The 57270-nt window shown below is 61.5% G+C and carries 51 protein-coding genes and 2 pseudogenes (1 of these 53 only partly in view); 27 read left to right on the forward strand and 26 right to left on the reverse strand.

Translation table 11 applies throughout. The features are described from left to right. Window positions 1-375: 375 nt before the first annotated feature. From ABR989_RS12440 to ABR989_RS12450, 3 genes are all read left to right on the forward strand, one after another. A complete protein-coding gene (locus ABR989_RS12440) occupies window positions 376-594 on the forward strand; it encodes a hypothetical protein (RefSeq protein WP_428128994.1) in 219 nt (72 codons plus the stop codon). A gap of 600 nt (window positions 595-1194) precedes the next feature. Then, window positions 1195-1494, forward strand: a complete 300-nt coding sequence (locus ABR989_RS12445) for a hypothetical protein (RefSeq protein WP_428128996.1) — start codon at window positions 1195-1197, stop codon at window positions 1492-1494. Beyond that, window positions 1398-1853 carry a hypothetical protein gene (locus ABR989_RS12450; RefSeq protein ID WP_428128998.1) on the forward strand — a complete coding sequence of 152 codons (456 nt, stop codon included), beginning with the start codon at window positions 1398-1400 and terminating at the stop codon, window positions 1851-1853. Before ABR989_RS12445 ends, ABR989_RS12450 begins: the two co-directional genes overlap by 97 nt. A gap of 352 nt (window positions 1854-2205) precedes the next feature. Here the strand turns inward: ABR989_RS12450 and ABR989_RS12455 are convergent, their stop codons facing one another. The 5 genes from ABR989_RS12455 to ABR989_RS12475 are packed head-to-tail and all read right to left on the reverse strand — an operon-like array spanning window position 2206 to window position 5105. After that, window positions 2206-2970, reverse strand: a complete 765-nt coding sequence (locus ABR989_RS12455; RefSeq protein ID WP_428129000.1) for a hypothetical protein — start codon at window positions 2968-2970, stop codon at window positions 2206-2208. 41 nt (window positions 2971-3011) lie between these two features. After that, window positions 3012-3422, reverse strand: a complete 411-nt coding sequence (locus tag ABR989_RS12460; protein WP_428129002.1) for a PaaI family thioesterase — start codon at window positions 3420-3422, stop codon at window positions 3012-3014. After that, window positions 3422-4186 (reverse strand): HAD family hydrolase, encoded by a 765-nt coding sequence (locus ABR989_RS12465; protein ID WP_428129005.1) that lies wholly within the window; start codon window positions 4184-4186, stop codon window positions 3422-3424. The genes ABR989_RS12460 and ABR989_RS12465 overlap by 1 nt, the downstream gene beginning before the upstream one ends. Next, window positions 4179-4649, reverse strand: a complete 471-nt coding sequence (locus ABR989_RS12470; RefSeq protein ID WP_428129007.1) for a DUF4149 domain-containing protein — start codon at window positions 4647-4649, stop codon at window positions 4179-4181. The genes ABR989_RS12465 and ABR989_RS12470 overlap by 8 nt, the downstream gene beginning before the upstream one ends. Window positions 4650-4679: 30 nt before the next feature. Continuing rightward, window positions 4680-5105 carry a DUF2203 domain-containing protein gene (locus ABR989_RS12475; protein WP_428129009.1) on the reverse strand — a complete coding sequence of 142 codons (426 nt, stop codon included), beginning with the start codon at window positions 5103-5105 and terminating at the stop codon, window positions 4680-4682. A gap of 149 nt (window positions 5106-5254) precedes the next feature. Here ABR989_RS12475 and lon point away from each other — a divergent pair, with 149 nt between their 5' ends. The 3 genes and pseudogenes from lon to ABR989_RS12490 all read left to right on the forward strand — a co-directional run. After that, on the forward strand, window positions 5255-7741 hold the full coding sequence (lon, locus tag ABR989_RS12480) for an endopeptidase La (RefSeq protein WP_428129011.1): 2487 nt from the start codon (window positions 5255-5257) through the stop codon (window positions 7739-7741). A 103-nt stretch (window positions 7742-7844) separates the two neighbouring features. After that, window positions 7845-9302 (forward strand): glycogen synthase GlgA, encoded by a 1458-nt coding sequence (gene glgA, locus ABR989_RS12485; RefSeq protein ID WP_428129013.1) that lies wholly within the window; start codon window positions 7845-7847, stop codon window positions 9300-9302. Window positions 9303-9311: 9 nt separating this feature from the next. Next, window positions 9312-9710 (forward strand): annotated as a pseudogene (locus ABR989_RS12490) (ribonuclease H family protein); the annotation flags it as partial. 278 nt (window positions 9711-9988) lie between these two features. On the opposite strand, the gene ABR989_RS12495 reads toward ABR989_RS12490, so the two are convergent. Further along, entirely contained in the window at window positions 9989-10759 is a 771-nt protein-coding gene (locus tag ABR989_RS12495) for a methyltransferase family protein (RefSeq protein ID WP_428129016.1), read from the reverse strand. Between the two features lie 312 nt (window positions 10760-11071). On the opposite strand from ABR989_RS12495, the gene ABR989_RS12500 reads away from it, so the two are divergent. Further along, window positions 11072-11248, forward strand: coding sequence for a hypothetical protein (locus ABR989_RS12500; protein ID WP_428129018.1), 177 nt, complete (start codon window positions 11072-11074; stop codon window positions 11246-11248). On the opposite strand, the gene ABR989_RS12505 is transcribed toward ABR989_RS12500, so the two are convergent. Further along, complete coding sequence (locus ABR989_RS12505) at window positions 11205-11801, reverse strand: hypothetical protein (protein WP_428129020.1); 597 nt, start codon at window positions 11799-11801, stop codon at window positions 11205-11207. The genes ABR989_RS12500 and ABR989_RS12505 overlap by 44 nt on opposite strands. Before the next feature lie 157 nt (window positions 11802-11958). Continuing rightward, window positions 11959-12906, reverse strand: coding sequence for a thioredoxin-disulfide reductase (gene trxB, locus ABR989_RS12510; RefSeq protein ID WP_428129021.1), 948 nt, complete (start codon window positions 12904-12906; stop codon window positions 11959-11961). A gap of 105 nt (window positions 12907-13011) precedes the next feature. Between trxB and moaC the strand changes: the two genes are divergently transcribed. The 9 genes from moaC to ABR989_RS12555 all read left to right on the forward strand — a co-directional run bounded on the left by moaC (window position 13012) and on the right by ABR989_RS12555 (window position 25275). Beyond that, the gene (gene moaC / locus ABR989_RS12515; RefSeq protein WP_428129024.1) at window positions 13012-13551 is read left to right on the forward strand and encodes a cyclic pyranopterin monophosphate synthase MoaC; all 540 of its coding nucleotides are present in this window, start codon (window positions 13012-13014) and stop codon (window positions 13549-13551) included. Continuing rightward, a complete protein-coding gene (locus ABR989_RS12520) occupies window positions 13536-14732 on the forward strand; it encodes a class I SAM-dependent rRNA methyltransferase (protein WP_428129026.1) in 1197 nt (398 codons plus the stop codon). Before moaC ends, ABR989_RS12520 begins: the two co-directional genes overlap by 16 nt. Window positions 14733-15049: 317 nt before the next feature. Beyond that, entirely contained in the window at window positions 15050-16186 is a 1137-nt protein-coding gene (locus tag ABR989_RS12525; RefSeq protein ID WP_428129028.1) for a WD40/YVTN/BNR-like repeat-containing protein, read from the forward strand. A gap of 37 nt (window positions 16187-16223) precedes the next feature. Then, on the forward strand, window positions 16224-18656 hold the full coding sequence (locus tag ABR989_RS12530; protein ID WP_428129031.1) for an efflux RND transporter permease subunit: 2433 nt from the start codon (window positions 16224-16226) through the stop codon (window positions 18654-18656). Window positions 18657-18675: 19 nt separating this feature from the next. Next, window positions 18676-19626, forward strand: coding sequence for an ABC transporter ATP-binding protein (locus ABR989_RS12535; protein WP_428129033.1), 951 nt, complete (start codon window positions 18676-18678; stop codon window positions 19624-19626). A 42-nt stretch (window positions 19627-19668) separates the two neighbouring features. Further along, window positions 19669-21396 (forward strand): ABC transporter permease, encoded by a 1728-nt coding sequence (locus tag ABR989_RS12540; RefSeq protein WP_428129035.1) that lies wholly within the window; start codon window positions 19669-19671, stop codon window positions 21394-21396. A 26-nt stretch (window positions 21397-21422) separates the two neighbouring features. Next, window positions 21423-22121 (forward strand): YceI family protein, encoded by a 699-nt coding sequence (locus ABR989_RS12545; RefSeq protein ID WP_428129037.1) that lies wholly within the window; start codon window positions 21423-21425, stop codon window positions 22119-22121. Between the two features lie 117 nt (window positions 22122-22238). After that, window positions 22239-23669, forward strand: coding sequence for an amidase (locus ABR989_RS12550; protein WP_428129039.1), 1431 nt, complete (start codon window positions 22239-22241; stop codon window positions 23667-23669). A 43-nt stretch (window positions 23670-23712) separates the two neighbouring features. Beyond that, window positions 23713-25275: a hypothetical protein gene (locus tag ABR989_RS12555; protein ID WP_428129042.1), complete on the forward strand. Its 1563-nt coding sequence runs from the start codon at window positions 23713-23715 to the stop codon at window positions 25273-25275. A 463-nt stretch (window positions 25276-25738) separates the two neighbouring features. Here ABR989_RS12555 and ABR989_RS12560 read toward each other — a convergent pair whose 3' ends face one another. From ABR989_RS12560 to ABR989_RS12580, 5 genes are all read right to left on the reverse strand, one after another. After that, on the reverse strand, window positions 25739-25921 hold the full coding sequence (locus ABR989_RS12560; RefSeq protein ID WP_428129043.1) for a PDDEXK family nuclease: 183 nt from the start codon (window positions 25919-25921) through the stop codon (window positions 25739-25741). A 176-nt stretch (window positions 25922-26097) separates the two neighbouring features. Then, entirely contained in the window at window positions 26098-26373 is a 276-nt protein-coding gene (locus tag ABR989_RS12565) for a hypothetical protein (protein ID WP_428129044.1), read from the reverse strand. Further along, window positions 26370-27230, reverse strand: a complete 861-nt coding sequence (locus ABR989_RS12570) for a protein NO VEIN domain-containing protein (protein WP_428129045.1) — start codon at window positions 27228-27230, stop codon at window positions 26370-26372. Before ABR989_RS12570 ends, ABR989_RS12565 begins: the two co-directional genes overlap by 4 nt. 38 nt (window positions 27231-27268) lie before the next feature. After that, window positions 27269-27400: a hypothetical protein gene (locus ABR989_RS12575; protein ID WP_428129046.1), complete on the reverse strand. Its 132-nt coding sequence runs from the start codon at window positions 27398-27400 to the stop codon at window positions 27269-27271. A 13-nt stretch (window positions 27401-27413) separates the two neighbouring features. Then, the gene (locus tag ABR989_RS12580; RefSeq protein ID WP_428129047.1) at window positions 27414-27515 is read right to left on the reverse strand and encodes a DNA cytosine methyltransferase; all 102 of its coding nucleotides are present in this window, start codon (window positions 27513-27515) and stop codon (window positions 27414-27416) included. 450 nt (window positions 27516-27965) lie between these two features. Between ABR989_RS12580 and ABR989_RS12585 the strand changes: the two genes are divergently transcribed. After that, window positions 27966-29360: a M28 family peptidase gene (locus ABR989_RS12585; RefSeq protein ID WP_428129048.1), complete on the forward strand. Its 1395-nt coding sequence runs from the start codon at window positions 27966-27968 to the stop codon at window positions 29358-29360. A 292-nt stretch (window positions 29361-29652) separates the two neighbouring features. Beyond that, entirely contained in the window at window positions 29653-30474 is an 822-nt protein-coding gene (locus tag ABR989_RS12590; RefSeq protein ID WP_428129049.1) for a class I SAM-dependent methyltransferase, read from the forward strand. Window positions 30475-30575: 101 nt separating this feature from the next. Here the strand turns inward: ABR989_RS12590 and ABR989_RS12595 are convergent, their stop codons facing one another. Beyond that, window positions 30576-31403, reverse strand: a complete 828-nt coding sequence (locus tag ABR989_RS12595; protein ID WP_428129050.1) for a ThuA domain-containing protein — start codon at window positions 31401-31403, stop codon at window positions 30576-30578. Window positions 31404-31534: 131 nt separating this feature from the next. Between ABR989_RS12595 and ABR989_RS12600 the strand changes: the two genes are divergently transcribed. The 6 genes from ABR989_RS12600 to ABR989_RS12625 all read left to right on the forward strand — a co-directional run bounded on the left by ABR989_RS12600 (window position 31535) and on the right by ABR989_RS12625 (window position 36952). After that, the gene (locus tag ABR989_RS12600; RefSeq protein ID WP_428129051.1) at window positions 31535-32497 is read left to right on the forward strand and encodes a quinone oxidoreductase family protein; all 963 of its coding nucleotides are present in this window, start codon (window positions 31535-31537) and stop codon (window positions 32495-32497) included. 190 nt (window positions 32498-32687) lie between these two features. Then, window positions 32688-33182, forward strand: a complete 495-nt coding sequence (locus ABR989_RS12605; protein WP_428129053.1) for a MaoC family dehydratase — start codon at window positions 32688-32690, stop codon at window positions 33180-33182. Between the two features lie 5 nt (window positions 33183-33187). Beyond that, window positions 33188-34354, forward strand: a complete 1167-nt coding sequence (locus ABR989_RS12610; RefSeq protein WP_428129247.1) for an acyl-CoA dehydrogenase family protein — start codon at window positions 33188-33190, stop codon at window positions 34352-34354. A gap of 11 nt (window positions 34355-34365) precedes the next feature. Then, the gene (locus ABR989_RS12615) at window positions 34366-34851 is read left to right on the forward strand and encodes a MaoC family dehydratase (protein WP_428129054.1); all 486 of its coding nucleotides are present in this window, start codon (window positions 34366-34368) and stop codon (window positions 34849-34851) included. After that, complete coding sequence (locus ABR989_RS12620; protein ID WP_428129055.1) at window positions 34848-36047, forward strand: CaiB/BaiF CoA transferase family protein; 1200 nt, start codon at window positions 34848-34850, stop codon at window positions 36045-36047. The genes ABR989_RS12615 and ABR989_RS12620 overlap by 4 nt, the downstream gene beginning before the upstream one ends. After that, a complete protein-coding gene (locus ABR989_RS12625; protein ID WP_428129057.1) occupies window positions 36044-36952 on the forward strand; it encodes an HpcH/HpaI aldolase/citrate lyase family protein in 909 nt (302 codons plus the stop codon). Before ABR989_RS12620 ends, ABR989_RS12625 begins: the two co-directional genes overlap by 4 nt. On the opposite strand, the gene ABR989_RS12630 is transcribed toward ABR989_RS12625, so the two are convergent. Both ABR989_RS12630 and ABR989_RS12635 read right to left on the reverse strand, forming a co-directional pair. Further along, the gene (locus tag ABR989_RS12630; protein ID WP_428129059.1) at window positions 36949-38136 is read right to left on the reverse strand and encodes a CaiB/BaiF CoA transferase family protein; all 1188 of its coding nucleotides are present in this window, start codon (window positions 38134-38136) and stop codon (window positions 36949-36951) included. The genes ABR989_RS12625 and ABR989_RS12630 overlap by 4 nt on opposite strands. A 118-nt stretch (window positions 38137-38254) precedes the next feature. Further along, window positions 38255-38860, reverse strand: coding sequence for a glutathione S-transferase family protein (locus tag ABR989_RS12635; protein WP_428129062.1), 606 nt, complete (start codon window positions 38858-38860; stop codon window positions 38255-38257). 203 nt (window positions 38861-39063) lie between these two features. Between ABR989_RS12635 and ABR989_RS12640 the strand changes: the two genes are divergently transcribed. Further along, on the forward strand, window positions 39064-41478 hold the full coding sequence (locus ABR989_RS12640) for a TonB-dependent receptor (protein WP_428129064.1): 2415 nt from the start codon (window positions 39064-39066) through the stop codon (window positions 41476-41478). Between the two features lie 402 nt (window positions 41479-41880). Here ABR989_RS12640 and ABR989_RS12645 read toward each other — a convergent pair whose 3' ends face one another. From ABR989_RS12645 to ABR989_RS12660, 4 genes and pseudogenes are all read right to left on the reverse strand, one after another. Further along, window positions 41881-42243: a cytochrome c oxidase assembly factor Coa1 family protein gene (locus tag ABR989_RS12645; RefSeq protein WP_428129067.1), complete on the reverse strand. Its 363-nt coding sequence runs from the start codon at window positions 42241-42243 to the stop codon at window positions 41881-41883. Window positions 42244-42329: 86 nt separating this feature from the next. Beyond that, window positions 42330-42533: pseudogene (locus ABR989_RS12650) on the reverse strand (DUF899 domain-containing protein); the annotation flags it as partial. 148 nt (window positions 42534-42681) lie between these two features. After that, complete coding sequence (locus ABR989_RS12655) at window positions 42682-43833, reverse strand: thiolase family protein (RefSeq protein WP_428129069.1); 1152 nt, start codon at window positions 43831-43833, stop codon at window positions 42682-42684. Further along, window positions 43830-44252 (reverse strand): Zn-ribbon domain-containing OB-fold protein, encoded by a 423-nt coding sequence (locus tag ABR989_RS12660; protein WP_428129072.1) that lies wholly within the window; start codon window positions 44250-44252, stop codon window positions 43830-43832. The genes ABR989_RS12655 and ABR989_RS12660 overlap by 4 nt, the downstream gene beginning before the upstream one ends. Before the next feature lie 280 nt (window positions 44253-44532). On the opposite strand from ABR989_RS12660, the gene nifJ reads away from it, so the two are divergent. Next, on the forward strand, window positions 44533-48141 hold the full coding sequence (gene nifJ / locus ABR989_RS12665; RefSeq protein ID WP_428129074.1) for a pyruvate:ferredoxin (flavodoxin) oxidoreductase: 3609 nt from the start codon (window positions 44533-44535) through the stop codon (window positions 48139-48141). Beyond that, window positions 48141-49148 (forward strand): dihydroorotate dehydrogenase-like protein, encoded by a 1008-nt coding sequence (locus tag ABR989_RS12670; RefSeq protein WP_428129077.1) that lies wholly within the window; start codon window positions 48141-48143, stop codon window positions 49146-49148. The genes nifJ and ABR989_RS12670 overlap by 1 nt, the downstream gene beginning before the upstream one ends. Window positions 49149-49230: 82 nt before the next feature. Here ABR989_RS12670 and ABR989_RS12675 read toward each other — a convergent pair whose 3' ends face one another. The 6 genes from ABR989_RS12675 to ABR989_RS12700 form a co-directional block, all read right to left on the reverse strand. Then, window positions 49231-49743 carry a carboxymuconolactone decarboxylase family protein gene (locus tag ABR989_RS12675; RefSeq protein WP_428129080.1) on the reverse strand — a complete coding sequence of 171 codons (513 nt, stop codon included), beginning with the start codon at window positions 49741-49743 and terminating at the stop codon, window positions 49231-49233. Between the two features lie 41 nt (window positions 49744-49784). Then, window positions 49785-51176, reverse strand: coding sequence for a TolC family protein (locus ABR989_RS12680; protein WP_428129082.1), 1392 nt, complete (start codon window positions 51174-51176; stop codon window positions 49785-49787). A gap of 16 nt (window positions 51177-51192) precedes the next feature. Beyond that, window positions 51193-52335, reverse strand: a complete 1143-nt coding sequence (locus ABR989_RS12685; protein WP_428129085.1) for an efflux RND transporter periplasmic adaptor subunit — start codon at window positions 52333-52335, stop codon at window positions 51193-51195. After that, window positions 52332-55460 carry an efflux RND transporter permease subunit gene (locus tag ABR989_RS12690; protein WP_428129087.1) on the reverse strand — a complete coding sequence of 1043 codons (3129 nt, stop codon included), beginning with the start codon at window positions 55458-55460 and terminating at the stop codon, window positions 52332-52334. The genes ABR989_RS12685 and ABR989_RS12690 overlap by 4 nt, the downstream gene beginning before the upstream one ends. Before the next feature lie 117 nt (window positions 55461-55577). Beyond that, entirely contained in the window at window positions 55578-55976 is a 399-nt protein-coding gene (locus ABR989_RS12695; protein WP_428129089.1) for a hypothetical protein, read from the reverse strand. Between the two features lie 98 nt (window positions 55977-56074). Then, window positions 56075-57270, reverse strand: the 3' portion of a protein-coding gene (locus ABR989_RS12700; RefSeq protein ID WP_428129091.1) for a hypothetical protein. 538 nt of this gene lie beyond the right edge of the window; only the last 1196 of its 1734 coding nucleotides appear in the window; its start codon lies beyond the right edge, outside the window; its stop codon occupies window positions 56075-56077.

The raw sequence follows: 57270 nt of genomic DNA on the forward strand, positions 1-57270 counted from the left end.
CTTTCCTTTCTGCGTCCAAGCCACCGAAGCAAACGTCCGCTGATTACCCATCACCGCACCTCCTCATCCGCCACTCAACCAGTTCCTTTGTACACCAATCGATCAACTTATGCAGAGGTTCCCTAGGAGATAAATCTCGTAGACTCCGTGACGATAACAATAATCCAGAAGTCCAGCAGTGACTTCCTCGACAAGGTCTGGACCCGTTCGCTGAGATAACTCGGATTCGCTGAAGAAACAGAACCGGCACCTGAAGTTGCACTGCAAAAAGGGGAAATACTCCACATATACGGGAGCGCCGATGAATTTCCGGTCGCTTTCCCTACGATTATCGACAACCCTCCACCCCGCGGGCACTTCAGATATTAAACATAGATGCCCGTCACTGTAGGCGCACAATCCGAGGTGTTCGTGTCGTGCAACCCGGAAAAGCGGCGAAGATTTTCCCATCGCCGCACCGTCCGTTTAGGATGGACAGTGGCTGTTTCCCTTGGCAAGGAAAGCAAAGAGCGAAGAATTAACGGAAACTCGCTGTTTAATGAACTTGACCGGGATTGCAGCGCCTCGTCCCGCCGTTTTGATATGCTTCTCTGATCGGCCGCGCTTTTCGGTGGTCGTTGTAGTTTTCTCTGCTGTTTGCATGTTCGCCTCCTCTTCCCGGCCGTAGTCTAAGCCGACATTAGGCGGAATTTCTGTTTTGAAACCCGATTCAAACTAGTACCAAGACCACGCAGTTTGCAAACGCAAAGTTTGAGCCCGGATTTGAGTCCAAAGGCTTTCCAAGGCACCGCAACCGGCGCGTTCTGCTTTGCCTTGGTACGGAAACACCGAAACTGACTCCTTTCCCGACCGCGTTCTCAGGCACTCATCCCTTAGCTGCGCGCTTTTCCTCCTCGCCAAAAACACCCCGATAGAGCCGTGTCCTCAGGGGCTTAACCATTCCTCAAAACTTTTGGTTGATAATATTCCGCGTAAGCAACAACCGTGAGTTTCTCGTACCCGTAGCGACCCGGCGTTTGTGTTCCGCCGGAGCTGACGGAGGGAACTTCCGACGAATGGCTTCGACTCCATACCAGGGCAGAGGGTTCCGCCGGCCGCCGCGCAACTATTCGCAGCTCGATCTCTTCGCCGGCAGACCAGCGGATTTCACCAGAGCGGCGGAAGAACTTACCACCCCAGAACCGGAGGCCACCGATGCACGACTCGAACCGATTGGGCCAGATGATTCTCAAGCACTGGCAGACGCATCACCCGAAGATGCTGGCCGAACTCCAGAGCAACCATCAACTGGAGCAGACGCTCCACGAAACTCAGGAGCGGGCAGGGGACCTCCTGTACGAACTGATCTCGGTCTGGAAAATGGACTACCAGGCGGCGTGGGAGACGGTGACGCGCGAATGGACCTTCCCGCCGAGCGAGGACCGCCCGCCGCAACGATCGTTCGCGGACTCGAGACCGAGAAAGAAGAAACACCCGCCCGCGACTTCCGGATAACCTCAGCCCATCACATCGGCGAGGGCAGCCTCCGGGAAAAAGCCCTCGCCAACATCGACGCCATCCGCACCCTCAAACTGATCGAAACAGAAAACCGCGACGCGACCGAAGCGGGAAAATCCATCCTCGTCCGCTACGCGGGATGGGGCGCGATGCCGGGTGCCTTTCGCCCGTACCCGCCGCAGGAATGGCAGCCGGTCGCGAACCAACTCCGTGAACTTCTGACCAAGGACGAATACGAAGCCGCGCGCGCCTCGACACCGAACGCTCACTTCACCTCGCCCGCTGTCATCGAGGCGATGTGGCAGGCCATGCAGCGCGGCGTTTGGCAGAGGGCGAGAAAGTCAGGCACTCATTAGGTTTCGATCAACGGGATGAACTAGTTCATCCTGCCCCCGCCGGATTTGGCGTGCTATGCGTACGGTATGGTCAACCGCCAGGATGTCCCGTACTCGCCCGGCTCGCCCGAAGTCGGGCGAGCCGCACTTGCGGCAGGAATAATTTTTGACGGAACGAAACTAGCCCTAGAGCGTAGCCGTCACAAAACCACAACGGAAGGTAGAAATTGTTCTTTTCCGCCCAATTGGCCGTCCACAATCGCGCCCACGCTGGCCGCGTTGGGTTTTCTTCGCCGTGACGCGAAGCAAATCCGCGTCGCTGAAAAGAATCACGCCCGTTGCGCTCTTCAGGTTGCCAGACTCAAGCTGTTTCTCAACGGGGTTTGAGCTGGGAGATGTAGTACGGACGCATCGAGCGCAGCGCGCGCATCTGATGATAGGCGAGTTCGTCGGCGGGGTAACGATGCTCGGGGCCGAGCACGCATCCCGCCCGCGCGTGGCATTGCGGCGTGCAATCCGCCTCGACTTCGACGCGATGCGTCAGGCATTTGGGGATGTCCCATCCCGAATCTGCCCTTACCGCGCCGGCCGGGCACGCGGGAATACAAGTGCGCGCGGTGCATCGGGGGCACGGATCGAAGCCGACCGCGTCGCCCGGTGAATCAAGCTCCTCGTCGAGCAGGAGCGCGGCGCGAAATGCGATCCACGGTCCATATACAGGATGCACGGTGACGCCGAGGATGCTCGGCCCGGCGACTCCCGCGACCTTGCCCAGCTCGATGAAGTTGAGCGTGCGGCCGCTGTTCATGAACGGGTAAACGGTGGTGCATCGCGCGCCCGATGCGCGAAGGGGGCCGGCCACGTCGCGCTCGACAACTTCGCGAGTGAATTCGTCGAGCGGATTTTCAAGATCCCACCATCGCGGATGGCGCGCCGCGTGGGATTTGAGCGCATCCCAGAGCGCGCCGCCGCCATTGCCGATGACGACGATCGAGCGTGCATGGGGATCGATCGCCGAGGCGCGCGCAATTCCCTTGATAGAGGCTTCGTTGTCGTAGCGCGCCACGGGAGTCGCCGCGACCAGATTGAGTCCGTGCGGCGCGGCGGCGTGGCGGATTTTATCCAGAGTCGATGACACCAGTTCAAGTGTATGCGACCGGATTGAGCCAAGCGATCTTGCTAGGCGATCTTGTAGGTGACGAGCGCGTCGGCGATGAGGGCGTCGGACGCGTCGGCGATTTCGACGCTCAGGCTGGCGATGCGCTTGCCCGTCCGCTTCACCCGGGCGCGGGCGGTCAGGTCGGAATTCACGGCGAAGCCCGTGTAGTTCACCGTGATCGAGATGGTCGCGGTGCGTACGGTCTCGGCGAGAGTCCACACCGCGGCGCATGCAGCAACGTCGGCCAGCGAGGCAATCGCGCCGCCGTGAATGGGAGCGGTCCGGCCGCCTTCGTTGAGCAGCCGCAAGTCGAATGGCATCCGCACCAACGCCGCGCCGTCGGCGGCGGATTCGATCTTCAGCCCGAGCATCGCGGCGAACGGCGCGCTTTCAAGCGCCCGGACAAAGCGGCTTCGATCGTGATCGGCCACTATTCTTGCAAACCAAGCGCGTCGGGCAGTTCCGCGAGGTCCGAGATGACGATGTCGGGCGCAGGAATTCCCTCGGGCAGCTCGCGATCGCGCGTGCGAATCCACGCCGAATGCATCCCGACGCCTTTGCTGCCCAGCACGTCGTCGAGCGGAGTATCGCCGACGAACAGGATATCGGCGGGCGCGAGCCCCATCAGGTCGAGAATTTTTTTGAAGATGAGCGGGTTGGGTTTTCGGTAGCCGGTGTCGGCCGAGATAATCACGGCGTCGAAGAGCTCGCGGATGCCGGTGTCATGCATGATGAGGTGGCCGGTCTCGGAATCGTCGAAGTTCGAGATCAAGCCGACGCGCAGATGCCTGGCGATTCTTTTCATCGCGTCGATTCGCGGCTTCGGCGCCCAGGTGACCTCGCGCACCCGTCCCATGTGGATTCGGCGCAGGCTTTCGGCCAGGGGCGCTGCCCGGTCCTCGTCGACGCCGAGCAGTTTGAGCGTGCGCGAGAAGCGCTCGAAGCAGGTAGTCTCGATCGCGTCCGCCTTCGCTCGCTCGGTGAATATCTCGCTGTAAACCGATGCGTGTGCCTCTGCGAAGGTGTCGCGGTCGAAGCGCTCGCCGAGCGCCGTTTCCAGCGCGGAGAAGAGCAGGGGAGTCGTGCTTCGAATTTCGCGCCCGCGCCATTGCATGAGCGGCAGCGCTTCGACATTCCAGTTGACGAGCGTGTCGAATAAATCGATCACGACCGCCTTGTAACGATGCTCAGCCACGCGCGGTCAACGCTCCCGAAGTGCCCACGATTGCGGCGAGATTCAACAGCAGCACGGTGCCATTGAGAATCACCGACATGTGGTGCAGCCGGTCGAACTCCGCCTTGCGGGCAGCGTCGGGATTTGGATCTTCGGTGACGCTGCGGATGGCGTCGGCTCGCGGCAGAATGACCGTGCCGGCATAAAAGGTAATTCCGAGCGCGATTGCCAACGCGACCGTGGTGGCGCCCCACCACATCCGCGGTCCGCGCACGGCGGTGAAATACACCGCGAGGATGAAGCTCACCGTTCCCGCGACGTAGCCGAGCATGTAGTAGCGCGGGAAGATTGCGCTGATCAGCTGGCCGGCCTCGGCTGTCGGCAGACGCGTGAAAACCGCCGGCGCGGTGAAAAACGAGAAGAAAACGATTCCGCCGAGCCAGCATCCAAGTGCGGCCAGGTAAATCGACAAAGTTAAAATCATTTGGCTGTCAGAATTCCTGCTGTTCGCTGGTCAGTTGAGCCAGCGGTTCGGCGCGCCGGGCAGCGGCTGGCGCTCGGAAAATCCACTGTTGATGCTGTGCCATGCGACGACGCGCGGCTCGCCGAACTGCCAGCATAGGAAAACAACTTCGTCGTCCGCGTCATAGGGAAAATCAATCAGCCCCATCTCGATATCCTTGAGGATGCATCCGAACGATTCGATTTGCGCGGCGGCGTCGGCCATGTTGGTCGCGAACGACCGCAGCTCGGGATAACGCCCGACGATTTCGTTCATCGTGCAGTGCAGGATCGAGGGATCGGTGACCGATAATTCGTCGATCCGTGTGCGCAACGACGTCGCCTGCATCTGCAGTTGGCGCATCAGAATTTCCAGACGCGGAATCAGCTCGTTGGCTTCTTCCTCGCTGAATAGCTTATCGAACCCAATATTAGACAATGTTTCCTCATCAGTAGCGCGAGCCGGTCACCGTGATTAACTTCTTATCCAAGAGGTGACCTTGTCCGCGCCACAACTGTATATTACGGTGAAATTTGGGTTGCGTGGAAGGCGTGGCGGGGTTTGCCCCTACGAGGTTCGATTGACCTATGGCAGATAAACCCAAAGGGGAAAAACGTTTCGAGATTGAAGAGGATCTGAGCAAGGCCGAGATTCCCGAGATCCTGCCGGTGCTGCCGTTGCGCGGCATCGTGATTTTCCCGAGTCAGATTCATCCGTTCCTGGTTTCGCGGCCGTCGTCGCTCAAGTTGATCGAGGACTGCGGTCAGACCTCGAAGGTGATCGCGCTGGCGGCGCAAAAAAACCCGGAAGACGAGCAGCCCGCGCCCGAGGGATTGTTCCAACTCGGCACCGCGGTGCGCATCCTCAAGATGTTGCGCTATCCGGATCAGAGCGTACGTGTGCTGGTGCAGGGATTGGCGCGAATCGAACTCGGCCAGTTCACCCAGCGCGAGCCGTACTTCCTCGCGCACGTGAAGCGGCTCAACGAGCCGGTTTCCTCCGACCGGGAAATCGACGCGCTCCATGCGCATCTGGTGAGCCAGTTTTCCAAGTTCGTCTCGCTGGTGCCGTACCTGCCCGACGAATTGCAGGTGATGGCGATGCAGGTGAAGGAGGCCAGCCGGCTTGCCGACATGGTCGCCTCTTATCTGAAGATTCCGATCGAAGAGGGGCAGGATCTCCTCGCGACGCTCGACGTTCGCGCGCGGCTGGAAAAGCTCATCGCGATTCTGGGCCGCGAGATCGAGATGCTCGAACTCGGCCATAAGATTCAGTCCCAGGTTCAGACCGAGCTCAACAAAAATCAACGCGAGTATTATCTGCGCCAGCAGCTCAAGGCGATTCAGAAGGAGCTGGGCGAGGGCGACGCGCGCACTTCCGAAGTCGAGGAGATCGAAAAGAAGATCGAAGAGGCGAAAATGTCGCCCGAGGCGCGCAAAGTCGCGGACAAGGAACTTGAGCGCCTCAAGATGATCCCGCCCGAGTCGGCGGAGCACACTGTCGTGCGCACCTATCTCGACTGGCTGGTCAGCCTGCCGTGGGGCGCCTCCACCGAGGACAATCTCGACATTCGCCACGCGCGCCAGGTGCTCGACGAGGACCACTACGACCTCGAAAAAATAAAGGAACGCATCCTCGAGTTTCTCGCGGTGCGCAAGCTCAAGAACGACACCAAGGGACCCATCCTGTGCTTCGTCGGGCCTCCGGGCACGGGCAAAACCTCGCTGGGCAAGTCGATCGCGCGCGCGCTCGGCCGCAAATTCGTGCGCCTGTCGCTCGGCGGCATCCGCGACGAGGCCGAGATTCGCGGCCATCGCCGCACTTACATCGGATCGTTGCCGGGCCGAATCATCCAGGGGCTTCGCAACGCGGGCTCGAACAACCCGCTGTTCATCCTCGACGAAGTGGACAAGCTCGGCATGGACTTCCGCGGCGACCCGGCGTCGGCGCTGCTCGAGGTGCTCGATCCGGAACAGAACAACACGTTCTCGGATCATTACCTGGACGTGCCGTTCGATCTTTCCAAAGTGCTGTTCCTGACCACCGCCAACGTGCTCGACCCGGTTCCGCACGCGCTGCGCGACCGGATGGAAGTGCTCGAGCTGCCGGGATACACCGAGGAAGAGAAGCTGCAAATCGTGCAGCGGCACCTGATCCCCAAGCAACTCTATGAAAACGGACTCGGCGATCGGAAGATCGAATTCTCTGAGGAGGCGCTGCGCGAGATCATCCACAGCTATACGCGCGAGGCCGGGCTTAGAAATCTCGAGCGCGAGATCGCGCGCGTCTGCCGCAAGATCGCGCGTTCGATAACCGAGGGCGAAACGGCGCCCACGATCGTTTCCGGAGCCGACGTGCAACGCTATCTCGGCGCGCCGCGCTTCTTTTCCGAGGTCGCCGAACGCACGCAGGAGCCGGGGGTTGCGACCGGGCTGGCATGGACGCCCAACGGCGGCGAGATAATGTTCATCGAGAGCACCCGGATGTCAGGGCAGAAAGGTCTCAACCTTACCGGCTCGCTCGGCGACGTGATGAAGGAATCGGCGCAGGCCGCGCTTTCTTACGTGCGCACCCACGCGGCGGAGCTGGGAATCGCGCCGGACTTTTTCGAGAAATCCGACATCCACGTTCACGTTCCCGCCGGAGCGATTCCCAAGGATGGGCCGTCGGGCGGCGTGACGATCGCGGCGTCGCTGGCGTCGTTGCTCAGCGGCCGGCCGGTGCGATCCGACGTCGCGATGACCGGCGAGATAACGCTGCGCGGCAAGGTGCTGCCGGTCGGCGGAATCAAGGAGAAGGTGCTCGCGGCAAGGCGCGCCGGGATCAAGACGATCATTCTGCCGCGCCGCAACGAGCGCGACCTCGATGACATCCAGCCCGAAGTGCGCAAAGAGCTCGAAATGATTTTCGTCGATACGGTCGATGAGGTCATTCGGCACGCGCTGCGTGACGGCGACGCCGTGCAGGCTGCACCCGCGCCCGCACCCGCTCCCGCGGCGGAGGCGGCGGCGCCCACTCCCGCGGCCGCGCCCACGCCGGCGGCGGCGCGGACCGAGCGCACGGTCCTGAACTAATCAGCTCGGCATAATTTGGAAAATGATGCGCTGCGATGTTGGAACGGTCCAGCCGCAGCGCGTATGTTTTTGACGGCCACCGGGCCCGCGGAAATCTGATCTCGTGAAGATAGCGATCGTTGCGGCGGAAGCCGCTCCTCACGCAAAAGCCGGCGGTCTCGCCGACGTGATCGGCGCGCTGCCAGGGGCATTGAAGGCGGCCGGCGAGGAACCGTCGCTGATCGTGCCCGGTTACGCGTCGATTGTGGACAACGTCGAGAATTCGCCGGTCGTGCGCGATATCCCGATGCGATTCGGTACCGGCGTCGAACGTTTTTCGGTGTTGCGTGCGGCCGATCAGCATGGCGTGCCGATGTACCTGATCGATCATCCTGGATTTTTCGCCCGGCGCGGAATCTATGGCGAGAACGGCAACGACTATCCCGACAACATGCGGCGCTTTGTCTTCTTTGGCCGCGCCGCCGCCGTCGCAGCCGCAGAGATAGTCGCGCCGGACGTAGTACACGCTCACGATTGGCATTCGGCCGCCGTGCCGATTGCGATGCGCGCCGACAACGCTCTTCGCCCCCGGTTCGAGAAGGCGCTCTCGATCTTCACGATTCACAATCTTGCCTTCCAGGGTATCGGCAAACGCGAGGACTTCGCGCTGCTCAATATCGGCGCGCCGTATTTTTCGGTCGATTACCTGGAATTTTACGGCCACTTGAATCTGATGAAGGGCGCTATCGTTCTGTGCGACGGCGCCTCAACCGTGAGCCCCTCCTACGCGCACGAAGTGACTACGGACCCGGAACTCGGCTTTGGACTGGAGGGGGTGCTCCGCGACAAGGGCGAAGATTTCGTGGGAATCCTCAACGGCGCCGACTACAATGAGTGGAATCCCGCCACCGACCGCGCCATCGCCGCGACTTACACGCCCGCGAAACCCGACGGCAAGCGTGCATGCGCGCGCGCGTTGCGCGATTCACTCGGTCTGCCGAACCGCGAGCATTGGCCGATGGTCGGGATGGTCACCCGCATGACCGGGCAAAAAGGCGTTGACCTGCTCGGAGACGCGCTCGACGCCGTGATGCACCTGGATTTGCAACTCGTCATGCTCGCGAGCGGCGATCCGGTGCTCGAGAAATTCTTCAAACAGGCAGAGTCACGCTACCCTGAAAAACTTCGAGCAATAATCGAGTTCAACGACACGCTCGCGCATCGAATCCAGGCTGGCAGCGACGCTCTCCTGATGCCGTCGCGATTCGAACCGTGCGGACTCACGCAGATGTACGCGTTGCGCTATGGCACGGTGCCCGTGGCCCGCGCCACCGGAGGACTGCGCGACACGGTAAGTGACTTCGATCCCCGGCGCGCGACCGGCAACGGTTTCGTATTCGACAAGTTCGACGCGGCTGAAATGGTCGCGGCGCTAGGCCGGATGGTGGCGACGTTCGGGGAGCGCACGACGTGGCGGCGGCTGATGCAAAATTGCTTTGCGGCGGATTTCTCGTGGGAGCGGGCTGTTGGGCAATACGTCGCGTGGTTCACGCGGCTGCGAAAAGATCGCGGCCTCAGCTAGAATCCGGCCGTGGCAACCGCGCCTCGCGAATATCTCGTTTACGCCGACGGCTCCTGCATCGGTAACCCGGGGCCGGGCGGATGGGGCGTCGTGGTGCAAGATCCCGATGGCGTTGTGACCGAACTTAACGGCCACCATCCTTCAACCACCAACAACCGAATGGAATTGATGGGCGCGATCGAGGGTTTGCGCGCGACCGAACGCGGCGCCCACGTTGTTATCCGCAGTGACAGCAGGTACGTCGTCAATTCGATGATGCTTCATTACAAGCGCAACAAGAATCACGATTTGTGGGAACTGCTCGACGCCGAAACGGCGGCGCGACGCGTGCGATTCGAATGGGTTCGCGGACACGACACCGATCCGATCAATAATCGCGCCGACGAACTCGCCATGATGGGTGCGAATGGCCGGCTGATCGCCGATGGAGCGTTGCCGGAGAGGCCGCGGACGCGACGTATCGCGCGAGGCTCGAAGACCGACGACTCAGCCGAGACCGCCGAGCTCGCGGCGCGGCTCAAGCCCGGCGAATCGATTCGCGAATGCACGGCCTGCGGCGCGAAGTTTGTCAGCCTCGGCGACGACAACGAAAACGACTTCTGCTCGCACGCCCGCTGCCAGCTTGAAGCACGCCGTGGCTGAAGCGATCGTTCTCGTTCTTTTCGATGGCGCTGGCGGAATGGGCGTTACCAGATCGACGGAACCAACGCGTCCGTCTCGCGCATGTAGGCGTCGTACTCTTCGCCAAATAGCGCGCGCATCGCGGCCTCTTCGGACTTCATTCGTCGACTCAAGAAAATCGCTCCGACGATCAGCGTCAGGATCGCGGTGATCGGCGCTCCGTAGATGAGCGGCCATCCGAACGTTACCAAATATGTACCCGCGTAGATCGGATGCCTGACGTAACGATAAAAGCCGCGCTTGACGAGCACCGGATGCTCGGCCGTTCTGCCCGAAGTAAAAAATCCGAGCTGAACGCGCGCGCCAAGCGCCAGCCACATCCCCCACAGTGCGATCAGCAGTCCAAGCGCGCTGACGAATGCGGGCGCTGAGCCGCCGTAAAGATAAGTGCGCTCGAACGGCGCCGCCGCAAACGTCACGAGGATTGGAAGCTGCACGGCGATCCGCTGGCTGAGTTCTTCGTGTGCGGGACTGTCCTCGGCGTCTTCGCGCACAATCAAATCGGCAAAGCAAAAGCCCGCATATGCCGCCAGGTATGCGAGCACATAGTGATGCTCGGCAAAGTAGGCGGTGATTCCGAGTCCCATCGCGATCGCGCCGACGACGGCTGTCAGGAAGATCGCCGCCTCCGCGAAACGCAGCGCCAGGCTGCGGATGAAATGCGGATGCGCGCCCGGCGCGGCAGCGTCGGCTGCGAGCAACGCGGTGGGCGGCTTCAACCCTCCGGTCGCCTTGCCGTTGGACTGGGGCGCGTCCTGATTCATTTCACTCGCCATCACGCCACTTTTGCAGATGTATTGAGATGATCAAAGAGGGACCAAGCGAGAGCCGAGCCGCAGTGAGATAGGTGCAGCTGGCCGATTGCGCTGATTCGCGAATAAGGAAATTTACCGCGAATATCGAAAATTGGCGAATTCTCTCTCGCATTCTGCTACCGCACTTAAGATATTGAATTTGAAGCATTTTTTATAGCGTGAACTGCTTCGAGTGAGTGGTTGGCTGGAAAAAGCGTCGTCAAATCGAGAGCTTTAGACTGGCACGTGAGTTGCGTTATCCCAGTCAGTAACTGAATACGGGAGGACCTGAAAATGAACGCAACGACCAACGAAGCAAGACTCGCGGGAATCGCATCGATCGACCAGACGGCTGCCGTCAGCGATGTGACTCGGCTCGCACAGTACAACATGCTGAATGAAATCCCGGGCGCGATTTTCGGCATCATCACCGTCGTGTACATCCTGGGCTCGCTGCTCGCGCTGGCGTGAAATCGTCCGAAGAAGCTACGGTAGGGGACGCGGTGGCGGGCTCACCCACCGCTCGCGATACCATCGTGAGTGACACCCAGATGACCGCGGCCGCCAGCATGATCGTGAACCATGCCATCGCGCGAATTCGCCGCAGCATCGAGTTCAGCTGTTCGACGGTAAACGCCTCGCCGTCGCCGTGTGCGGCCACCTCTTCCTGCCGGCCGATTCTGAATGCCAGTCCGAACGTGATGTAGGTCTGGATCAAGATGAGAACGAAGGCGAGCGCCAGCTTCAGCTCGAGCGCCGAACCGATACGCGCGAAGTAGTCGAACTTCATCGACGCTTTCAAGTCCGTCAGGCGCGTCGCACCGCTAATCACAATAACTCCCAGCACCGCGATCGTGAACGGGTTGTAGAACTTGAACCCGGCGATCAGGCTCGCGCGCCGCGCCGCCTCGTTGGGCGCGGTCTCCGCGGCCGGGATCAGCATATAGATGACCGCGAACTGCGCGCCGACGTATGCCGCCATCGCGCACAGATGCAGCCACGTCAGGAATTCGCTGCCGATCATCGCGGTACCGCAAGCTCTCTATGACAGGGAGGCATCACTGGCGCGCAGCCCGCTCTTGCACTGGATCAAACGACCGGGTCGAAATCAAGCGCGCCGGTGCGCGCGAGCCGCGCGTACCTTGAGTCCGCGCAGGATGAAGTTCGGCATATGCGCGAAGTCATCGCCGGCCGGCTTCTTGCGCTTCCAGCCAGCGCTCCGCGTCGATCGCCGCCATGCATCCCGTGCCCGCGGCTGTGACCGCCTGACGATACACGCTGTCGGCGACGTCGCCGGCGGCGAACACGCCCTCGATGTTGGTGTAAGTCGATCCCGCTTTCACTTTCAGATAGCCGACCTCGTCCATCGCGAGCTGGCCTTTGAAGAGCGCGGTGTTTGGCTGATGACCGATCGCGACGAAGACGGCGTCGGTCTTGTGGTCGGTGGTCGCGCCGGTCTTGAGATTTTTCAACCTGACGCCGCTCACGCCGTTTTTGGGGTCGCCAAAAATCTCGTCGATTGCCGAATCCCAGATGAACGCGATCTTCGGATTGCGGCGCGCGCGATCCTGCACGATCTTCGATGCACGCAGCGCGTCGCGGCGATGCACGATCGTGGCTTTGGTGACGAATCTGGTCAGGAAGTTCGCTTCCTCCAGCGCGGTATCTCCGCCGCCAACCACGATGGCTTCCTTGTCTTTGAAGAATGCGCCGTCGCAGGTGGCGCATGCGCTCACGCCGTAACCCATCAAGCGTTTTTCCGATTCGATTCCGAGCAGCTTTGCCGACGCGCCGGTCGAAATGATCACGGCCTCGGCCTTGACCATTTTGCCGTCCACCATGAGTTCAAAAGGCCGCTTGCCCAGGCGCGCCTCGGTCACTGCGCCGGTCATGAAACGCGTGCCGAAGCGAGTCGCCTGGCGCCGGAACACGTCCATCATCTCGGGGCCCTGGATGCCATGCTCGAAGCCCGGATAGTTCTCGACCTCCGTGGTGATGGTGAGTTGGCCGCCGGGTTCATTCCCCTCGATCAGCCGCGGACTGAGATTGGCGCGCGCGGTATAGAGCGCCGCGGTTAGTCCGGCGGGACCGGAACCGAGGATTACGACCTTGTTGATTTCGTCAGCCATATAACCTGCCCTGCGCAATGGTTTGAGATGTTTTGTTGAACTGGGAATCAAGAGTTTATTGTATATTCGCGCGCGGTCAACATAAGCTCTAACCACTTCCTTACAATGGCGGGCAAGAAACAATCCCAAAAGCCGCGCGCCGTCTCCGCGCGCCTGACGCATCTCGATGCCCGCGGGCGAATCCGGATGGTCGATGTCGGCCAAAAACCGGTAACGCGGCGCGAGGCGATCGCGCGCGGCCAGGTCCGGATGGCGCCGGCGACCCTTCAAGCGATAGTTGGGGGGAAACTCAAAAAAGGCGAGGCGCTGGCGGCGGCGCGCATCGCGGGAATAATGGCGGCGAAACGCACGCATGAGATGATTCCGCTCTGCCATCAGATCCCGCTCGAAGTCGTCGAGATCGATTTCACGCCCGATTCTTCCAACTCTGCACTGCAAATCCAGGCGCGCACAGTCACCGACGCGCGCACCGGTGTCGAAATGGAAGCAATGGTCGCAGTGAGTGCGGCGGCATTGACGATTTATGACATGGCCAAGGCTATCGATCGCGCGATGGAAATCGGCGCAATCCGGCTGGTCGCTAAACGCGGCGGCCGCAGCGGCGACTTCGCCCGCGCCGGCGAACAGCCATGGCCGGCGCGGTGAGCGCGCCAATTGCGCGCGCGGTCCTCAAGCGCGGCAGGGAAGGACCGGTCCGCGGCGGAAATCCGTGGATCTTCTCGCAAGCGATCGATCGGATTGAACCGCGCTCGATCGAAGCCGGCGCTCCCGTCACAGTGCACGACGCATCGGGCGTGCTGCTCGGCATGGGTTACTGCAACCCTGCGACCACGATCGCGATCCGGATGCTGGCGTGGGGAGAGGCGCCCGCAATCGAAGAGCTGGTTGCGCGCCGGCTCGGCGGCGCGCTTGAAATCCGCCGCCGTTTCATCCGCGACGATACGAATTCGTACCGCCTCGTGAACGGTGCCGGCGACGGGCTGTCAGGCGTGGTCATCGATCGATTCGACGATGTCCTCGTCGTGCAAATCCTGACCGCCGGCGCGGACCGGATGCGCGCGACGATTGTTGCCGCGCTGGGCGAACTGCTTCATCCGCGCTCGATCATCGAACGAAGCCACGGCGCGGTGCGAAAGCAGGAAGGCCTCGACGACTACGCCGCGATTTTAGCCGGCGAACCCGTGACCGGGACGATCGCGGCCGAGAACGGAATTAAAATCAAGATAGATTTCGAGCACGGGCAGAAGACCGGCTATTTTTTGGATCAGCGCGACAACCGCGCGATTGCCGGCGGGATCGCGTCCGATGCGCGGGTGCTCGACGCTTTCTGCTACCAGGGCGGATTCTCGCTCGCGGCGATTGCGGGCGGCGCCGCGCGGATCGTCGCCGTCGATACGTCCGCGCGGGCACTCGAAATCGCGCGGCAAAATCTCGAACTGAACGGGTATGCCGCCACCGCCGTCGAGTTCGTTCACGGCGAAGCCGGCAAGTTGATGGCCGAGACGGCGGATCGCTTCGATCTGATCGTGCTGGATCCGCCGCCGCTGGCGCGCAGCCGAGGCGATGCGGAGCGCGCGGGCCGGCTATACGTCGAACTCAACTCGGTCGCGATGAGGGCGCTGGCGCCGGGCGGACGTCTGATGACGTTTTCGTGCTCGACGCATTTCCGCGCCGAGGATTTCGTCCGCGCCGTGCGATTTTCCGCGTCCAATGCCGGCCGCAATCTTCGCTTGATTGCGCATCTCGGCCCTGGCCCGGACCATCCTGTGCTGCTCGGTCACGCAGAGGGCGAGTACCTGACGGGCCTGTTGCTGGCGGATCTGTAATCCTGCTCAAAAGCCCCAGCAAGCAACATGTTGCAGCGTTTGGCACCGTGACCTGCAAGATGGCGAGCGCTCTCGAACGCCACATTCGCTTCGCAATCGCACTTGTAGCGTCCGTCACTGGCTCCCCCTCCAGAAGCTTCAGAGATTGCATTCGCGATAACACACGGTGTTCCCAGCGGCGGTGGGAGGAGTCCGTTGCGCGTCTGGTGGGCGCGGTACGGAACCGCAGTGGCCCGATTCTTCGCGCGCAAAATGCGACTTGCCAAGACCCCGGGTTTGCTTGAGTATAGAGCAAATTTTTCCGCGGGATCGGCCGAATGGAGCGAAACCTCCGTGCATACAGCTTAATCAAGACCCTATTTGCTCTAATCGCGCTCGCGACCGCTGCGTGTCATCGGCAAGTTGCACTCCCGCCGTTGCCGCTTCCCAATATCACGCTGACCGACAAGTTTTTCGATGTATGGCCGACCAGCCCGACGCGCGCATTTGTCGTCGGCGATCGGGGCAAGGTGCTGTTGACCGAGGACGGCGGCCGTCATTTCAAGCGGATCGACATCGGCACCAGCCTGGGCATCTTCGGAATCCAGATGGCCGACGATCAGAACGGCTACCTGTGCGGGCAGGACGGCCTCGTGATGCGCACGCGCGACGGCGGCAAGAGCTGGGAGCGGCTCAACTCGCGAACCCACCTGTTCATTTTCGGCCTGTCGTTTCCCGACGCGCTTCATGGCTTCTTTGTCGGCGACCGCGCGCTGGTGATGAGCACGACCAACGGCGGCGAGAGTTTCATCAAGCGCCAGTTGCAGCGGCTTTTTCCGCAGGAGCTGGCCGACTACGCGCTGCCGTACGAGGAGCCGATTCTGTACAGTGCGAGTTTCCTCGACGTCGATCACGGATGGGTGGTCGGCGAGTTGGGGCGAATCTGGGCGACCGAAAATGGCGGCAAGAGCTGGGATGAGCAGCAGCAACCGCTGGTGGCGCAATGGAAACGTCCGCTCGGACCCGGCGACGATCCGCGCTTCGCCGATTTTATCCTGCCGACTTTATTCAGCGTCTCGTTCCGCGATCAAAAGCATGGCGCGGCGTGCGGACTCGAGGGATGGGTGGTGCAGACCGACGACGGCGGCAAGAGCTGGCGGTTTGCCCATCAGTCGGACCAGCCGGGCGCGGAGCCTGACACGCTGGTGCCGGGAGCGGTGCAGATTCCAGCGCGCGATCCGCTGTTCTCGATCGATCTGTTTGCCGGCGACCAGGGAATCACTACCGGACTGACGGGCGCCGTGCTGCGCCTTCAGTCCAACGGCGCATGGGCGCATGATCCGACCGTGCCCGCGATACCGTTCCCGCTCAGCCAGGTGCGGTTCTTCGACGCGCAGCACGGATGGATCGTCGGCTACGGCACCATCCTTTACACCGAGGACGGCGGCAAGACCTGGCGCTTGTGCCAGGGTTGAGCGCAAACGCGCGAGCACGGGGACTGCGGACAACGCAATGACCTGGTATCGTTTTGGTGAATGGATTCTGCGCCGGCGCTTCATCGTGTTGGGCGTCGTCGGCGCGCTCACCGTATTCTTCGGCTACTTCGCGGCGCAAACCCAACTCGTTACGAGCTTCGGCGAACTGCTTCCGCAGAACCATCCGTTCATCCAGGTCGCGCACAAGTACGACCAGTACTTCGGCAGCGTCAACAACGTCACGATCATGATCGAGGCGAAAGAGGGGACGATCTACAACACCGCGATCATCGGCAAAATAGTCCGGATGACGCGCGACATCGATCTCGTTTACGGCATCCAGCACGGCTCGGTGCGCTCGATCGCGACTTCCAGCTATTTCCGCCCGCTGGCCGGCGGCGTGATTCTCAATACCCCCGTGCTGCCCAACGGCGACGTTCCCAAGACCGCCGGCGAGCTGGAAGAACTCGAGAGCAACGTCCACAAAAATCCCGGCGTGATTTTCGGCCGCTTCGTCTCGCTCGACGACAAGGCGGCGGTGATCGAGGGCAGCTTCCTCGAGACGCGACTCGACTACACGCGCATCTTCGACGAGATTCGGCGTATCGTGGTGGACCCGGAGCGCGACGCGTCGGTGCATATCTACTACGGCGGACAGCCGATCCTGTACGGATGGGTGTATCACTACACGCCGGAATTTCTCTGGATTTTTGTCGCCACGGTGCTCGCCGTCTGGACCCTGCTCTATCTTTATTTCAGCGATTGGCGCGGTGCGCTGCGCCCGACGATCTCCGGCGTGATTTGCGCCATCTGGGGCCTCGGCTTCATCCGGCTGCTCGGCTTCGGACTCGATCCGCTGGTGCTCGTCATCCCGTTCCTGATAACCGCGCGCGCCGTCAGCCATTCAGTGCAGATGCACGATCGGTACTACGAAGAGTTTTACCGCCTGCGCGACAAGGAAAGGGCCATCCTGTCGTCGTTTTCCGAGCTGTTCGTTCCGTCGCTGTCGGGAATTCTGGCCGATGCGTTCGGCGTGCTCATCATCCTGCTCGTGCCGGTTCTGTTTCTGCAGAAACTCGCGATCACCGCGAGCTTCTGGATCGCCGCGATCATCGTGAGCGAGCTGATACTCAATCCGATCGTGTACTACTACCTCGACCCGCCGCGCATCGACGTGATCGAGCGCCGCGAGCATGGCTTCTTCAAACGAATGCTGCAGTCGATCGCAAGGCCGATGCTGGAAAGATCGGGCCGCATCGCCGCGTTCGCCGCCACGATCGCGGCGATCGCGATGTGCGCGTTCTTCTGGTCCGGACTCAGGGTCGGCGACCCGTCGTCTGAATCGCCCATTTTGTGGCCCGACTCGGCGTATAACCGCTCGATGGCCGCCATCCAGAGCGAGTTTGGCGCGATTGAGCAGTTCGTCGTTGTAGCGGAGCTCGCCCGGCGCGAATCGCTCAACGATCCCAAGCTGTACCACGTCATGGACGAGTACGAGCGCTACATGGAGCGCGATCCGGCGGTTGGGCGCACATTCTCGGTTGCCGATCTGCTGTCGAACGGCGGCTCCGCGCTCAGGGAATTCCAGCCCAAGTGGAACGTGCTGCCGACCACCACGCGCGAAACCGGACAGCTGCTCGGCGGATTGCTGGCCGGCGCGTCTCCGCTGTCGACCGCCTACATCATCACGCCACGGCGCGACGCCACCCAGATGACGGTGTATTCCAAGGATCGCGAGGGCGAAAACGTCCAACGAATCGTGTTGCGCACCCAGCGATTCTTCGACGAGCCCAAGCATCGCGTGCCCGGCGTGACGTTTTCGCTCGCCGCCGGAATAATCGGCGAGCTCGCCGCCGCCAATCAGGAAATCATCGACAATGATCTTTTGCTGAACGTACTCGCGTTCGCCACTATCTACATAATAATACTCATAACCTATCGCTCGTTCATGGCGGGACTCTATTTGCTATTCCCCCTGGCGCTCGCCAACGCTGCTATTAATGCCTACATGGGCGCACATAACATCGGTATCAACATTAATACTCTGCCGGTAGTCACTGTCGGCGTCGGATTTGGGATTGACTATTCCATCTACATAGTAAGCCGGATTATCGAAGAACTCGCCCTGGGCTGCGATCTCAAGCGCAGTACCTATACTGCTTTGATCACCTCGGGAAAGGCCGTCGCATTCACCGCGCTGACGCTGGTCGCGTCGGTTCTGTTCTGGTACTGGTCGAGCATCCGCTTCGACGCCGAGATGGGCCTGCTGCTGGCGGTCTGGATGTTCGTTTCGATGCTTGGTGCGATGACCATTCTGCCCGTCTTGATCGTGACTTTCGATCCCGCCTTCATCCGCCGCGAGAAGGAACGCGCAGTCGCATCGAGGCGCCCCGACCTGGAAAGCCGCACGCCGGCCGCATCTTCATCATCAACAACTCTCATGAATAATCTGATTGGGCGCCCGCGATGAAACCCGTGGTTCATTATCGATGAACTCAGGCCCCATGATCCGCGCCGAAGGTCTGCGCAAGCGTTACGGCCACCGCGTCGCGCTCGACGGCGTGTCGTTTACCGTCAACGCAGGCGAGATCGTCGGCCTGCTCGGTCCCAACGGCGCCGGCAAGACCACCGCGCTCTTGATTCTGTCGGGCGTGATCGCTCCGGACTCCGGCCGCGCCTCGATTGGCTCTTACGATCTCGCCACCGCGCCGCGCCTGGCGCGCCAGAGGCTGGGCCTGGTGCCGCAATCGCTCGCTCTTTACCCCACGCTCACCGCGCTTGAAAACCTCGTGTTCTTTGGACGGATGGAGGGGATGGCCTCGCGCGACGCTTTGAGCCACGCCCGCACTTTGCTCGAGGAAGTCGGGCTGGGCGATCGCGCTGACGACGTGGTAAACGAATTTTCCGGCGGCATGATGCGCCGGCTGAACATCGCGTGCGCAATGGTGCACTTTCCGGCGGCGCTCATGCTCGACGAGCCGACCGTCGGCGTCGATCCGCAATCGCGCGGGCGGATCTTCGCGATCGTCGAGGCGGCCGCGCAAGCCGGCGGCGCGATCCTCTACAGCACGCACTACATGGAAGAAGCAGAACGGCTATGCAACCGAATCGTGCTGATCGATCACGGGAAAATAGTTGCGCAGGGCACCGACCGGGAACTGATCGCATTGGCGGGAACCGAACCGCGGATCGAAATCTTGACCAAAAAAGCGCTGCTGCCCGGATGGTCCAATGGGATCGCGGGCGTCGGCGAACTGCCGGGGGATGCCCTCGACGGCTTCGCGGCTGCGCTCACGCTGCGCACGCTCGACCAGGTGCCCGACGTGATTCGCCGCGCCGGCGAGATTGGCGGCGAGGTCGTCGAGTTCCACGTCCATCGTCCCAATCTCCAGGACGCTTTCCTGAAACTCACCGGCCGCGCGCTTCGCGATACGCCATGAACATGATGCGTCCCACGACCAACGGCCGGGTTGCTTGAGGCGATGATGCTGCGCGCGGTGTGGCTGACGATCGGCAAGGAATTCCTGCTCATCCGGCGCGACCGCATCGGCTTGTTCATGCTGCTGGTCGCGCCTATCGCCGTCATCGCTGCCGCCGGTTTTTCGCTGGCGAAAATTTTTGGCGGTCGAACCGCTCCGCGCGGCGAATACTCGGTGGCCATTCTCGACGAAGACCACGGCGCTGTCGCGCGCGCGATCCTCGACGCAATCGCGCATCGGCCCGAGCTCTCCCTCATTCATTCTTCGAGCCGCCTCGACGCTCAGCAGACCGTCCGCGAGCGAAACTTGGCGGTGGTCGGAATAGTCATTCCTCCCGGAACAACCGACGCGATCGGACACGGCCGCGGCGCGCAGCTCATTCTCTATACCGACCCGGTCAAGTACCTGCAGACCACGGAGATCGAGCTGACGCTTTCGGAGTTGTGCCGGAAAATCAGCGCCGGCGCCGCCGCCGAGGCGCGGATACAGGCCGCCGAACAAACTCGCAACTTGACCCGTCAGATCGAGCAAGCGCGCGAGTCCGTCGCGCAAGCCCGCGCCGGAGCCGCGCGCCTCGCCGCCGCGGCTGCTGCATCGCGCGCTGCGCTCGCGGCGCGGATTCGCGCGCAGTTCGAGGCTGCTTTGACCAACGCGCGCGATAAAACCAAAGCCGCGCTCGACGCCGAGTTGAATCGGATCCAGCGCAAGATCGACGCCGACGCCGCCGCGCAGCAGGCGAAACTCAATGAGCTCGAGGATTATTTGAAGCGCCTCGACATCGCGCACGCCCAGTTCGAGACCTGGTTCGGCCAACTCAAGCAGCTTGCCGGCAGCCACGCCGCCGACATCCCGCCGCCGCCGGCCATCCCGACTCTGCCGGCCGATCTGGATCTCGGCGCAATCAAGCTCGAAGCCGGCGCGGAGATCAAGGATGCCCGGGCCAGGCTCGAAAGCGCGCTCACGGTTGCGCCGATCGATCTTAATCTGCCCGAGCTGCCGGCGATGCCAAAAATCCCGCCCGTCAACATTCCTGTCCTGCCTCGAATCGATTCGAGCCGCGCGATTCCCGGCACGCTCGGCTACACCGAGGTCGATCTGGCCGGCCGGGAAATCGGTGCGGTCGCGGGATTCAACGCGTTCGATCTCCAGGTGCCGGGTTTCGCCGTGACCTTTCTTTTGATCGGAATGTTGATGGGCGTGTCGTTGGCGCTGATCGACGAGCACGATTGGGGCACGCTCGAACGCCTGCGCTCGGCGTCGGCGCCGCTGTGGACTACGCTCAGCGGAATGTTGCTTGCCCGCTTCGTGGTCGGCTTCATCCAGATGGCGGTGCTGTTCGCCGCCGGATACGCGCTGTTCGGAATTTCGCTCGGCCGCACGCCGGCCGCGCTGATGATGCCCGCCGCGGCGATCGCTTTCGCGGGCGCGGCGTTCGGATTGGTCGTTGCCGGAGTGGGGCGGACGCGCGACGCCGTTCTGCCCGTGGGCGCAATTGTGATCATGACAATGGCGGCGATCGGCGGATGCTGGTGGCCGATCGATTTCGAACCCGCCTGGATGCAGCAGCTCGCCCTCGCGCTGCCGACCACGTGGGCGATGCGCGCCTTTAACGATTTGATGATCCGCAACCTCGCCGCGTCGAGCGCGCTGGTTCCGGCCGCGGTCAACTTCGGATTCGGAATTATCTACACTGTGGTAGGCATCGCAATCGCGCGTCGGCGTTTCGGCTGATCGCACTAAAATGGAGCACTTGCCAATTGAAAAAATCCGCAACTGAGTTTCACGCCGTCCTCACGCACGCACTGATTGCGATGGCCGGCGCATTCGCGCTGATTGCTTTCGGACCGTGCGCTGCCGGCGCAGCCACGATGCGATTCAAGATGGACGTTGACCGCAGCACGGTAAGCGTGTCGGTCGCGGAACCGGCCGCCTTCATCCGCGGCAGCGCCACCGGGACGTTTCGCATAATCGACGGCGCGGTGAGCGCCGATCCCGCCAACATCCCGGCCAGCGCGAAGGCGAGGATACTGATCGACGCGACCAGCTATCGCAGCGATAATGCGTCGCGCGATCGAGCCGTCACCGAAAAATCGCTCGAGGCGGACAAATTTCCCACCATCGGATTCGAGAGCAACAGTGTCGTCGGCGTCGTGATGACCAGTGGCCACGAAGGCACCGCGATAGTATCCGGCTTCCTTACCCTTCACGGCGAAGCGCATGCCATGACCATGTCTGTTCATGCGACGCTCGGCGCAGATGGCGTCTTCACCGGCGACGGCGAAGTGAAGTTCAATTATGAGGAGTTCGGCGTCAAGGTCCCCGGCGTTCTGTTTGGCGCGATTCTGGCCGGCGATGAGGCGACGGTTCGCTTTCACATCGTCGCGGTCAATGCCGCAACGCCCGCTCCGGGCGCCTCGCCCGCCGCGGCGACTGCGCCTTCGCAGGCAACTTACTAATGGTTTTCGGCAGCCACCAGCGGGCGGCGCTATGGCAGCCAATCGCAAAGATGCTAGGTTTCCCAACGTACCGGGAGTTCTCAGCAGCGAGAGAGGGAAAGGAGCCTGCAGCGTCACATGTCATTCAACGAATACGCTTCCTTCGACGGCCTGGCCCTGGGCCGCATGGTGCGCGAGCGCAAGATTACGCCGGCCGAGCTGATGGACGCGGCTATTGCGCGCGCGGAAAAACACAACGCGAAGCTCAATGCGATCGTTTTCAAGGATTACGATCGCGCGCGCGCCACGGCGCGTACGCACGAGGCCGGTGCTGTGCCGTTCGCGGGCGTGCCGATGCTGCTCAAGGACATTCTGGGCGACTGCGCCGGAATGCCGACGCGCTCGGCGTGCGCGTTCATTCCGGCCACGCCGATGCCGGCGGACTCGGAGGTGGTAGCCCGCTACAAGCGCGCGGGCTTCATCCCGTTCGCCAAGACCAACGCGCCTGAATTGGGAATTCCCCCCGTAACCGAATCGCGTCTTTACGGGCCGGCGCATAACCCGTGGAACCTCGAGCGTACGCCGGGCGGATCCAGCGGCGGCTCAGCCGCGGCGGTCGCGGCAGGAATCGTGCCGGTCGCGCACGGCAACGACGGCGGCGGCTCGATTCGAATCCCCGCAGCGTGCTGCGGATTGGTCGGACTCAAGCCGACGCGCGGACGTATCTCGCTCGCGCCGACTCTCGGCGACGTTCTCGGCGGCTTGGCGGTCGAGCATGTGTTGACCAGAACCGTCCGCGACAGCGCGGCGGCACTCGACGCAACCGCGGGTCCGATGCCTGGCGATCCATACTTCCCGTCGCCGCCTATCCGCCCCTATCTGCAGGAAGCGTCGACGCCGCCCAAGCGGCTTCGAATCGCGTTCTCGGCCGTGAATCCGCTGGGCGGCGCCATTCATCCGGACTGCATCGAGGCCACACAGCGAGCGGCAAAGCTGTGCGCGGAACTCGGACACGAGGTCGAAGAGGCGGTGCCGCAACTCAATTACCAGATGCTCGCGCAGCTCTTCGAAACCGTTTATGCGGCGGGAGTGGCGCTCTCCATCGAGGCGACGCGCATGCTGACCGGCGCCGAGCCGACGCCCGACAAGTTCGAGACCTTCACGTGGAACCTGTACGAGCGCGGGAGGCAGGTGTCGGCGTCGCAATATCTGATTGCGCAGGCGATGCTCCAACAGGCCGCGCGTCAGTTTGCGACATTCTTCGAATCACACGATCTGTTCCTGACGCCCACTTTGGGTCAGCCGCCGCTGCGGATCGGCACTATCGACTTCATGAGTCCGGCCACGAAGCTGCTCGACGAGATTGCGAACTTTGCGATTCCATGCCCCGTGTACAACATCACCGGGCAACCGGCGATCTCGCTGCCGCTCTATTGGAATCGCGAGGGCTTGCCAATCGGAGCGATGTTCGGTGGGCGCTACGGCGACGAAGCGACGCTGATCCAGCTCGCGGGCCAGCTCGAACAGGCACAGCCGTGGATCGGTCGTAAGCCGCCGGTTTGGGATTGAATGTTCAGATACGCGCGCGGCCGGGTCGGAAAGATCTGACGCGTTGAAATTACGATCCGAACTCGGAACCAGCAGGGAGCTTCCCGCCGAGATGGTGCGCGCATCGCCAAAGATTCATCGGGCGATTCTGGCCGCCGCTGCATGCGTGCTTTGGTTCGGCGCGTCCAAGCCGGTTGCGGGGGCGGCGACGACGGCCGCCTGTTCGGCCTCCGAATCGAGCGGCGAATATTGCGTGGGCGCATCCAAGCGCGAAATCACGCCGACCTCGCCGGTCTATCTCGGGGGTTACGGCTTCGGTCCTGTCAGGCGATCGACCGGGGTCCGGAGCCCCATCTACGCGCGTGCAATCGCGATCTCGCGCGGTGAACGGACCGTGGTTTTCTGCGCGATCGACACGCAAGGGCATTTTCTCGCCTACCAGGGGGACGACGCACCGTATGGCTCTGCGGACATCCGCCGGCGCGTGTCGAAAGACACAGGCATTCCCGAAGGCGCCATGATCATCGCCAGCACGCACGATCATTCCGGACCCGACGACATTGGAGTATGGGGTGGCGTACCAGCGGAATACTTGAAGTTCGTTGCCGATCAGACAGTCGCCGCAATCGAATCTGCCATCCGCGCCGAACGGCCGGCATCGCTGTACTCCGGCGAAATCGATACCGCGCCGTCCCATCTCCTGAGAAGCATCCTCCCCGGGTATCCGCTCGACACCAAGCTGCGCGTGCTGTTCGCCAAGGGTTCCGACGGCGCGCCGTTCGCGACGCTGATCAACTTCAGCGCGCATGTCACCGCGCTTGGCAAGGACAATACGCTGATCTCGCCCGATTGGCCCGCCGCGGCTGTGGGAGCCGTCGAGAAGGCCAATCCCGATTCGACGGCGCTCGTGATGGTCGCCTCGGTCGGGCGCACCCAGCCCGATCTGAACGCGATCGGAGCACGCGGGCCATTGGCAGCCGAAAGCTACGGCGCAACCGTCGCCAGGCTCGCCCTCCAAGCGGAGGCGGATGCGGTGAAAATCGACGGCCCGATCGCGACCGCCGAAACAATCCTCGAAGAGCCGGCCGACAATCCTGTGCTGGCGGGCCTGATGATCAACGGAAGGGCCGGTGTCGATCGCGTGATGCGCTCGAACCGCGAACCCTATATGGCGGACAACAAAAGCAACATACGCACGCTGGTGGGCGCGGTGCGAATCGGCACGCTCTTCTTTGCCGCGGTGCCGGGCGAGTCTTTTCCCGAAACGCAACTCACGATGGAAGCGCGCGTGACCGCGCAAGGGCACTACCTCTTCTCGCTTGCCGAGGATCAGCTCGGCTACGATCCGCCGCCTTACGAGATGGGCATCGTTGAGTACGTAAGCCCACTCGACGAGGGACTGTTCATCATCAATCCTCATTTCGGCACCGACGTTACGCGCACGCTGCTGGCCCAAGCACGCGAACTGGGCTTCCCCGTCTCCGACACAAGCTACACCGGCGATGAGGGCCGGGAAGCACGCGGCCCGGCCGATTCAATCGAGGGGATAATCGGCAGCGCGGAGGAACCGATCGTCAGGCCGCTTATCCTGCTGACGCTCTGGCTGGGATACGACCGCTTTCACTAAGCAGGGGTGACCCCTGCACCCAATGTTAAGGCCGCGCTCCGTTGTCGCGCGCGGCCACTGCCGCGGGCGCGGTCTCTTAATACTGGCAGCCGTGCCAACGGCCAGGGGTGACCCCTGCACCCGATGCTAAGAAAAGATGCGGCCTGACGGCCTGTTAGAACTTTTTTTGTGTCATCCTGAGCGCAGCGAAGGAACCCGGTTCCTTCCTGGCCTCGCCTCACGCGGGACGAGGCCGACGCGCGTCCGATGGCGTTGCAATTACGGCGCATTTTGCGAAACAGGGGTTATTTCCTAGGATCCAGAGACGAATGTTTCACGTGAAACGTTTTTAGTTCAGGAGAACGAAAGACGAATCGCGCTTTCCGATTCCGTCATCCCGAGCGAAGCCGAGGGACCCCGGATCCGCGAACATTCGCGCGCAGCAGCTTTCGCTCAGAATGATGGTATGGACCGCGCTTTGCTGCTAAGCCAGACCCTTCAGCAACCTTTTTACAACCAGCGCTGGCTTCCTCAACTCGTGCTCCCAGATTCTGACCACCGCCCAGCCGTCGCGAGCAAGCAGCCGGTTAACGGTACGATCGCGCCTGCGGTTGGCTTGAAGCTTGAGTTCGAGCGAAGCTTCCTCTTTTGTCATTTCGAGCGCCATCCTCAGCGCGAGAAATCCCGGGCGCGGATTTGGCTCGGAAAGGGTAAGAAGGTACGGCAGCGCTCAGAAACGCAGCGGAAAAATCCGGGACTTCTCGCTACGCTCGGAATGACAAAGTGGAAGACGCGCGCTTGAAACCCCGGATGGTATGGTACCCATCTGATGGAGTACGCCAGCTATGCGCGCCTCTTGGATCCGTGGTCCAGCATTCCGAGGCGGGTTGCACAGTTTTCGCACACCAGCGCCCGCGATGAATCCCACTCCTCTATCTCATCGCCGATTAACGGCTGGTAGAAATCGCGGAACACCACCATTACGATCCGGCCGCACGGAGTGCCGCCAAAGCTTTCGGCTTTGCAGCGGATTACCGAAGCCCAGCCTTCAACCAGTGTTTCGACGTGCTGCGCCACCTCGGCAGCCGATTTGAAGTCACCCGCTTGCTTCTCTCTCATTGTCGCTTCTCCTCTGCACGGCTGTAAAACGAGGCGCGCCACAACTCCGCATGGAGATCCAGTTTGAGTTCCAGCGGCGGCGAAATCGTAAAAATACGCGGTTCCCTCGCGAACAAGTGGACCCGATAGATGCACCAGTCCTCAGGGCGCTCCTTTGCGACGTCACACTCATTGCGGGTCAGGAAGAAAGGGGTGCGCGCGGATCCGTTGGTGGTTTTCACCTCCAGCAATCGCTCTCCTCCGGTCGTATTGAACGAAAGGACATCATAGCCTGCGCCATCGCCTTCTTCCGCGGCGACCCATCGCACCCTCTGGCTTAGGTCTGAGCGGCCAACTGCAGCGAGTCGTCGGCGCTCAAGATTGTAGACAAACTCTTCGCCGGCCTTGCCAAGAGAACGATTGCGATGATCGCGCGCGACCGGATCAAATTTCCGGACAAGGCGCTTTAAACCCTCTGGAATCCGCTCAGGAACTGATACGAGCGGTGGCGGCGCGACAAAGATTTCAGTTGGCAATGCCGGCGGTGTCGGTGAAATTGGGACAGATTCGAGAACATCGGAGTGCTTCGTGAGGTAACGGTCAATCGCATCGAAGATCGCGCTTTGGTAGTTCCTCTTGGGTCTGTAGCCGGGAATCCACGGCAGGCCCAACTCATCCAACACCGCCGAAATGTTCTGGTACTTAAATTCGATGGAATGGTGCGTCCGGCCTATCCGAGCCATGAGGCCCTTGCTGTGGCTGGATTTGACGTACCGCTGTCCAGAAAGGTTGGCCGCCAGCATGGCGAAATAGTCGGCGACAATCGCATCGAGTTCATCGCTCTGCCAATGCGTCCCAAACTTTGCTTTGGAAGCCATTTCTCTCCCGTCATGATCTTCAAGACACTCTTGGCGCGTTATCCGACGTGAACTGGCACGCAGCCGAATTGTTTAAGCTGCTTCACGAACTCTTTGGCTTCGGCCAACGATTTGCAGGGCCACACCCAATGCTCGCCATTTTCATCTTCGTAATAGATTTCTAGAGCCATAGCGGACAAAGCCTCACACGCACCGACACCCTGCGCTTTCGAACGCCAGCCGCGTCCCGCCGATTCCGCAGAACAGGTCGATGAAGGTCGGTTGCGCGAAGTTTGCTGATCCCATCGCCTCTTAGGTGCCCCTGTACCTGAGGATCGGAAGAATCTTTGTTGGCGGCCACCACTCCACGATTTGTATTCTCGTCTTTGCTCACGGCATTGCAAGGCGCAGATTGGGCCGTTGCCTGCGGCACTGATGCGGACCGCTTCGCCATTCACCCTCACCTTGTCCCGCTGCGCTCGGCCGCCGTGTGCTCGTGGCACGTCCCGTGAAATAACGGGCGAGGCAAGAGCCGGGATTCTTCGCTACAGCAGCTTTCGCTCTAGAATGACACAACAGCAGAGCACATCAGTTTCCCCCTGAAAAAGTTCTAACAGGCCGTCAGGCCGCATCTTTGTTTTAATATTGAGTGCAGGGGTTACCCCTGCCCAAGGATGCGCGAAACCCACGGTGGGTTTCGCATACAATTAAGTTCTCACTTTTGCTATTCTGCGCGCGTCTGGGAGAGTCAGTGCAATGAGTACTCTGCAAGAGGCGTTCGTCCCGGACGAGCGCACCATCTTCGATTGGATCGAGACCGTCTTTGCCCGCGGCGTGCGGCGGCCCGGGTATGCGGCCGATCGATGGACCGAGAATTTCTGCCGCGAAAAATTCCTCCAATTCGGACTGGAGCAGGTCCGGCTCGAGCCCGTGACGCTGCCTTACTGGGAGCCGCTCGAGTCGGCGATTATCGTGCGTGCGGATGGCCGCGAGTCGCGCATCCCATGTTTCTCCCTGCCGCATTCGGCGGCGACCGACGGTGACGGTCTCGATGCACCGCTCGTCCAGTGGCGTGACGAAACGCCCGGCGCCGTCCGTGGCGCGCTCGCTCTGGTCGATGTGCCGCTGATGCGTGCTCCGGCGGATCTTCCCCTGATGCTCGCAGGCGCCGTGACACGCGAAGCCGATACCAGTTGGCGCCGATACGATCCGGCTGGCACTCTTGCCGGGGCAACCCAGGTGCTGCCGTTCAGCCATCAGTTGATGGCAGTTATGGACGCATCGATCGCGGCAGGGGCGGTGGGATTCGTAGGGGTGCTGAGCGATTACCCCGGCGACTCGAACCGGTACTACGTCCCCTACGATGGCGTAGCCCGCGCGATCCCCGGAGTCTGGATCAGCGGCAGCGACGGCGCGCGACTGCGGCAGCTGTGCGACGCGGGTCGCGTGCAGGTCACGCTGATCAGCCGCGCGATCCGCCACGACATCACCAGCTATAACGTCGTTGGCGAAATCCCGGGCGCCGACGACGACAGCGTCATCGTCGGCTCCCATCACGACGGCCCGTGGGCGTCCGCCGTCGAGGACGCGTCAGGCGTATCGATGGTCCTGGCGCAGGCCAGCTACTGGTCGCGCATCGCGCCGGCCGAGCGCCCGCATCGCCTGGTCTTTCTCCTCAACGCGGGGCACATGGCCGGCGGGGCCGGAGTACACGCGTTCATCGACCGGCACAGGACGGAACTGGCTCGCGTGGTGCTCGAAGTCCATCTCGAGCACGCCGCCATCGAGATGGTCGAGCGTGACGGTGGCCTGGCAGCTTCCGGACATCCGGAGCCGCGCTGGTGGTTCACGAGCAGGCTCGCATCGCTCGAGGCTATCGTGCGCGAGGCGATCGTCGCCGAGCAGCTCGAGCGGTCGCTGATCCTGCCGCCCGAAGTCTTCGGCCCATCACCGACCACCGACGGCGGCCCCTTTCATCTTGCCGGCGTGCCGCTGGTCAACTTCCTGACGGCGCCCTTCTACCTCTTCGACGCGATCGACACGCTCGACAAGATTCATCGCCCGAGCTTGGCGCCCGTCACCCGTGCCGCTATCCGCATCATTGCGTCAACTCACGGGGTGAGTGCGGGCCGTTGGCAGGGGCAGGGGTGACCGCACGCGCGCGGCGCGCGTGCAGTGGGGAAGGGGGGAAATCACTTAATTGTATGCGGAACCCACCGTGGGTTCCGCACCTCCTTGGGCAGGGGTGACCCCTGCACCCAGTGATAAGAGAAAAGAGAAGATGCGGCCTGACGGCCTGTTAAAAGGGGTTAGGGGAGAGTGAAAAGTCCGATTACAGCGCGCCGGGTTTCCCTTTCTTGATACTGGCCAGCCGTGCCAACGGCGGATCGCTCGCCTCGATAACGCGGCGCAACTAGACTTGGCGCATGCGGGGGTTCACTTCATGAGCGCCGATCGCGCCCACGTTGCCGCCAATACCGATCGCTTCTCGGGTTTCGCCGAACTCTACGACAGGTACCGGCCGAGACCGCCCGAAGTCATCGTAGATCTCCTGACGCAGCTAGCCGCAAAGCCGCGGCCCGTGGTCGTCGATCTCGGCAGCGGCAGCGGGCTTTCGACCCTCATCTGGACGCGATGCGCATCCGAGGCCGTCGGGGTCGAGCCCAATGCCGACATGCGCGCGCAGGCTGATGAGCGCCGCGTGGCCGACTCCGGTGCGGGCACGGTCAGGTTCATCGAGGGGCTCTCGACCGCGACCGGCCTTCCCGACCGATACGCCGACATCGTGACTTGTTCGCAGTCGCTGCACTGGATGGAGCCGAACGCCACATTCGCCGAGGTTGCGCGCATTTTGCGCGACAACGGGGTGTTTGCCGCTTACGACTGCGACTGGCCGCCGACGCTCAACGCTGAAGCCGAACAGGCCTACAACGCATGCCGAGCAAAGGCGGAGGCGCTCGAGCGCTCGCGACGCCTCGCGCCCGAGGTCCATCAGTGGAACAAGGGCGGGCATCTGGAAAGGATCAGGCAGAGCGGGCGGTTCCGTTACGTGAAGGAGGTCGTGCTTCATCACGTCGAGAGCGGAGGCGCGGAGCGGCTGGTCGGGCTCGCGCTCAGCCAAGGCGAGATCGCTACGCTGCTCAAGCACGGCATCGGCGAGGATGAGATCGGGATCACCGCGTTGCGTGAGGCGGCGCGCCACGCGCTCGGCGACGCTGTCGTGCCGTGGTTCTGGAGCTACCGGCTCAGAATTGGAGTGAAATGACCCAGCGCGCGCACGCGCGCAGTAGGGAAGGGGGAATCACTTTATTGATGCGGAACCTGTCTTAGCCGCGAAGGGTCGTCGCGCTCGATCGAACGCGCGCGCTAGGAATTGGCCCCAATGCCCCAGTGCAGAGCGTTACGAATCAGCGTCTGGTATTCCGGGGTCTCCCACGAGCCGCGGAAAACCATTGGAGTAGTTCCTGAAGGCTCGACGCTCGAATCGACAAACGGCTGAACGTTGCTTATCGGCGAGTGACAGTGGCCGAGCGCGATGTAGGTCACTCCCCCCATCCCGGTCTCGCGCGTGTATCCGAGCACGCGGGTTTTGCCGTCGGGCATCAGCGAAGTATCGTGGTCGTAGACGAAACCGAATCCGGGCGGCGATGGGTCTTTTTCGAGCAGAGTCGTGAGCAGCACATGGCTGTTGGCGGGGTCCTGAAGCTCAATGAGATAGAGTTCGTCCATGACATCGAAGGATGCCGGCAGGCCCTGAGTAAGGGCATGCTCGCGATCGGCTACGTCGACGCGAAACTTGCGCACCGGGGGATGATTGAGAAAAAAGCAGCCAAGCGTGTCGTGATAACTGCCCTTCACCATTTTTCGGACGTAACGCTTCCCGCCCACTGGCGCAGCCTTTCCGCCGCTGGTGCCGTGAAGCGCGAGCCATCGGCCTCCCGCTTCGAGCCAGTTGCGAATGAAATAATTCTGTTCGTCACTGGGATACGGCCCGGCGACATAGGTGATCATCAACCGGCTGCCGGGCAACCATTTCGCGATATCGGCGAAATCATTGCCGCTGGTCGTAAGCACCTGCGAGTTCTGTTGCAGAAGGCCCAGGATGCGCAGCCGCACGAAATCCATGTCATGGCCGGCGAAGGAACCAGGAGGAAATCCTCCCGTGATAAGATGGACTCGAATCGGGGTTGTCATCTTGGGATGGATTATAGCGGAGGAACGCCCGCCGCCGCACTCTTATCGACGCGCGACAATTGTGCGAATTCGTACTAGATCATCAGCGAGGCTGATGCCGCTGACGGCAAACTGATTGGAGGAGATGCGCGATGAAGGCTGCTGTCTATTATCAAAACGGTGGTCCGGAGGTTCTCAAGTACGAGGATGTTCCCGATCCCGTATGCCATCCGAAAGGCGTTGTGATCCGCGTCGAGGCGGTGAGCATCGAGGGCGGCGACACGCTCAATCGTTGGCATGGAGCACTGCTCACCAAGCCGCATGTGGTTGGCTACCAGGCCGCTGGCGAGATTGTCGAGGTTGGTTCGCAGGTGACCAACCTGCGGGTCGGCCAGAAGGTAACTACCGTTTACAACTTCGGCTCTCACGCCGCGCTGCGAGCGGTGCCGGCCCGCAACGCATGGCCGGTCCCAAAAGGATTCGACGTCAAGCTTGCGGCAGCGATCCCCGTGCCGTTCGGCACCGCCGACGATTGCCTGTTTGAGTACGGCCGGCTCAAGGCGGGAGAAACGGTTCTGGTGCAGGCGGGCGCGAGCGGTGTCGGCGTTGCCGCAATTCAGCTCGCCAAGCGGGCAGGCGCGACAGTGCTCGCGACAGCATCGAGCGATGAGCGGCTGGAACGGCTGAAGCCGCTCGGCCTCGATCATGGGATCAACTACCGGACCGATGACGTCGTAAAGTCGGTCATGAAAATTACCAATCAGAGGGGCGTCGATCTCGTTGTTGACCCGGTCGGCGGCGCGACCTTGCAGGGCAGCCTTCTATCGCTTGCCTATCGCGGCCGCGTCTCGATGGTCGGCGCGGCGGGACGCGAACCGATGACGGTGGACGTCTCCCCGCTGATGGCAGGCAACCGCTCTTTGACGGGAGTTTTTCTGGGTGCCGAAATTGGCACCGAGCGCGTGCACAATATGATCCAGCGCCTGATCGACGAGATCGCCAGAGGCGAATTCAAGGTCGTGATCGATCGAACCTTCCCTCTATCGGAGGCCGCGGCAGCCCACGCTTACATCGAGAGCCGGCAGGCAGTGGGCAGGGTTCTTCTGATCCCTTAGGCTCACAATTTTCGCGGATTCAGTTCGCGAAGAATGCCGGCGGCTGGAATCGCGCTGAAGCTGTCGATAGGGCCATTTCCTGAAAGCCGCGGGTCCGTGCAATAGTCGCAAATTAACGGCGTCGCATAGCGATTAGAAACCCGTTGTCGGAGTTCGCCGCGCGACGAGAGTTTTGCTAGGAGCATGGTCCATGGCAGATCCCGATTTCAGTCAGTTCAAACTCGTGCCGAAAGGCCATTCGTTCGAAGAATTCCACCAAGGCCAGGTTTTCGAGCATCATTGGGGGCGCACGATAAACGCCGGCGACAATTCGATTTTCACCACCGCGACGCTCGCGCATTGCCCGCTGTACTTCAACGCCGAGTATGCCCGCGCGCACGGTCATCCCGACGTGGTGGTTAATCCGATGCTGGTCGCGTGCACGGTGGTCGGCATTTCGGTCGAGGATTTGAGCGAAGCGGGCGGACCGTTTCTCGGCATCAACGGGTTGGAATTTCACCGCCCGGTCTATCCGGGCGATACGCTGACCGCGCGCAGCACCGTCATCTCCACGCGCGAATCCGCAAGCCGCGGCAACTTCGGAATCGTCACGTGGCGTACCGAAGCCCGCAATCAGCGCGATGAACTCGTCATCAGCTACGAGCGGACGAACCTGGTCGCCAAACGCAGAGGAGCGCCACAGTGAGTTACATGACCGACGAGCGGCGGATGATTCAGCAGGCGGCGCGCGATTTCGCCATGAACGAAGTTCTGCCGCTTGCGAACAAGCTCGATCCCGAACAAGGCGATATCCCGATGTCGTTGCGGGACAAGCTTGCCGAGATGGGCTACTTCGGAATCGTCATCCCGGAGGCGTATGGCGGACTTGGCCTGGGGGCGTTCGAGTACGTGCTGATCACCGAAGAACTCGCGCGCGCATGGATGAGCGTCGCCAGCATAATCGCGCGCGGCAACGGACTCGGCGGCGGTTTCACGGCGGAGCAAAGGCGCCAATATCTGCCGCGGATGGCGCGTGGAGAATTCCTCGGCGCGGCTGCGCTGTCGGAGGCAGAGGCGGGCTCAGATCTCGCCAACGTCTCGTGCAAAGCGACCCGCGACGGCGATGGCTGGATGCTGAACGGCAGCAAAATGTGGTGCACGTTTGCCGACGGCGCGGATTTCATCTCGGTGCTGGCGCGCACCAAGCAACCGTCCGATCCACACCGCCGCCACGAAGGCATCAGTCAATTCCTCGTCCTCAAAGAACGCGACAAGTTTCCGCCGGGGCTGACGGGTTCGCCGATTCGCAAGATCGGCTACTTCGGCTGGAAGACGTGGGAGCTGCACTTCGACAACTTCAAGCTGCCGGCCGACGCGTTGCTCGGCCGCGAGCGCGAAGACCGCGGCGAGGGCAAGGGATTCTACGGCGCGGTCAGCGGACTCGAGGTCGCCCGGGTGCATACCGCGGCGCGAGCGATCGGGCTTGCACGCGGCGGACTCGAAGACTCATTGGCATACGCGCAGACGCGGGTCCAATTCGGGCAGCCGATCGGAGAATTCCAGGCGATTCGCTTCAAGCTGGCCGAGATGGCGACCGAGATCGAAGCCGCGCGCCAGTTGACCCACTTTGTCGCCACCGAAATTGACGGCAGGCGGCGATGCGACAAGGAGGCTTCGATGGCGAAGCTGTTCGCCTCCGAAATGTCCGAGCGCGTCACCAGCGAGGCGATTCAGATTCACGGCGGCTACGGATACACCAAGGACTTTCCGCTCGAGCGCTACTGGCGCGACGCGCGTCTGACCAAGATTTTCGAGGGAACTTCCGAAATCCAGCTGCGGATTATCTCCGATCGTCTGCTGCCGAGAGCGAGAAGGTGAAAAGGTAAAAAATGAGCGCATCGATCTCGAAGCTGACCGGCGCCGGCAATTACTTCGAAGACTTCGAAGTCGGCGCGAAATTGCGTCACGCACGCGGCACCACCATCGGCGAGGTCGAAAATCAGATGCTCACCAAGCTCGTGCTGAACACCGCCGACAGCCACTACAACGAGCATCGCATGCGCTCGACGCAATTCGGCCAGCGGCTCGTCTTCGGGTTGGTGACCGGCTCGGTGTGCATCGGGCTGGCGACGCAGGACACGGGCGAAAATGCGCTCGCCGAACTCGGCTTGACGGGAATCAGGTTCACCTCGCCGGTCTTTCATGGCGACACGCTGTACGCCTATAGCGAAGTTCTTGAAAAGCGCGACGCCGATCGCGCCGACGCCGGCATCGTCCGCTTCAAGCATTGGGGAACCAAGCATGACGGGACGATCGTCTTCGAAGGCGAGCGCACGGTGCTGATCAAGCGACGCTCGCATTGGGGCAATCGTTGAACGCGCGCACGGGGCCGTTGTCGGATGTTCGCATCCTCGATCTGACGCAGGCGCTGGCCGGTCCGTACTGCACGATGCTGCTGGCTGACCTTGGCGCCGACGTGGTCAAGGTCGAGCCGCCCGGCGGCGACATGAGCAGAAGCATCGGACCGCATCCTGCCGATCGAAAGGGCTGTGACTACGGCGGTTACTTTGCCAGCGTCAATCGCAACAAGCGCAGCATCGTGCTCGACATCAAGACCGACGCCGGCCGCGCCGCGCTTTTCAGGCTCGCGAAGACGGCGGACGCGGTCGTCGAGAATGCGAAGGTCGGCGTGATGGATCGCGCGGGAATCGGCTACGAGCGGCTGCGCGAAATTAATCCCGCCCTCGTCTATGCCGCGATTCGCGGCTTCGGAGATCCGCGGACCGGCCTGAGCCCGTATGCGGATTGGCCCGCGTTCGACATCGTTGCGCAAAGCATGGGCGGGTTGGTCGCCGTCACGGGTCCGCAAGGCAGCGCCGGCTACAGAGCCGGCCCCGCGGTCGGCGACATCTATCCCGGCACGCTGGCCGCGCTTGGAGTGGTGTCGGCGATTCATGCAGCGCGTCGGACCGGGCAGGGACAATTTCTCGACGTAGCGATGTACGACGCGGTTCTCGCCCTGTGCGAAATGATCGTTTACAGCTACGCGGGCGCCGGCGTCATCAGGGAACCGGCCGGCAACGGGACCCCGGTGCTGTGTCCATTCGATATTTTTCCCACGCGCGACGGCGCCGTCGCCATCGCGGCGCCCGGCGAGAATCATTGGAAGATTCTGTGCGATGCGATCGGCAGGCCCGAGCTTGTGAGCGACGACCGCACCCGCAACGGCAGGAGGCGAGTCGCAAATGCCGATTTCGTGCGCGGCCTTATCTCGGAGTGGACGAAAGCGCATAGCACGCGCGAAATCGTAGCCGCGATCGGCGGCAAGGCGCCGGTTGGCCCGGTCAACAGCGCCAAGGATATCTTCGAGGATCCGCATCCGAGGGCGCGCGGCATGCTGATCGAGGTAGAACAGCCGGGCGACAATCCTCCACTGGTGCTGGCGGGATGTCCGATCAAGCTGACGGGTACGCCGTCGGGGATTTACGCGCGCGCGCCGCGCTTGGGCGAAAATACCGAGCAGATACTCGCTGAGGCGGGAATATCAATCGCGCACAAGGAGCAATCATGACGCTTCGACTAAGACGTTCCGAACTTTCGACGCCGGCTTCGAGTCCCAAAATGTTCGAGAAGGCGATGGGGACCGCGGCCGACATGGTTTTCCTCGATCTTGAAGATGCCGTCGCGCCGTCGCAGAAAGAGGCGGCGCGCAAGAACGCCATCGAGGCGCTCCGCAATCTCGATTGGGGCAAAAAGATTCGCGCCGTGCGCGTCAACGGTGCGGACACGCACTGGGCGCATGACGATGTGATCGAAGTTGTCGAGGGCGCGGGTGACAAGCTCGATATCATAATCGTCCCGAAGCCGAAGGCGCCGCGCGACATCTGGTTCTTCGACACGCTGCTGACCCAGCTTGAGACCAAGCTCCATCTGAAGAACAAGATCGGCCTCGAGGCGCTGATCGAAGAAAGTGCGGCGCTCGCCCGCGTCGAGGAAATTGCCGCGTCGTCGCCGCGGCTGGAGGCTCTGATCCTCGGCTTCGGCGATCTTTCGGCGAGCCAGGGCATGCGCTTCGGCGTCGCGTCCGATCCGGCAAATCGATATCCCGGCGATATGTGGCATCATGCGCGCGTCCGCATGATCACCGCGTGCCGTGCCAACGGCATCGACGCAATCGATGGACCCTTTGGTAACTTCAGGGATCCGGAAGGCTATCGGCGCGAGGCCACCTGGGCGGCGACGCTTGGCGCGGTCGGCAAGTGGGCAATACACCCGAGCCAGATCGAAATCGCCAACGACGTGTTCGCGCCGACGCCGCACGAAATTGAAACCGCGCGCAAAATGTCCGAGGCCTACCAGGCCGCCACGCGCGAAGGCGCGGGCGCTGCCGGCGCGGGCGGGATGCTCATTGACGCGGTCGCGGTGCGAATCTTCGAAGGCGTGCTGGAACGCGCTCGTCTGACCGGTCGCGCCTAGGCTTCGCGCCGCGTCACGCTGACTTTGCGGTCACGCTGACTTTGCGCGACCGCGCCGCATTTGCGCAGCCTCTCCAAATCCGAGTCGGCGAAGCCCCAGTCGCGCAACGCTTCTTCGCTATGCTCGCCCGGCCTTGCCGGCAGGCGCTGAATCGCGCTCGGCGTCCGGCTGAATCGGGGCGCCGGCCCCGGCTGCGTCACGCCCCCGTGCTCGACGAAAGTTCCGCGATGCCGATTGTGCGGATGGCGCGGCGCTTCATCCATGCTGAGCACCGGCGCGAAACAAACGTCGCTGCCCTCCATGATCTTGCACCATTCGTCGCGCGTCCTGGTGCGGAACAGCGTCTTCAGCCGCTCCTTCATCGCAGGCCACGATTTGCGATCGACTTGACCCGGCAGATTCTCGCCCTTGAGGCCCGACAGCCGGAGCAATTCCTTGTAGAACTTTGCTTCGATCGATCCGATCGCGACGTGCTTGCCGTCCCTGGTTTCGTAAACCTCGTAGAAATGAGCGCCCGTGTCGAGGACGTTGTCGCCGCGTTCGTTGTTCCATAAACCCGAACCGTGCAGACCGTAGATCGCGGTCATCAACGACGCCGCTCCATCCACCATCGCGGCATCCACCACCTGGCCCTTGCCGGATTTCTGCGCCTCAAGCAGCCCCGCGACCACTCCCAGCGCCAGGTAAAGTGCGCCGCCCCCGAAATCGCCAACCAGGTTCAGCGGCGGAACCGGAGCCTCGCCCTTGCGCCCGATGCTGTGCAGCGCGCCGGACAGCGCGATGTAGTTGATGTCGTGACCGGCCGCATGCGCCAGCGGCCCTTCCTGTCCCCATCCCGTCATGCGTCCGTAGATCAGGCGGGGATTGCGCGCGAGGCAGCGGTCGGGACCCAGGCCGAGCCGCTCGGTTACGCCGGGACGGAAGCCTTCGATCAATGCGTCCGCTTTCTCGACCAGCCGCAACACGGCCGCTGTCGCTTCGGGCCGTTTGAGATCGAACGCCACCGAGCGCCGCCCGCGATTGAGCAGGCTGTATTTCGTTTCCAGCGCGATGCCCAAGCCCGCGTCCGTCGCGCGATCGATGCGTAGCACGTCGGCGCCCATGTCCGAGAGCAGCATCGCACACATTGGTCCGGGGCCAATCCCGGCCAGTTCGATGACGCGATAGCCTGACAACACTCCCATAGTTCTCACCTCACCGTCGGCGCGATTGAGCCGGCGCGATTTGACGCACAACCTTAACACAAGCCGCGCGCCGACCCGCTGATCGGTACCCCGTTCTACAGGCGGTCGCGATGATCGACTACTTCAGCCCGCGAACCTTCTTATTGGCTTCCCGCCCAAGACACTTTTGCAACCACGCCTGCACGTTCGGAGTCGACGACAAGTCGAGCTTCATCATCGGCGCCCAGCTCATGACGGCGGCCACGTTCAAGTCCGCGATCGTAAAGTTCTTGCCGAGCAGATATTCCTTGCCCTTGAGCGATTCCTCGAGCGCGTTCAGCGGCGCCTTCAAAGTTTCGACGGCAGCCTGCGCGGCTTTTTCGTCACGCTGCTCGGGGGGATTCATTACTCGATTGCGCAAGAGCGTGATGAGATGCGGCTCGACCTCGCTCATCGCCCAGAAGCTCCACTTGTAGATGTCGGCGTGGGCGGCGGGGTCCGGCGGCCACAGCGAATTCTTCCCGTACTTTTCGGCCAGGTAGAGATTGATCGCCATCGATTCCCAAACCACCACGCCGTCGTCTTCAAGCACCGGCACGTGCCCGTTGGGATTGCGTTTGAGATTCTCGGCCGACTTGGCTTCGGCCGTCGCAATCGGAACGTGCTCGTATTTGACGCCGAGTTCTTCGAGAGCCCACAAGGACCGAGCGCTGCGCGATCGTGAAGTTCCGTAAAGTTTTGTCACTGTGCTTCCTCCAATGATCGCATCTTACTACCAGCGATCAGGTTCCATTCAAGCGCGAAGAACCCGGCTCGCACGAACGTGGCCGGCCACATCGTGTCGCTTGGGCCGGCGATTCCCTGGGCGGAGAGCAGCCGGAGGGTGAGCGGGCGTTTGACCAAAACTGGCGCGTGGGCTATTGATAATGATTCTCATTGTCTTCTAGTATGTCAAAGTATCAACCAACCCTCTGCCGGGGCGCCAGATCGGCGGCCATTACGACGCCGATATGGCGCGCGCTCACGCTCGCATTCTCGCTGGCGCTTGCCTTCGCGTCCCCCTGTTCAGCCGGCACGCAACAAATATCCGGCACCGTCAGCGACGCGCTCGGCCGGCCGCTGGCCAAGGTGAACCTCGAATTACGCACCCAGAGTGGCGCCGCGGTCGCCCGCGCAACCACCGACCGGGCCGGACGGTTCCAAATCGCTCCCGCTGAGCCGGGCGTTTATTCGCTCGTGGCGATGAAGCCCGGATTCAAGTCCGCAAACAAAATTGTCGGCTTCCCGCCGAGCCGCGAAGAGCCGATCTTGCTGAGCCTTGATGCTGAGACCGCGCTAAGCGTTCCGGTCCAGGCCAGTCTGATGCGTGCGCCCAATGGCGTCTCCACGACAGGCGCAAACAAGTACACCGTAACCGCACAGGACATTTCCAACCTGCCGCGCGGCGACAACACCAATCTCACCGACGTATTGGCGCAGATGCCCGGCGTCGCGATCGATCAAAATCAGCAAATCCACATCCGCAACACCGAAGGCCCGCAATTTCAGTATCAGATAAACGGCGTCACGGTGCCGCTCGACATCAACACCAACCCACCCTTCCTCTCGATGATAAATCCGATGTTCATCAAGCAGATGAGTCTCCTCGATGGCATCTTGCCGTCGCGCTACAGCTACGCCACCGGCGGAGTGCTGAACATCGAGACCAAAGACGGATGCGACAAGCCCGGTGGCAGTGTCAGCATGTACGGCGGGCAGCGCAACACGGTTCAGCCGAGCTTCCAGTACGGCGGATGCGACGGCAAGTTCAGCTACTACCTAAGCGGACTGTATAGCCAAAGCAACTCCGCGTTCAGCTCCGCCACGCCGGCGCCGGATGCAATTCACGATCATACCAATCAGGGTCAGGCATTTGGTTTCTTTGCCTACGATTTGAACCCAACTACCCGGCTGAGTCTCATCACCTCGGTAGCTGCAAGTGACAACCAACTGCCCAACCAGGCCAATCTCACACCTCAATTCCAGCTATCGGGTGCCGGTTTCGAACCGTCGGCCGATATCAACTCCTATCTCGACTTTCGCGACTATCTCGGCATATTGGCGCTGAATGGAGCGCCTGCGCCCGGACTTTCCTACCAGCTCGCATATTCGGCCCACTATATCTCGCAGGCCTACGAGCCCGACAATGTAGGCGAACTTCTTTATCAAGGCGTAGCGTCAACCGCCTTTCACAGCGATCTCGACAATACTCTGGAGGGTGACCTGACCTACGAGCTTGGCAGCCACACACTTGGCACGGGCATCTACCTTGGTGAATACGGGGTGGAGTCCGACGATAACTCTCGGGTGTTCAAAGTCGATTCCGCCGGCCATCAGATAGGGCCTCCTTTCGTCCCGGTCCGGGTAGTCAACAATACCAACAAGATCAATCTGGTGTCCGGCATCTACCTGCAAGACACCTGGCAAATGACCGAGAGACTACGCGCCAATGTCGGCGTGCGATGGGATCGTTTGAGCGGCTTTACCTACAACAATCAGATCGATCCCACAATCAATCTCGTCTATTTGCTACGGCCCGACACCACGCTCCATGGCGGGTTCGCCCGCTACATGCAGGTGCCGAGCTTTCAGGGAATCTCGCCGGGGGCGCCTGCCGCGTTTGCCGGCACGACAGGCCTGGCGGGAACCGGGACGGTCACGCCCGAAACCGAAGACGACTATGAGTGGGATGCGGGCGTGGTTCATCAACTGGCGAACCACATAACCGTCTCGGAAGATGCTTTCTACGAATACACCAAACACTACCTCGATATTGGACAGTTTGGGGTAGTGCCGATTTTTGCACCCTTCAACTACAAGCACGGCTACATCTGGGGCACGGAAACCGCGGTTACGTACAGTGGTGCAAATTTCTCGATTCATGCCAGCACCACCATCGGCAGGAACATGGAGAAAGGTGTAGCGACCGGGCAGTTCAACTTCGATCCGGAAGAGCTGGGCTACATCAACCGGCACTACATCGTGCTCGATCATCAGCCGCTTTACGGCGCCTCAGGCGGGATCACCTATCGATGGAAGCCATGGGTTTTCAGCGCCGAAGCTCTCTATAGCAGCGGTTTGCGGGGAGGCTTTGCCGATTTGGAATCGCTGTCGCACGTGGTCCAGGTTGATCTCAGCGGGCAGAGAAGTTTCGAGGTGCCATCGATCGGCGAAGTGAGCAACCGGATCACGATTCTTAACATCTTCGATCGCACCAACCTGATCAGGCCGACGACGGGGATTGGGGTTTTTCAAGCCGCTTACGGTCCGAGAATTACCGTTTATGACACTCTGACAATCCCGCTCCCCGCGTTGAACCTATGATTACGGGTTTCCGTTTTCACTGAGCCCCGTCAGCAGATTGGCGCTTGGAGTTCCCGACTGCAGCTCCTGGACAGGGTTGAGACCGTCATAGAGAAACTCCGTCGCGGTACCGGCGATGGCTTTAATCGCGCGACGGCCGAACGCTGGCAGCGGCAGAGGAACGAAGAACCAATTTGCGAGAGAATCTGGTGAAGGCAAACGGAAGCGCAGCGAGAGGCGGTATAATCACTAGAAGCACGACATCCGAGAGACGACGAGGGCGCCAGTGGTCAACTCCGAATTTGCGATAAAGGAAATAGACTAAGGTCGCCAGCCAAAGCCAGCTGCAGAACCACATCCACGCGATTCCGAGCAACTGTACTCGGTATACAATCCGGTCGAAAAGAGTTCCCCCCACGGCGTTCATCTCAGCGCGACGACCTCTCCGGATGATAGCAGCAAGGAAGCTGTCGTAACTCGCCAGACGTTCTCGTGTTTCTCCAGTTTCAGGTTCGCGATTCCACGATCCTTCGCTCCGCTCACCGCAATCCTAAACATGGCAGATGTGCCTCGGCTACCTGTTGAAAAGTGGTACCATTTCATCGACGTTTCTTTGACAGTACCTAGCTTGGCTGACACTCCTGCATCGGCCCGGACAAAGTGGTCTGCCGCCGCATAGGCTGCGGTATTTAAGGTGCATGCCTTACTGACAACCGTGACTACAACAATCAGACATGCTAGGATACCATAGCCAACGAGCAGACCTTTTCCCTTTGACAGTGCCATACTAAATTACATGTATACTCCGAATTGTATGCCGATGCCTCCGCTGTCCCCAAAGCCCCATTCCCGCCTTAAATGGTAGGGGCGGTTCAGCGTCTGCCGGTTCCCAGGTCGTCCGAATACCCGGCCTTCAGGCGGGACCATTGGGCGGTGGGACGTCCATCGGTACGGGTAACCTGCGTGCCTTCAAACCGTTGTGGCCAGCCAGTCGGCGAGTCCTCCCACGTCTCCTGCCGCCCGTAGACGGTCAAGTCGAGCAACCGGTAGCTGTTGTCCATCGCCTCGACGCCGCGTCGCAACCTTAACCGATCGCGAGTCCGAACAGTCGCAGAAACCCGCCTGTTCGCCTAAGCTCTCTCTAATAAAGAGAGGCTAGGAAGGATTCGGGATTCTTCGCTTCGCTCTAGAATGACGCAAAAATCAGACTCTCCTCAGCGTCGTTCAGGCCTGCTTCTGCAGAATATGAACGACGCAGACGGCGCCGAGGCCCACCAAGTGAGCAAGGCCTGTCCTTGCGTTGGGCTGTTGGCGCACGCCGGCTTCGCCGCGCAACTGGCGCGTGATCTCGGCGATCTGCCCGGCGCCGGTCGGACCGATCGGATGGCCCATCGCGAGCAGTCCTCCTGAGGCGCTTACCGCGCAGCGGCCGCCTATATCGAACTCGCCTGCGGCGATCGCGCCCGCAGCCTTGCCCGGCGCACACAGCCCCATTGCCTCCACGTACAGTAGCTCTTCGATCGTGAACGCGTCATGGAGTTCAATCAGATTCAGGTCGCCGGGTCCTATGGCGGCTTCGCGATAGGCCTGCTCGACAGTTTCGCGAGTCAACTCTGCGTCAAAATTTTTCGCGCCGGGGTAGATCTGCTCGGTTTTCGTGACCGACGCGATGACTCTGACTCGGCGCTTGCGATCGATCCCGAGTCGCGCGATCGCATCGTCGGAGGCGACTATCACCGCGGCTGCGCCCTCCCCGATGGGGCAGCATTGAAGGCGCGTCAGCGAGCCCGAAATAGCCGGGCCGGCCATCACTTCTTCCAAGGTTTTTGCCTTTTGGCGCTGCGCGTAGGGATTGTTTGCGCCGTTGCGATTGTTCTTGACCGCGACCATGCCGATCTGCGGCGCGCTCACACCGTAGCGAGTCATGTACTCCTGCGCGAGCAGGGCGAAATGGGTGAAAGGCATCATGCGAGAGCCGACCAGATCGCGCATTCCGGTCTTCCCCGCCGCCATCGCGATCGGTCCCGGCTTGTCCACTCCCAGCGCGAGTGAAACATCGGTCAAGCCGCTGGCGACATCGATGCACGCCTGGCGAAATGCGGTCGATCCCGAAGCGGACGCGTTCTCAACCTGGGCCATCGGAATTCCGGTCGCGCCGAGATGGCGCAGCATCGGTCGCGAAGCCGCCATTCCGATCAGCGCCGTGCCGGTGTAGGCCGACTCGACCGATCGCCATTCAAGGGCAGCATCCGCAAGCGCCTCCCGCACCGCGGTAAGGCCGAGCGTCACGTACGGGGTTTCACTGAGGCGCTGATATCGATGGAGGCCGATGCCGACTACATAGACCGGGCGCATATCGCGAAGGTTCTTTTTCATTTGGATCCCTCTGCCTTGGCGAAGCGCAGCTCGACCATCTCGTTACCGGCCTGATCGGTACTGGCCGTAACGAGCACGCTCTTCATGCGATCGCCGATGGCGAGGCCTTCGTCGGTGCGGTTGGCAAGCGTGGAAGAAATGGCCGGGCCGTCATCGAGGACGATCAGGCCGATCGTGAACGGCGCCTCGATGTCCCTGCCCATATGGAGATGAACGGTTGCGTACGAATGAAGCGTGCCGCGTCCGCCCAATTGTACTGCCTCGAGCTTTTCGGGCGGCGCACCGCAGGACTCGCATCCATAACGCTGCGGGGGAAAGAAGACATAGCCACAGGAGCGGCATCTCCCGCCGTTCAGGGAAGGATTGTCGGCGGAGTCCGGCGAGTAGAGTTCGGAATGAACGGCGGTTCGATTGGGCATGATGGCCTCCCGCGCGAGATGGTAGGACGAAGCTTTGTCCCTGGCTAGAGGCAAGGACAGGGAAGCCATCGGTTCGGATCGGAGGGCGCATCGCGCCACGAGGGATGGCGGGCGCCGCGCTCATGCTCGATGAGGTTCGGGTCCTGGAGACCCTTGAGCGGGGTCGCCGGCTGCGCTACTCAACTACAGCCGCGACTTCAAACCAGATGGCTAGATACGCTGTTAAATCTATTGCTATCTTGTTGAAAAGGCGCTGACGAAATACATTGCGGGTCTCAAAATGCAAATAATGGACGGGAATGAAGCGGCGGCTTCGATTGCCTACCGCCTGAGCGAAGTAATCGCGATCTATCCGATCACGCCGTCGTCACCGATGGGCGAATGGGCCGATCAATGGGCCGATGAACTCCGCACTAACATCTTCGGCACGGTGCCGAAGGTGATGGAGATGCAGAGCGAAGGGGGGGCCGCGGGAACGCTGCACGGGGCGCTTCAGGCGGGTGCGCTGGGAACCACATTCACAGCGTCGCAAGGCCTTCTGCTGATGATCCCGAACATGTACAAAATCGCCGGCGAGCTTACCGCGTGCGTGATTCATGTCGCGGCACGGACCGTCGCGACGCACGCGCTTTCGATCTTCGGCGACCACAGCGACGTGATGGCGGCGCGCGCGACGGGATTCGCCATGTTGTCGTCCGACTCGGTTCAGGAAGCCAATGACTTCGCGTTGATTGCGCATGCCGCGTCGCTGGAATCGCGCATCCCGTTTCTGCATTTTTTCGACGGTTTCCGGACTTCGCATGAGATCAACAAGATTCATCCGCTGTCAGACGACGATCTGCGCGCGCTCATCGACGCGAAATTCGTTCGGCAGCATCGCGATCGCGCACTCAGCCCCGATCGTCCGATGCTGCGCGGCTCGGCGCAGAATCCGGATGTCTTCTTCCAGGCGCGCGAGGCGAACAATCCTTTCTATCTCGCCTGCCCGACGATTGTTCAGGACATCATGGATCGCTTCGCGCGGCGGACCGGCCGCGGCTATCGGCTCTTTGACTATGCCGGGGATCCTCAAGCGGAGCGGGTGATCGTTTTAATGGGCTCGGGCGCCGGCGCGGCCGACGAGACGATCGAGCGTTTGCTCGCAGGCGGAGAGAAGGTCGGCCTGCTCAAGGTGCGCTTGTTCCGTCCCTTCGACAGCGCCGCTTTCGCCGCGGCTATCCCGAAAACCACGCGCGGGATAGCGGTGCTCGATCGCACCAAGGAGCCCGGCAGCACCGGCGAGCCGCTCTACCTCGACGTCGTGACGGCGCTGAGCGAGGCGCGGGCGGCGGGCGCCATCGACGGCAGATGGCCGCGAATCATCGGCGGGCGATACGGTTTGTCGTCGAAGGAATTCACTCCCGCGATGGTGAAAGCGGTCTTCGACGAGCTGAAGCGGGAGACCGCCAAAAATCACTTCACGGTGGGAATCCACGACGATGTGACGCATTCGAGCCTCGCATTCGACCCGGAGTTTTCGACCGAAAGCCCGCAGACGGTGCGGGCGCTGTTCTATGGATTGGGATCGGACGGCACCGTGGGCGCCAACAAGAACTCGATCGCCATCATCGGCGAGAAGACGCCCGGCTATGCGCAGGGTTACTTCGTTTACGATTCCAAGAAGGCGGGCTCGATCACGGTGTCGCATCTGCGCTTCGGGCCGGACCCGATCCGTTCGACATACCTGATCAGCAAGGCGAGCTTCATCGGATGTCATCAGTTCGCGTTTCTCGAACGGATGGACATGCTGGCGGCCGCGGATCAGGGAGCGACGTTCCTTCTCAACTCGTCATACGGTCCCGACGAGGTGTGGAACCATCTGCCGCGCAAGGTGCAGCAGCAGATTCTAGACAAGGAGCTTCGCTTCTTCGTCATCGATGCGTACAAGGTGGCGCACGATGCGGGCATGGGCGGCCGCATCAACACGATCATGCAGACGTGTTTTTTTGCAGTGAGCGGGGTGTTGCCGCGGGACGAAGCGATCGCGGCGATCAAATCCGCGATTGAGGATACCTACGGGAAGCGCGGCGAAGCGATCGTGCGAAATAACTTCGCCGCGGTCGACACGACGCTGGCGAATCTGCACGAAGTCACCGTCCCCTCATCGGTGAGCAGCACCATAGATATTCTCGCGCCGGTGCCCTCGATTGCGCCGGCGTTCGTTCGCGACGTGCTCGGCACTCTCATCGCGGGCCGCGGCGATTCGCTGCCTACCAGCGCTCTGCCTCCCGACGGTACCTTTCCGACCGGCACGGCCAAATGGGAGAAGCACAACATCGCCCAGGAGATCCCGGTCTGGGATGAGGAGCTATGCATCCAGTGCGGGAAGTGCGTGCTGGTCTGTCCGCATGCGGTGATTCGCGCGAAAGTTTACGAGCCGAGTCTGCTTGGCGATGCGCCCGCGTCGTTCAAGTCGTCGCCGCCGCGATGGCGTGGACTGGAGGCGATGCGATACACGCTGCAGGTAGCGCCCGAGGATTGCACCGGATGCCGACTGTGCGTCGAAGTTTGCCCGGCGAAGAGCAAGAGCGAGGTCCGGCACAAGGCGATCGACATGGCGCCGCAAGCTCCAATCCGGGACGTGGAGGCGAAGAACTGGGACTTCTTCCTGTCGATCCCGGAGTTCAATCGAGACAGCCTCACGCACGCGCAAGTTAAAGATACGCAGCTGCTCGAACCGCTATTCGAATTTTCCGGAGCGTGCGCAGGATGCGGCGAGACGCCCTACATCAAGCTGCTCACCCAACTCTTCGGCGATCGATTGCTGATTGCGAACGCAACCGGATGCTCCTCCATATACGGCGGCAATCTGCCGACCACCCCTTACACCTCGAATGCCGAAGGCCGCGGGCCGGCGTGGTCAAACTCGCTGTTCGAAGACAACGCCGAATTCGGGCTCGGGATGAGGCTCGCGCTCGACAAGCGAGCTGACTACGCGCACGAACTGCTCCGGCGGCTTGCGAGTCAAATGGGCGAAGGGCTGGTCTCGGAGATCCTCGAGGCGGACCAATCCACCGAGGCAGGCATCGCATCGCAACGCCAGCGTATCGCCGAGGTCAAGCGCCTGATTGCCGGCCTCGAAACCAACGACGCGCGCGACCTGATGGCGATCGCCGATGCGCTCGTGCGCAAGAGCGTTTGGCTCGTGGGCGGCGACGGATGGGCGTATGACATCGGGTTTGGCGGACTGGATCACGTCCTCGGTTCCGGAATGAACGTGAACGCGCTGGTGCTGGATACTGAAGTGTACTCGAACACGGGCGGACAAATGTCCAAATCCACGCCGCGCGGCGCGGTTGCGAAGTTTGCCGCCGGCGGCAAGCAGACCGCCAAGAAGGACCTCGCGATGGAGGCGATCAGCTACGGCTCGGTGTATGTCGCGCGCGTGGCGATGGGCGGCAACGACTCGCACACGGTCCGCGCCTTGCTCGAAGCGGAAGCGCACGACGGGCCCTCGCTGATCCTCGCCTACAGCCACTGCATCGCGCACGGCTATGACATGGCATTCGGCATCAACCAGCAGAAGAACGCGGTGCTCTCAGGTTATTGGCCGCTGATGCGATACAACCCGGCGCTGCAAAAGGAAGGCAAGAATCCCTTCCAGCTCGACTCGAAGGCGCCGAGCATCCCGCTCAAGCAGTACGCCTACCAGGAGGCGCGCTACACGATGCTCGCGCGCAGCAATCCCGAAGCTGCGCGCGAATTGCTGCGGATGGCGCAGGACGATGTGGAGCGCCAGTGGCGTGTGTACGCGAACCGCGCGGCGATGGCCGGAACGGGAATCCGGTCCTCGCAAGCTGCCACCGAATCGGAGACCGCCTCGGGCAAGTCGGCAAAAGAAGGCAAGTAATGATCGACCTAGCGACCAAATACCTTGGCCTCGTCCTGAAGAACCCCATCGTCGCTTCGGCCGGGCCGCTTTGCGATTCGATAGACCGTATTCGGCGTCTCGAAGATCACGGGATTGCCGCCGTGGTGCTGCCTTCGCTCTTCGAAGAGCAACTCACGCTGGAAAGTGAGACGCTTGACGCGGATCTCTCTCGCGGCTCTGAAAGTTTCGCCGAATCGCTGGGCTACTTTCCCGACCTGACGACGTACAACTTAGGCCCCGACGGCTATCTGGAGCTGATTCGCACGGCCAAGGCGAGCGTTTCGATTCCCGTCATCGGCAGCCTCAATGGGGTCTCAGCCGGCGGTTGGATCCGCTATGCGCGCGAGATTGAGCAAGCGGGCGCCGACGCCATCGAGTTGAACCTCTATTCGATTGTGACCGACCCGGAACTCACCGCCGGCCACATCGAGCGGGCATACACCGAGCTGGTTCAGGCGGTAAAACAAAGCGTACGGATTCCGCTTGCGGTGAAGGTGTCGCAATTCTTCAGTGCTCCCGCCAACATGGCAAAACAACTCGATGCTGCCGGCGCCAATGCGCTGGTGCTGTTCAATCGCTTCTATCAGCCGGATTTGGATCTCGAACAGCTCGAAGTCGTGCCGAGCCTGACGCTGAGCAGCCCCGAGGAATTGCTGCTGAGGCTGCATTGGGTCGCGATCATCTTCGGCCGCGTCGGCGCCGACCTGGCGATCACCGGCGGCGTCCATAGCGCGCAAGATGTGTTGAAGGCGGTGATGGCGGGCGCGCGCGTTACGATGATGACCTCGGCACTGCTGCACAACGGCATCAAGCATCTCGGCGTCGTCCTGTGCGATCTCCTGAGCTGGATGGAAGAACACGAGTACGAATCCATTCGCCAGATGTGCGGCAGCATGAGTCAGCGCAATGTACCCAACCCGGCGGCCTTCCAGCGCCCCAACTACGTGCGCGTGCTGAGTTCCTACTCGCTGCCGAAAAATCTTTAACCCGGCGGCCGGCTGCAAGCGGGCAGCAAGCGATCCAACCCTTCACGAATTCCCGGGCCGTCGGGCAGAAGGGAGCGGCGGCTTAAGGCTCCAGCTCCACACGGGTCGATTCGAGAAATCGGCTCAGCATGTTGAAATAGCTGCAGCACAGGATGAGTTCGGTAGCCTGGCGCACGCCGTAGCGGTCCATGATTGAGGCGAGCGCCTCGTCGCTCAGCCGCACGTCGCGGCTGATCTCGTCCGCGACGCGGCACAGCAGGTTTCCCTCGGCATCGAGCCGCGTGACGGCGCCGTCCGCCTTGATCGCGGCGATCTCGTCGTCGGTCACGCCAACGCTCTTCGCGACCGCTACGTGGTGCGTCCATTCGTAGCTCGATCGCGTAACGTGTGCGACGCGGAGCACCGCGATCTCGCGCTTGCGCTTGTCGAACTCACTGCGGAGCAGAATCGACATCGCGAAGTTGACGAGCGGCTCGAAGCTCGCTGGCGCGTTCGCCATCATTCGGAACACGTTCAGCGGCGGGAGCTTGCCCAGCGTCGCAGCGATTTCCGGCGTGAGCCGTGCTTCGTCGGGCAGCGGAATCTTCATGGTCATGGGCAGTGTACCTCGCCTTGATTCTTTTACCCCGGCCCGTTTCATTTGTCAGGCGCCGAGCGGATTGACGCGCCGGTAACACGATCGAGCGTCGCTTCTGCCACTGAGTATCCGTACAGCGCGTCGACGTATGCTGCGTCGTCCTCGATATAGAAACGCTCCGCGTCGGTGAGCTCGATTATATTGCCGAGACCCGCGTTGTAACGCTTGTCCGCCAGTTCGAGCTGCCCCGAAGACGCAGCCAGCGTTGCTTCTGCCTGATGGATTCGCTCCACCGAGGTCTGCAGCTCGAGGTAAGCACTCTTTACGTCGAGCCACACGCGCTGCTCAAGATCTTCGATCGAGTAGCGAATGGCGTTCTGGAGGGCCTTTGCTTCCTGGACCTGATGCTCCGTCGCGAAGCCGTTGAAGATAGGCCACGTCACTACTATTCCCGCGTTGAAGTTGTTCGCCGCCGGAAGACCCGCGCCCATCGCGCTGTAGCCGGCCGTCGCTCCCACCGAAGGAAAATAATCGCTGCGGGCCTGCTTGACTTGCGCACCGGCCGCTTGCGCTTCGGCTTCGAGCGCGCGCAGGTCCGGCCGCATTGCGATTGCGGAAGCGAAGAATGACTCGAGACTCCCTGAAACCTGCTTATAAGTGAGCACGTCCGCCAGCTCGTAGTCCGGTGCGTTGCGATCTATCGCCATCGCATTGTTGAGCGCCACCCGGGCTATGGCCTGCTGATCGGAGGCCTCCAGCAGGTCGGTTTGCGCGCGTGTCAGCGCAGCCTGCGCTGTAAGCACGTCGATCTGGGGAGTGAGGTTGGCGCTGGCCTTCACCTGCGCGGCATGCAGCTGCTCGGAGCGCTGCTCGATCTCCTTCTGATAGACCTTTACCTTTTGCGCGGCCGCCAGCAGCGCGAAATAGCGTTGCGCTGCTTCGAAGGCAAGATCGAGTTCCGTCGACTGCGCCTGAGACAATGCCGCATGCGCTTCTTCATCGCGCTGCTCGATCAGGCCGCGAACCCGTCCGAAGTCGAATAGGTACTGCTGCACGGCCACTCCGGTCAGAAAGTTATCGGTGGTCGAAAAGCTTTGCCCGGCATTCGCCGGTGCGCCGTGCAGTGTTCCGGTGATGCGCGGGATGAACCCCGGATTGAGATACGTGGTGTTTCCGATCGGATTGTCTGTAGAACGCAGGTATTCGCCGACGCTGTACACCTGCGGCAGAAGCGCTGCGCGAGCCTCCCCCACGCGCTCGCCCGCGGCGACGGCCTCGGATTTCATCTCCAGTCCGCGCGGATGGTTGCGGATCGTCAGTTCGATTGCGCGCTCGAGAGTGAGCTTCTCACCCGGCTGCAAGGTCTCGAGCGCCCAGGCGAATTGCGGAGTGGCTATAGTCAGTAGGCAACCTGCGAACACAACTGCAGTTCTGATAATCGATTTCCGCATAGTATGTCTCCGATACTCACTGGGTTTTTGCAGCCATGTTCGATCGTTCATCAGGCTGGGCCTTCTGCTCTACGATATTGACTACTTCGTCCGGAACTATTGAAGGATCCAGAGTCGCCACCACCGTTTCTCCGCCGCCAAGACCGTGGACTATCTCGACGCTGTTGCCGGTATTGATCCCGACCGTTACGTCCTGTCTCCGCAGCTTCCCGTCCTGCGCGATCATTACGTATTTCCCGCCGGGCGAATCGCCGATGGCCGCCTCGGGCAGCTTGAGCGCGTCGCGATGCCGCTCGAGTTCGAGCGTCACATTCGCGTACATCCCGGGATAAAGCTCATGGCGGGGATTTTTCAGGTCGATTTCGGTCAGCATGGTGCGCGTTCCCAGGTCAAGGGAGTTCGAGTAGCGCGCGACAGATCCCTCGAACGAGCGTCCGGGCAAATCTCGCAGCGTCAGCTTCGCGGGCGTTCCGCGCCTGATCGATCCGACTCCGTCCTCCGGCACGTAAACATACGTGCGCATCGTGTCGATCAACGCGAGACTAAGAACCGGCGACGTGCCGCCATTGGGATGCGCCGAGCCCTGATCCGGAGCGGAGGTCGTCTGCTCTCCGCCGGCCTTGATGAGCGCTCCCGGATCGACGAAACGGCCCGTGATGACTCCGTCGAACGGCGCGACGATTTTGGTGTACGAGACCATCGCTTCGAGCTCGTCCATTTGCGCCTTCGCCTCGAAATATTTGCCATGCGCGATATCGACGTCCTGGCGCGCGACCAGCCGCGGGTCGCTCTTCCAGACTTGCTCGAGGCGCTGATAGGTGAGGTGCTGAACTTCCAGATCGGCCCTGGCGCGTGCGAGTCGCTGCTGAAGCTCGGGAACTTCGATTTCGGCAAGCACCTGCCCGTTCTTTACCCAATCGCCCTTGTCAACTGAGATACTTTTCAAATAGCCAGTAACCTTCGCATAGAGAGTCGATTGGTATAGCCCGACCAAATCTCCGGGCAACGTGATCGAACGGATCATGTCGCCGCGCTGCGGCCGAATCACCACAACCGTGCGCCGCGAATCGTTCGGTGCCTCGTTATGCGCACGCGAGCATCCAGTCGCCGCCGTTAGTATGCAGACGGCCGCGATTGTGCGGCCAAGAAACTTATTCATTTAGATACCTGCTGACGACGGCCGTAGAATGTTTCGTAGAGTGCAGGGACCAGGAACAGCGTCAGCAGCGTGGAGACTGCCAGTCCGCCGGCGGCTGCGCGCGCGAGCGGAGCGGAGGCTTCCGATCCGGCGCCCAGCTTGAGCGCCATCGGCATCAGGCCCACCACCGTCGCCAGCGTTGTCATCAGAATCGGGCGCATCCGGATTTTCGCCGACTCCACGATTGCCAGGCGGAGTTCCTCCCCGCCACGGAAGCGCCGGTTGGCAAAATCCACCAGCAGGATCGCGTTGGACACCACGATCCCGACCATCGCGATGATTCCCATGAACGACTCGATATTGAGCGTGGTGCCGGTGAAATAAAGCGTCCACACGACACCGATCAGACCCATCGGAACCGCGAACATTATGATGAAAGGGTCGAGGAACGAGCGGAACTGCGCCACCATCACGAGGTAAAGCAGCACCACCGCCATCGCGAGGCCGTAACCGAAGCTGGAAAACGATCGCTGCATCGATTCAACCGAGCCGCGATATGCGATTTCAGTTCCCGCCGGCAATTTGAGGTCGGCCAGCGCCTTCCGCACCGCCTTCAGCGCGCCGCCCATGTCATCGGTGCTCGGCGCAACCAGCACATCGACGACGCGTTGAATGTCGTAATGGTCCGCCTCGGCGGGATGCTGCTCGCGGGTTATGGTAGCGACGTTGCGCAGCAGCAGTGCGTCGGCTCGCGAATGGTCGCCGCCGCTGCTTCGCACCGGGATGTTGCGCAGCGTGTCGAGTGAATTGATCTGATCTTCATAGTATTGCACGGTCAGGAAGTAATCATTGCCCGTCTTCGGATCGATCCAGATTGACGGTGCGATCATTTGATTCGAGGTGAGCGCGGTGATCACGTTGGTGACGACGTCGCGCTGGGTGAGACCCAGCCGCGCGGCTTTCACCCGGTCAACGTTGATCTTGAGCGTCGGATAGTTCGATTCCTCGGGAATGAACGTCCCGGCGACTTCCGGCAGGCCTTTCACGCGCGCATCGACTTTGCGCGCCAGGTCGAACAGCTCGGAGTAGCGTTGGCCGCTCATCTGTATATCGATCGGCGCCGCCAGCCCGAAATTAAGCACCGAGTCGATGATGCTTCCAGATGAAAAGAAGGTGCGAATTTCCGGAAGACGCGCGGGTAGAATCGCTTTGAGCTTCGCGACGTAGTCCCAGGTCGAGACGCGGTGCTCGTGCTTGAGCGCCACCATCACGAAGCCCGAATCGCTGGCCGCGTTTGGCGAATAGATCGCCGAGAATTCCGGCTCCAAACCTATATTCGAGACCACCGTCGCGAGTTCAGCCGGCGGTATCACCTCTCGAATCGTGTTTTCCAGACGTTCAGCCAGTTGCTCGGTGAGCTCTATGCGCGTTCCGAGCGGCGCGCGGAACTGGATGACAAACTGACCGGCGTCCGTTCTGGGGAACAGTTCGGCGCCGAGCAGAGGAAATGCGGCCATGCTCACCGCAAAGAGAATCGTGGCAGCAACGATCACCGCGCTTTTGTGATTGAGCACCCGATCAAGCAGACGCTCGTAACGTTCCGCGAAGCGGTCGTAGCTGCGGATGAACGCGGCCAGAAAGCCACGGCCGGTGCCTTCTTCCGCCTCGCGCGCCGCGTCCGCCGTCAGAAAATACGCGCAGTAAACCGGGATCACCGTCATCGAGACCACGTACGACGCCAGCATCGAGAGGACCACCGCCAGCGACAGCGCGCTGAACAGCGACTTCGCTACGCCGAACAGAAACATCACCGGCGAGAAGACGATGACGGTTGTGATCGTCGAGGCAAGGACCGCCAGCGCGACTTCGTTGGCGCCGTCGCGCGCGGCGTCGGGCGGAGCCTTGCCCTGGGCCAGATGGCGGTTGATGTTTTCGAGCACGACCGTCGAGTCGTCAACCAAACGGCCGATTGCGAGCGCGAAGCCGCCGAGCGTCATCACGTTGATGGTGGCGCCGCTCATGCGCAGGCCGAACGCGCCGGCAAGAATCGACAGCGGGATCGACAAAAAAATCGCGACTGTCGAGCGGAAGCTGCCCAGGAAAATCAGGATCATCAGCGATGCGAGGACGGCGCCCGAGGCAGCCTCATGCTCGAGGCTGTCGACCGCCGCGCGCACGTACGCGTCCTGCCCGAAGATCGCGTTGACGCTCATCCCGTTGGGCAGACCGGCGATTCTTTTGATCACCTGGCCGACGCCGTCAACGACCGCGATCGTGTTGGCGTTGCCCTGTTTCATCACGGCGATGTACACCGAGCGCTGGCCGTTGATGCGCACGATGTTCTGCTGAATCTGCGCCGCGTCCTCGACGTGCCCGACGTCGCCCATGAACACCGGAGCTTCACCGGCCCCGACCTTGACCGGCACCTGATCAATATCGGTCGGGTCCTCAATCATGCTGTTGCTATAAACGAAGTAGTCAGTCGAGCCGATCTTCGCGTCACCCGCCGGAATGATGAGGTTGGCGTCGTTGAGCGAATTAACGACGTCCATCAAGGTCAGCCCGCGCGCCTGAAGGGCGTCGCGATTGACGTACGCCATGATCTGCCGCTCCTTGCCCCCGAACGGCGGAGGCACCGACGCACCGGGCACGGTCGCGATCCAGTTGCGGATGTTGTACTGCGCCTGGTCGTGGAGCTGCGCCTCGTTGAATCCCTTGCCCGCCACGGTCACGAGCGTGACCGGCAACGACGATGCGCCGGATTTCAGGACGAGCGGCGGCAGCGTACCGGGAGGCAGATGGCGCAAATTGGCCATCGCGAGGTTGCCCAGCGAGGCGGTCGCGGCGCTCAAATCAACGCCCGGCTGGAAGAAGACCTTGATGATGCTGACTCCCGGAAGCGATCGCGATTCCATGTGTTCGATGTCGCTGCCGAGCGTGAAGAAACGCTCGAAGCGGGTCGTGATGTCCGCCTCCATATCCAGCGGCGGCATCCCCGGATAGAACGTGGCCACGACCGCGACCGGGATGTCGAGAGTGGGAAAGACATCGACGGGCATGCTGAGGAATGCCGCGACACCCAGGATTATCGTGAGCAGCGCGCCCACGATTACGGCATGCGGATTGCGCAATGAAAAACCAGGCACTGTAAATGACCTCGCGCGATTAGGGCTGGAGCGAACTCCAGCAATGTTTCCGGATCAATCCCGCCGGGTGTACGCAAACTTAAGCGGCGACGGGAACGCGATCGCCTGATCCAGAGGCTAGAGCAGCGGGTCGGGTGCGCCCGAGCGCGAAGGCCCGAGCTTGAAGTGTTGGAGGAGACGGAAGGTCGGGACTTCCGAGGCTATTGCCAGGGGGAAGAAGCCCTTCGCGACATTCTCGATAATCACCGGCATCGGAATCGCCGGCTGCGCATCGATATGCGCAATCTTCTCCACGCCACCGGTCTCAGGGCCTGCGACGAATGTATGGCGTACGATATTCTGACGTATCTCGGTGGCGCCAACGTGTTGGCCAAAGTGATGAGCCCTGGCAGTGGGAAAGGAAAGAAGCATTGCCACGCTTAGGATGCACGCCGCCGCACGGAGAGTCGTGGCGATTGCTCGTCCGCTCGATTTCAGAAAATTTCGCAGCACTTCGAGGTTAAGGATAGCTGCCATCCCTCGAAGTCACAAGAATGGCTGCGGCGACGGCGCTGTGCAAAGCGGGGGCCGGCGCGAGCATTTCGCATGCTCGCGCCGGCCCTTCCGATTGGTAGCTAATATCTGAACTCCATGTGCAGGAAGAATGCGTGGGTGTCGCGCGGCACCGCGTACGGCACCGCGGGCTGCGTCGCCTGGCCCTTTGCCACGAGTTCGGGGTACGTGAACTGGTGCTGGTAGTACATGATGGCCTGTGAGTCCAACGACACGCGCAGGTACTTGTTGATAAGCCACTGCACGCCCAGGTCATAGCGCTGGAAGTCGAGCGGGTCCTTCTGTACGCGCGTGTTGGGCAGAAACTGTTGGAACAGGCCGAAGGCCGTAAACGGCGTGTGCGGGATATCGTAGTGACCCAGGAAATCCCAACCCATCTGGACCGCCTGAGTGTTCAGAATATCGCCGACCATACCGTACCAGCTGCCACAACTGCCTTTAACCTTGCACGGTCCGGTGCTCGGCGCCGTTCCATAAGGGCTCGTGACACCGATTGCGTCGGAAGGCCCGCTGCCAGAGAACAGGTTGCTGCTGCTGAACGCATTGTGACCGTAATCCCACTCGCCGATGAGGCCCCAGGTATCGGCTGTGTAGTGCGCCAGCGCCGCGGCGCGCGCGATATGCGCGCACGCGCTGTTGTTTGGTGTAATGGAATTATCGTCTGGCGTGCACGAGTTTTTGTAGCCGAAATCGTAGAAGCCGGTGAGACCAAAGCTGTCGTACCGTGACTTGGCGCCGAACGGATTGATCGTCACGCGACCCATCACCTGCTTGGTTGCGCTCTGCTCGAGGGCATGGAAGCTGGCATCGTCGTACACGCCGACGTCGTAGTCGGCGTATTGAATCTCGTTAACTTTGATCGGCCCCTTCATCGAAGCGCCGACCTGTGCCGAGCTTATGCTCGTATAGTTCCACGGCGTCAGGGCGGTATAGCGGAAGCCCCAGAGATGCTCTTCCCAATCGACGAGCGGATTCGGCTGCTGGCCGAAGGTGAATTGGTCATCGCGCATCGCAGGGACTTTCAACACTTTTTCGAAGAAGGTGTTGTAGTCGAGATACGCGTACTTCAAACGAAGTCCGAGGTTTCCATCATTGGTCTGGGCCCATCCGCTGTTTTGGCCGACCGTGTCGCCGCTGCTCGCGGTGCACTTAACTGGCGAGGTCGCCGTGCATTTGGCGCCAGTGTTAACCATCGCGTACATATCGGGCGTAATACGCATCGAAACGTCGTCAACCGGCGTGAACTTGAGGTCTATAT

Source organism: Binatus soli (SeqCode) (genome assembly GCF_050015535.1).
Lineage (GTDB): Bacteria > Desulfobacterota > Binatia > Binatales > Binataceae > Binatus > Binatus soli.

What these genes read in the sequence shown, in the direction of transcription:
- ABR989_RS12440 (WP_428128994.1), top strand. Translation starts at nt 376, where the DNA reads ATGCCCGTCACTGTAGGCGCACAATCCGAGGTGTTCGTGTCGTGCAAC.
- ABR989_RS12445 (WP_428128996.1), top strand. Translation starts at nt 1,195, where the DNA reads ATGCACGACTCGAACCGATTGGGCCAGATGATTCTCAAGCACTGGCAG.
- ABR989_RS12450 (WP_428128998.1), top strand. Translation starts at nt 1,398, where the DNA reads ATGGACCTTCCCGCCGAGCGAGGACCGCCCGCCGCAACGATCGTTCGC.
- ABR989_RS12470 (WP_428129007.1), bottom strand. Translation starts at nt 4,649, where the DNA reads ATGATTTTAACTTTGTCGATTTACCTGGCCGCACTTGGATGCTGGCTC.
- lon (WP_428129011.1), top strand. Translation starts at nt 5,255, where the DNA reads ATGGCAGATAAACCCAAAGGGGAAAAACGTTTCGAGATTGAAGAGGAT.
- ABR989_RS12495 (WP_428129016.1), bottom strand. Translation starts at nt 10,759, where the DNA reads ATGGCGAGTGAAATGAATCAGGACGCGCCCCAGTCCAACGGCAAGGCG.
- ABR989_RS12500 (WP_428129018.1), top strand. Translation starts at nt 11,072, where the DNA reads ATGAACGCAACGACCAACGAAGCAAGACTCGCGGGAATCGCATCGATC.
- ABR989_RS12505 (WP_428129020.1), bottom strand. Translation starts at nt 11,801, where the DNA reads ATGATCGGCAGCGAATTCCTGACGTGGCTGCATCTGTGCGCGATGGCG.
- trxB (WP_428129021.1), bottom strand. Translation starts at nt 12,906, where the DNA reads ATGGCTGACGAAATCAACAAGGTCGTAATCCTCGGTTCCGGTCCCGCC.
- moaC (WP_428129024.1), top strand. Translation starts at nt 13,012, where the DNA reads ATGGCGGGCAAGAAACAATCCCAAAAGCCGCGCGCCGTCTCCGCGCGC.
- ABR989_RS12520 (WP_428129026.1), top strand. Translation starts at nt 13,536, where the DNA reads ATGGCCGGCGCGGTGAGCGCGCCAATTGCGCGCGCGGTCCTCAAGCGC.
- ABR989_RS12525 (WP_428129028.1), top strand. Translation starts at nt 15,050, where the DNA reads ATGGAGCGAAACCTCCGTGCATACAGCTTAATCAAGACCCTATTTGCT.
- ABR989_RS12530 (WP_428129031.1), top strand. Translation starts at nt 16,224, where the DNA reads ATGACCTGGTATCGTTTTGGTGAATGGATTCTGCGCCGGCGCTTCATC.
- ABR989_RS12535 (WP_428129033.1), top strand. Translation starts at nt 18,676, where the DNA reads ATGAACTCAGGCCCCATGATCCGCGCCGAAGGTCTGCGCAAGCGTTAC.
- ABR989_RS12540 (WP_428129035.1), top strand. Translation starts at nt 19,669, where the DNA reads ATGATGCTGCGCGCGGTGTGGCTGACGATCGGCAAGGAATTCCTGCTC.
- ABR989_RS12550 (WP_428129039.1), top strand. Translation starts at nt 22,239, where the DNA reads ATGTCATTCAACGAATACGCTTCCTTCGACGGCCTGGCCCTGGGCCGC.
- ABR989_RS12560 (WP_428129043.1), bottom strand. Translation starts at nt 25,921, where the DNA reads ATGGCGCTCGAAATGACAAAAGAGGAAGCTTCGCTCGAACTCAAGCTT.
- ABR989_RS12565 (WP_428129044.1), bottom strand. Translation starts at nt 26,373, where the DNA reads ATGAGAGAGAAGCAAGCGGGTGACTTCAAATCGGCTGCCGAGGTGGCG.
- ABR989_RS12570 (WP_428129045.1), bottom strand. Translation starts at nt 27,230, where the DNA reads ATGGCTTCCAAAGCAAAGTTTGGGACGCATTGGCAGAGCGATGAACTC.
- ABR989_RS12575 (WP_428129046.1), bottom strand. Translation starts at nt 27,400, where the DNA reads ATGGCTCTAGAAATCTATTACGAAGATGAAAATGGCGAGCATTGGGTG.
- ABR989_RS12580 (WP_428129047.1), bottom strand. Translation starts at nt 27,515, where the DNA reads ATGGGATCAGCAAACTTCGCGCAACCGACCTTCATCGACCTGTTCTGC.
- ABR989_RS12585 (WP_428129048.1), top strand. Translation starts at nt 27,966, where the DNA reads ATGAGTACTCTGCAAGAGGCGTTCGTCCCGGACGAGCGCACCATCTTC.
- ABR989_RS12590 (WP_428129049.1), top strand. Translation starts at nt 29,653, where the DNA reads ATGAGCGCCGATCGCGCCCACGTTGCCGCCAATACCGATCGCTTCTCG.
- ABR989_RS12595 (WP_428129050.1), bottom strand. Translation starts at nt 31,403, where the DNA reads ATGACAACCCCGATTCGAGTCCATCTTATCACGGGAGGATTTCCTCCT.
- ABR989_RS12600 (WP_428129051.1), top strand. Translation starts at nt 31,535, where the DNA reads ATGAAGGCTGCTGTCTATTATCAAAACGGTGGTCCGGAGGTTCTCAAG.
- ABR989_RS12605 (WP_428129053.1), top strand. Translation starts at nt 32,688, where the DNA reads ATGGCAGATCCCGATTTCAGTCAGTTCAAACTCGTGCCGAAAGGCCAT.
- ABR989_RS12610 (WP_428129247.1), top strand. Translation starts at nt 33,188, where the DNA reads ATGACCGACGAGCGGCGGATGATTCAGCAGGCGGCGCGCGATTTCGCC.
- ABR989_RS12615 (WP_428129054.1), top strand. Translation starts at nt 34,366, where the DNA reads ATGAGCGCATCGATCTCGAAGCTGACCGGCGCCGGCAATTACTTCGAA.
- ABR989_RS12625 (WP_428129057.1), top strand. Translation starts at nt 36,044, where the DNA reads ATGACGCTTCGACTAAGACGTTCCGAACTTTCGACGCCGGCTTCGAGT.
- ABR989_RS12630 (WP_428129059.1), bottom strand. Translation starts at nt 38,136, where the DNA reads ATGGGAGTGTTGTCAGGCTATCGCGTCATCGAACTGGCCGGGATTGGC.
- ABR989_RS12640 (WP_428129064.1), top strand. Translation starts at nt 39,064, where the DNA reads ATGTCAAAGTATCAACCAACCCTCTGCCGGGGCGCCAGATCGGCGGCC.
- ABR989_RS12645 (WP_428129067.1), bottom strand. Translation starts at nt 42,243, where the DNA reads ATGGCACTGTCAAAGGGAAAAGGTCTGCTCGTTGGCTATGGTATCCTA.
- ABR989_RS12655 (WP_428129069.1), bottom strand. Translation starts at nt 43,833, where the DNA reads ATGAAAAAGAACCTTCGCGATATGCGCCCGGTCTATGTAGTCGGCATC.
- ABR989_RS12660 (WP_428129072.1), bottom strand. Translation starts at nt 44,252, where the DNA reads ATGCCCAATCGAACCGCCGTTCATTCCGAACTCTACTCGCCGGACTCC.
- nifJ (WP_428129074.1), top strand. Translation starts at nt 44,533, where the DNA reads ATGCAAATAATGGACGGGAATGAAGCGGCGGCTTCGATTGCCTACCGC.
- ABR989_RS12670 (WP_428129077.1), top strand. Translation starts at nt 48,141, where the DNA reads ATGATCGACCTAGCGACCAAATACCTTGGCCTCGTCCTGAAGAACCCC.
- ABR989_RS12675 (WP_428129080.1), bottom strand. Translation starts at nt 49,743, where the DNA reads ATGACCATGAAGATTCCGCTGCCCGACGAAGCACGGCTCACGCCGGAA.
- ABR989_RS12680 (WP_428129082.1), bottom strand. Translation starts at nt 51,176, where the DNA reads ATGCGGAAATCGATTATCAGAACTGCAGTTGTGTTCGCAGGTTGCCTA.
- ABR989_RS12685 (WP_428129085.1), bottom strand. Translation starts at nt 52,335, where the DNA reads ATGAATAAGTTTCTTGGCCGCACAATCGCGGCCGTCTGCATACTAACG.
- ABR989_RS12695 (WP_428129089.1), bottom strand. Translation starts at nt 55,976, where the DNA reads ATGGCAGCTATCCTTAACCTCGAAGTGCTGCGAAATTTTCTGAAATCG.